Origin of the sequence: Fibrobacter sp. UWT3 (genome assembly GCF_900230125.1) — a bacterium.
GTDB lineage: Bacteria > Fibrobacterota > Fibrobacteria > Fibrobacterales > Fibrobacteraceae > Fibrobacter.
In genome coordinates this window covers 1-57,671 of record NZ_OCSS01000001.1, presented here as the reverse complement: position 1 = coordinate 57,671, position 57,671 = coordinate 1, and the positions used below count along the sequence as shown (strand labels likewise).

Below are 57,671 nucleotides of genomic sequence, written 5' to 3'. Positions count from 1 at the left end.
CGATGTCTGTCGCGACCAGGTTCAGGCGACGCACCGTAAGTTCCGGATTCACGATGCGGTCAAAGAGCTTCATCACAGCGTCGGCCATCACCGTCTGCGAACTCGTGTAGTACCCGATATTCGCCGTACCGTGCGCTGGCTTCGGCACCGTCCTTCCATAAAAATCCTGCACCGTCTCGCCGTGATAGGTTCCCTTGTCCACGTTTTCGCGGTCATAACCCACCGTAAGCACGAGCCCGTTACATACAAGTTCATGTTCCACCAGCGCCATCGAGACGGTATCCACCATCTCGCGCACCACGATACGCGCCTTGTCGAACGGGTACGGGTCCTGTAGAACCTGCCCCTCGCCCGTACTGCGGCTGCGAGGTTTCGCCTTCCGGATATCTGCGATGGTGCACGGTTCGTAACCCCAGGCATGGTCTATCAGGATTTCCGCATTCACGCCGAGCATCTTGTAGAGCGCCTCGGGATTCTTGACACTCACGCGGGCAATGTCGCCCATCGTGCGGATACCCCGCCCGCCGTTCAGGTAGCAGTTCTCTAGCCTCGCCGCTATGCCGCGACCCACCTGCCAAAAGCTCGTAATCGGGCGATGCGACCAGAGATTTTTCCGGTAGCTCATCTCGTCGAGTTCCGCGATTCGCACGCCGTCACTATCCGCCTCCACGTGCTTCGCCATGATATCCATCGCGACCTTGCACAGGTAAAGGTTCGTGCCTATTCCGCCTGTAGCGGTAATTCCCGTCGTGTTGAACACGTCCTGGATAATCGTCTTCACCAGTTCGCGCGCCGTCATCTTGTACAACTTAAGGTAGCGCGTCAAATCCAGAAAGCACTCGTCGATGGAATACGCGTGAATGTCTTCTGCGCTCACGTACTTGAGATATACGTTGTAGACCTTCGTGGAGTACTCCACATATTTTGCCATCTGCGGCTTCGCGATAATGAACTCGATTTTTTCGCCCGTACGGCGCTCCACCTCGCGCACCTTCTGGTTCACCTCGAACAGGCGCGCACGCCCGGGTATCCCGTAGGCCTTTAGCGCAGGCGTCACCGCAAGGCAAATCGTCTTCTCGGTGCGGCTCTCGTCGGCCACCACGAGTTTCGCCTTCAACGGGTCAATGCCCCGGAGGATACATTCCACCGAGGCAAAGAACGACTTGAGGTCTATGGCAGCATACGTGCGGGAGGGCATGGGAGGGAATATAAAAAAAATGGTCAAATAACCCCATTCAGGCTTTACAATTCACGGGTCCAGGACGATAATAAAATGAAATTTCTAAATTGTACCCGAACAAAAAGGATTTACTATGGCTGACTGCAACGAAAAGAAAGAAAACCAGACTCCGGAAATGATGAAGAAGGCGGAAGAATTCCTCGCTTCCAAGCGCCGTATCTTCCTGTGGGGTGGCGTCGATGACGAGAGCGCCGAACGCATCGTGAAGCAGCTCCTGTACCTGGATTCCCTGAACCACGAAGACATCGTGTTCTTCATCAACAGCCCGGGTGGCGTGATTTCTAGCGGCCTTGCCATCTACGACTGCATGAACGCCATCCAGAGCGACGTCGTGACGGTCTGCTGCGGCCAGGCGGCATCCATGGGTGCCGTGCTCCTTACCGCCGGTGCAAAAGGCAAGCGCGTCGCATGGCCGAACGCCCGCATCATGATTCACCAGCCGCTCATCCACGGCGAGATTGTGGCTCCCGCGAGCGACATCCAGATCCAGGCCGAAGAAATGCTCCGCATCCGCGGCATCACGGGCAAGATCCTTGCCGAAACGTCCGGACACACGATCGAGGAAATCGACCGCGATACCGAACGCGACAACTTCATGAGCGCCGAAGAGGCCAAGGCCTACGGCCTGGTCGACAAGGTCGAGAGCCTCGTCTAACGGCGCGTTAAAGGATTCTAGAAATGGGCCTGTTTTCTGCCATCAAGAACGGTCTTGCGAAGACGCGCGACGCCCTCATGGGCGAACTCAAGGGCATTGTCGGCGCGGGCAAGATTACCGACGACACGCTCGAGGAACTCGAGGAACACCTGATCAAGGCCGACGTGGGCGTGGAAGCCGCGTTCCTCTTGACGGATGCACTCCGCGAACAGGCGCTGGGCAAGTCGCTTACGACCGAGCAGGTGCTCGACATCATGCGGAGCGAGGCGGAACGCCTGCTCAAGGACCCGCCGCCGTTTGAACTCAAGGGCAAGCCGCACGTGGTTCTCGTGATTGGCGTGAACGGTGCCGGCAAGACGACTACGATTGGCAAGCTCGCCTCGCGCTGGATTAATGAAGGCAAGAAGGTGATGATTGCGGCATGCGACACGTTCCGCGCCGCAGCCATCGAACAACTCGAGACGTGGGCCGAGCGCAGCGGTGCAGAATTCGTGAAGCACCAGGAAGGGAGTGACCCTGCGGCAGTCGCATTTGACGCCTGCCAGGCCGCCGTCGCCCGCGGGTGCGACGTGGTGCTGATTGATACCGCCGGCCGCCTGCACAACAAGGACTACCTGATGGAAGAACTCAAGAAGATAGTCCGAGTGATGAAGAAGGTGAACCCGGATTTTCCGCACGACATGTGGCTCGTGATTGACGGCAATACCGGCCAGAACACTATCAACCAGACGAAGATTTTCAACCAGAGTTTCCCCCTGACGGGGCTCGTGGTCACCAAGCTCGACGGGACTGCACGTGGAGGTGCGGTTCTCAGCATTGCAAGTTCGCTCCAGATTCCCATCCGCTGGATTGGCATGGGCGAGCGCATCGACCAGCTGGTGCCCTTCAGCAAGGCCGAATACGTGGAAGGCCTTTTCGAGAACGCGCTGGAAGAGCAGCCTTAAAGTCTAAGGGTTCCGGCGATGGCGAGATTCACGCAAGATACGGCAAATGAGGCGCGGGCGACCGCGTTTCGTTTTGCTTTTGCCGTGCTCGCCGCGTTCCTGCTCGCCTCGTGCAGCAAGGAAGATATCAAGCCCGACATGCGCCTGGTGGAAGCGTTTGTCGAAGTGCGCATAATCGAGCAGAACTACGGTGCAGAAGCGCCTGCGGCAAGGCTTGCCCGCCAGGCGACCCTCAAGAAGTACGGCTATACCACCGAAACGTTTACGCAGGCATGCGACGCCGTCCTGAACGACGACGCCATGTGGCTCCCGTTCGAGCGTGCGGTTACCGAGCGCATCGATTCGCTGCTGGGCATCCCGAAGCCGGTCAAGGAAAAAAAGAAGGGGGAGAAGAAGTGACGCGCGTTTCCCGTTTTGCGAAAGCGTTTGCCGCGGTCTTGTTCCTGTTGGCGTTCTGCGTGCCCGCCGGTTTATCGCCCGCGTATGCGGCTGTCCCGAAGAAGAAGTCTAAAGTCCACTGGATGGATTACAACACCGCGCTCGCGAAGGCGAAACAGAACCCGAAGCTCATCTTTGTCGACCTGTATGCGGACTGGTGCGTGCCCTGCCGCATCATGGAGGCGAACGTGTACAGCGACCCGACGGTCGCCTCGGTTTTGAACAGCAGGTTCTATGCCGTAAAGCTCAATGCCGAGTCGCAAGACACGATTTCGTGTGACGGGGAGCGCAAGACGGTACAGCGCTGCTACTTCGACACGTGGGAATTGAGCGCTTTGCCCGCCTTCGTGCTCGTGGCGCCGAAAGGTCTTACTATATTGACGGTAACGGACTCCATGAGCCCCGAAGAAATGCAGTCTCTTCTTTTCAAGTTCCTTGTAAAGGAAGAGGAGTGGATAAAACAATGAGTGAAGAAGTAGTATTCTATTTGCGCGTCGCCTTCTGGGGGCTGTTTTTTCTGCTTGCGCTCTGCTACGTGATTTTCCCGGTGACGCTCCCGTTCGTGAGCGAACTGTTCAAGCGCCGCCGCCGCGATATCATTGAAAATTTTGATCTGCCTACGGTTTCGCTCCTGATATCGGCCTTCAACGAGGAAGGCGTCATCGAGCGCAAAATCCAGAACATCCTGGAAATCGACTACCCGAAGGAGAAACTCGAAGTCCTGATAGGCGACGACGGTTCTGCCGACCGCACCGCAGAAATTATCGCGCGATACGCCGACAAGGGAATCACCCTCGTGAAGGCCCCGAAGAACGCGGGCAAGGCGGCGATGCTCAACCGCCTGCAGAAGATTGCGAAAGGCGAGATTCTCGTGTTCTGCGACGCGAACACGATGTTCTTCCCGAATGTGGTGCGCAAGCTTGTCGCCCCCTTCGAGGACCGCAAAATCGGGTGCGTCTGCGGCCACCTGATTCTTTCGGACAAGAGCGGGAGCATGCTCGGCCAGGGCGAAAGTTCGTACTGGGATTTGGAATCCGAAATCAAGAAGTTCGAGGGAATCCTCGACAGGCTTATCGGCGGTAACGGCGCTCTCTACGCCATCCGGCGTAACCTCTACACGGAACTGCCCGTAAAGAAGAGCGTCATGGACGACTTCTTCATTACCACGAAGATTCTCCAGAAAGGGTACTTCTGCACGTTTGTCGCAAGCGCCATCGGCACGGAACAGACATCGAAGGAATCGAGCGGCGAGTTCCGGCGCAAGGTGCGTATCGGGCGCGCGAACTTCAACTACCTGTGGTCTTACCTGCCGCTGCTGAACCCGTTCCGCCCGCTGCTTGCGTACCTCTTCTTCTCGCACAAGATTCTGCGCTGGTTCTCCCCGCACCTCATAATACTGCTGTTTATCCTGAACACGCTCCTTTTGCCTTTTGGCCGTGTTTATCAAGTGTCGTTCGGGTTCCTTGTGCTCGCCTTCCTTGTTTGCGTGACGAAGGCGGTGCCGAGTGCATATTACTTTATGTCGATGAACCTTGCCCTGCTCAAGGGATTCTTCCTCTCGTTCAGGCGTGAAAAGAGCGGTGGCTGGGCCCGCGAAGCGCGCAGCGATGAATGAGTGTTTTGGATGAAAGGATGTGTCATTCTGAGCAGAGTGCATAGAATAGGTGAGAGAAAGTGTCATTCTGAGCGGAGCAACGTAGTTGCGAAGTCGATATACAAGACCTGGGGCTTTAGCCCCATAGTCGCGTTAGGTTCAAAGGAGCAGAATCTAGACTTGCAATATTTCGAAACGAGAGTTAGAAGTTGAAGATGCATGAAAAAAAGACATTGTCAAAGTTTGCTGTTCTAAAGGCGGTCTTGTTGGCCGTCGCATTTGCTGTCATCCCGGCGAACGCCTTCACAATGGACGTGCAGGGCGGTGTCACGAACCACGTGAGCGAACTCTCCAAGTTCAACATGAGTTTCTATGGCCACTGGTGGTTCCCTATCGACAAGATGACCTTTGTGGGCGTGGGCGGCGGTTACGAGGAACTCGACAACGTGGGCTACGTTCCGCTTTCTGCCAGCCTGTGGGTGCGCCTCCCCATCGGGCGGCAGGTGCTCCCGGTCGCTATCGGCGATTTTGGCTACATGATTGGCGAACGCCACCAGATGTTCTGGCGTGCGGGTGGTGGCCTCGATATCAAGAACGGGGACTACTCGTCCATCTTGCTTACGGCGGGTTACCAGTACCTGCACCATGACGGGCACGGCTTCGTATACCTCCACGCAGGAATCCTCGTGGAAATCTAGAATCGCTCTTGCATACTCGAGAATTTAACTGGGAGGTGCAAAATGCTCGGTAGATTACTTGTCTGTTTTTTGCTTTTTATTTTCCTAGGCTGCGAAAATCGTGAAGACGATTCTTGCCCGCCTCCCATTGACAGCGTGATGACAAGTCAATGCAAGCAGTGCTTGGATGACGAGAAGTCCTATTCGGCTTTTGGGCTATTCCTGAACCATTACTTTAGTCATTTTGACGACACATTTTCTTTAGACGATGATCTTGTGATTTATATGTACCCGGTGAATGAAGGGTATTTCATGTATTCTAAAAACAAAGAGGTAAACAAGGTCTGGTCGAGCGTTTGCGGTGTGTACGAGAGCCTGACCCCGGAACAGATGGAAAGGCTGAATAACATTGAAAATAATGTGAGGATTGTGACGCGAGAAAAGCCGTCAAAAAATGGACCAAGAATTTCCTTGTTCATGTGGAAGGGGAAAAGCAATAAGCATGCTTCATTAAAAGAAAGGTTTGAGTATTTCCCGGGCAATGAAGAAATCAGAGGGGATGACAACATGTACAATTTCTTTGCGAAAGAAGTATTTGTCCATGGATGCAAGAAGCATCTTCTTACGACCTTCTGAATGATGAATAATTTATGGCAAATAGAATAATCGCCATACTCGTCTTATGCTGCTCGTTTTCGATGGGCTGTTTTTATGATGATGCGTCCATGATTTTGTTTTCGAAGGATACGACCGTAGATTGCATCAAGATAAAGATTAGTTATACCAAACCCATGGGGAATTGTAAAAGCCTGACTGTCGGCACGTCTGTGCCTTCAAATAGGAAATGCAGTGATTCTGCGGTTGTAAAGGGCTCTGAAATACCCGTTTACGATTTGACAATAAATGATACCCTGTACAAGATTAAACTGAAGCGGATATATTCTGCCGACACTTTGATAAAACGTTCGGTGATAATTGATACGGTTGATTTGAAAAGAAACCGTCAATAAGATTGAAGAAGCCCCCTTGCGGGGGCTTCTTGATAAAGGCGATAAACGATTACAGCACTCCGTGAGCCGGAGACGACTCGTCTTAACGAGTCGTTGCAGGCGAGAGCGAGCGCAATCCGGAGTAATTTAATACCCGGGTTTAGCGCGAGCGGTCTTATAATACGCCGTGCGCCTGGCGGGCAATCACGTCGAGCTGCTGTTCGCGCGTAAGCTTGATGAAGCGAACCGCATAGCCGGACACGCGGATAGTGAAGTTCTGGTATTCTTCCTTCTCCGGGTGTTCCATCGCATCCTTCAGCTTCTCGACGCCGAACACGTTCACGTTCAGGTGGTGGCTTCCGGTACTGAAGTACCCGTCCAAGACCTGCATGAGCTTTTCGGTACGTTCCGCGTCGTCGTGCCCGAGCGCTGCCGGGTTGATGGTCTGCGTGATGCTGATGCCATCGAGCGCGTAGTCGTACGGAATCTTGGATGCGGAATTGAGCGAAGCCAGGAGGCCGTGCTTTTCGGCACCGTAGCTCGGGTTCGCGCCCGGAGAAAGCGGTTCACCCGCCTTGCGCCCATCGGGGAGCGTTCCCGTCGCCTTGCCATAGACAACGTTGCTCGTAATCGTGAGAATGCTGGTCGTCGGTTCAGAATGGCGGTAGGTCGGGTTGTGCTTGATCTTCGCCATGAACGTCTTCAGGAGCCACACGGCAATGTCGTCGGCGCGGTCGTCATCGTTTCCGTAACGCGGGAAGTCGCCTTCAATCTGGAAGTCCTGCGCAAGGCCGGTTTCCTTGTCGCGGATGACCTTCACCTTCGCGTACTTCACGGCGCAGAGGCTGTCGACCACGTGGCTGAAGCCTGCGATGCCGGTCGCGAACGTACGGCGCACGTCGGTATCGATGAGCGCCATCTCGGCGGCCTCGTAGTAGTACTTGTCGTGCATGTAGTGGATAAGGTTCAGCGTGTTCACGTACAGGCGTGCAAGCCAGTCGAGGTACAGGTCGAACTTGTGCACCAGCTCGTCGTAGTCCAGGTATTCGCTCGTGATGGGCGGGTACTCGGGGCCAATCTGCTGGCCCTTGCAAATCGCCTCGTCCTTACCGCCGTTGATGGCATACAGGAGCGCCTTCGCGAGGTTCGCACGTGCACCGAAGAACTGCATCTCCTTGCCGGTCTGCGTTGCAGAGACGCAGCAGCAGATGCTGTAGTCGTCACCCCAGATGGGGCGCATCGTGTCGTCGTTCTCGTACTGGATAGCGCTCGTCTTCACGGAGATTTCCGCGGCGAACTTCTTGAAGTTCTCGGGCAGGCGCGGGCTGTAGAGCACGGTGAGGTTCGGTTCGGGCGAGGGGCCCATGTTCACGAGCGTATGCAAGAAGCGGTAGTCCGTCTTGGTGACCATGTGGCGGCCGTCCTGGCCGAGGCCCGCAACTTCGAGCGTCGCCCACACCGGGTCGCCGCTGAACAGTTCGTTGTAGCTCGTGATGCGCGCGAACTTGACCATGCGGAGCTTCATCACGAAGTGGTCCACGAGTTCCTGGGCTTCCTCTTCGGTGAGGATTCCCTTCTCCATGTCGCGGTTGATGTAGATGTCGAGGAACGTGGATACGCGACCCACGCTCATTGCGGCACCGTTCTGCGTCTTGATGGCGGCGAGGTAGCCGAAGTACAGCCACTGCACGGCCTCGCGTGCGTTCCTTGCGGGCTTCGAAATGTCGTAGCCGTAAATCTTCGCCATTTCCTTCATGCCCTGGAGCGCCTTGATCTGCTCGGCGAGTTCCTCGCGCTGGCGCACGACTTCTTCGGACATGTCGGTCTCGTCGGTGAGGGCCTTGTCGGCCATCTTCTTCTCGATGAGGTAGTCAATGCCGTAGAGGGCCACGCGGCGGTAGTCGCCCACGATTCGACCGCGGCCGTAGGTGTCGGGGAGGCCCGTGATGATGTGGGCCTTACGGGCTGCGCGCATTGCCGGGGTGTACGCGTCGAACACGCCCTGGTTGTGCGTCTTGTGGTAGTCCGTGAAAATGTGGTGCAGTTCTGCGCTCGGGGTGTAGCCGTAGTTCTTGCAGGATTCCTCGGCCATCTTGATGCCGCCGAACGGCATGAACGCGCGCTTCAGGGGCTTGTCCGTCTGGAGGCCCACAATCTTTTCCAAATCCTTCGTGCCTTCGCCGATGTAGCCGGCGGGGTGGCTCGTGAGCGTAGATACCACGTCGGTATCCATGTCGAGCACGCCGCCCTTCGCGATTTCCTGCTTCTGCAGTTCCTGGACCTCGTTCCAGAGCTTGGTGGTGGCGGCGGTCGGGCCCACGAGGAACGACTTGTCCCCGTCGTAGGGCTTGTAGTTCTTCTGGATGAACATGCGGACGTTGACTTCTTCTTTCCAGCGCTGGCCGACGAGTCCGTCCCATTCTTCTTTCACTATCATCTTTTACCTTCTTTTATCCTTATTCAAAAAGCAAAAACAACCTGATTTATGAGTCCAAATCTACCAAAAAAGCGGTGGGGTCAATCCCCAAAAAATCGGCGCCCGTCTGTGTTTGCACTACATTGTAATTATTACAAATATACATAATAAATTATCAAAGAGCAACAGGAAAAATTAAATATTTTGCAATTTGTTGAGGGTCAATGAAATAACGCGTGCGACGGGAAAAGAATTCTGGCGGCGCGGGCATTTTTAGTACAGTTGATACACTTTTTACAGAACTTTAGCGTCTACGCGTGCGCGACCCAAGAAAAAAAGATACCTTTAAAAACAGAAAAACTTGAAACCGCGAGGTTCCCATGAAAACGAAATTCATCTTGCCCCTGGTTGTCGCTGCCGCATTTGTCGCCTGCTCCGACGACTCCTCCTCCACCGCCCCGGTGAATCCCGATCCGGCACTCTCTTCCGACGCGCTCCCGACAGACCTGGGTTCCTCTTCGGACATGGCGGTCATTGACCCGACATCTTCTTCCGACATGCTCCTGCCGGAACTGTCGTCTTCCTCGGTCTTGCCCGATGTTCCTCTCTCTTCATCGGCAACTCCGTCGGCCGGCGGCATCGACCCGATTCCACCCGCAGTCGATGGACCGTACGACCCGACCAAAAAGTACACGTTCTACGGAGCGGAACTTACCGGCAAGGAACAGTTCCTGTACGGGCGTTTCGAGGCCCGCATGAAGATGGCCGCTACAAGCGGTTCCGTGAGCTCCATGTTCCTCAACTACGACCTCTCCTGGAAAAAGGGCGATGAGCCGTGGAACGAGATTGACATCGAGATTCTCGGCAAGGACCCGAACTCGTGGCAGTCCAATATCCTTACGCGTGAGGCTGACCCCTCCATTTCGGGCCTGACATCTTCGGAAAAGATTCACGAATTCGGTTTCGACGCGACGAATGAATTTCATTTGTATGCAATCGTCTGGACTCCGGATTACGTGGCCTGGGAAATCGACAGCGTAGAAGTCCGCCGTGTTGCGACGGGTGAACTTGTGGGCAGCCACGCCGATGCGGACCAGGTGAAGTTCCTTACGGAACAGCAGTCCCTCCGCTTCAACCTGTGGGCCTCCAAGACCGCTAGCTGGACCGGCAAGTGGGCTCCGGAAAATCTCCCCATCGAGCAGCATATCGACTACGTGCGTGTGTACGCCTACAATGCGGACACCAAGGGCTTCACCCTCTCCTGGCAAGATGACTTCGAAGGCGACGCTCTTGATTACAGCCGCTGGTCCGAAGGCAACTGGGAAATGGAGCGCGTGATGTACCGCGACCTGAACATCCGCGTGGAAAACGGCTACGCCAAACTCCGCCTCGACTACGAACTGTAGCTTTTAACGAAATTCGCTCCTCCTAATGGGACTCCCGGACTTGTCCGGGGGTCTTTTTTTTCTAAATTGGCGCTCCTTCGGAGCGCATTTAGCACGGCTCAGCAATGTCAAAACAACAAGTTGTTTTGCCGCTACGTTCGCCTTTTGCTAAATTTACGCCCGAAAAATAAAAGGGACACATTATGCCTACTATGACTTCTGCGCAGGTGCGCGAATCTTTCATCAAGTTCTTTGAATCCAAGGGCCACCTCTTTGTGCGTTCTTCGCCGGTGGTCCCGCATGACGACCCGACGCTCATGTTCACGAACGCGGGCATGAACCAGTTCAAGGCTATCTTCCTGGGCGACAATCCGAAGGGCTGGAAGCGCGCATGCAACAGCCAGAAGTGCCTCCGCGTGTCCGGTAAGCACAACGACCTCGACGTGGTGGGCCGCGACAACTACCACCACACCTTCTTCGAGATGCTCGGCAACTGGAGCTTCGGCGACTACTACAAGAAAGAAGCCATCGCCTGGGCTTGGGAACTTTTGACCGAAGTGTGGAAACTCCCGAAGGAACGCCTGTTCGCGACCGTGTACCAGGATGACGATGAAGCTTGGCAGATTTGGAAGGACGTGTCCGGTCTTCCGGATGATCGCATCATGCGCTTCGATGCTCACTCCAACTTCTGGGAAATGGGCGACACCGGTCCGTGCGGCCCCTGCTCCGAAATCCATTATGACCGCGGCGACCTCGCTACGCAGGCCGAAACGTTCAAGGACCCCATCAAGGGTGTGAACGGCGAAAACGACCGCTACATTGAAATCTGGAACAACGTGTTCATGCAGTACGAACGCGTGAGCGACGGAAGCTTGATTCCGCTGAAGGCAAAGAACGTCGATACCGGCATGGGCTTCGAACGTATCTGCGCTATTTTGCAGGGCAAGACCAGCAACTACGACACCGACGTGTTCACTCCGATTATCGCAAAGATTGCTGAACTAAGTGGCGTGCCGTACAACGATGGCGAAGCCGGTACTCCGCACCGCGTGATTGCCGACCACATCCGCGCAATCTCCTTCGCTATTGCCGATGGAGCTCTCCCGAGCAACGAAGGCCGTGGCTACGTGCTTCGCCGCATTCTCCGCCGCGCGAGCCGCTTTGCCCGCCTGCTGGGCCAGAAGGAAGCCTTTATCTACAAGCTCGTGCAGGTGCTTGCCGACACAATGGGCGATGCCTTCCCGGAAATCCGCGAACGCAAGGAATTCGTGGCCTCCGTGATCAAGAGCGAAGAAGAAAGCTTTATCCGCACGCTCGACGCCGGCCTCGAACGCTTCGCCGGCATCGTGGCTGAACTCGGCGACGCAAAGACCGTGCCGGGCGACAAGGTGTTCCTCCTTTACGATACTTACGGATTCCCGCCGGACCTCACCGGTATTCTCGCCGAAGAAAAGGGCCTTACCATTGACGAAGAAGGATACACTCAGTGCATGGAAGAACAGAAGGCCCGCGCCCGCGCCAACATGAAGCAGGGCATCAACACGATGGGTACCGAAGGTTGGACGCAGTACAGCGAAGAAAGCACCAAGTTCGTGGGTTATGAACTCTCCGCTTGCGAAACGAAGGTTGTCCGCTGGCGTGAAGACAAGGGAGTCCTCTCCATCGTGCTTGAAACCTCTCCGTTCTATGCCGAAATGGGTGGCCAGGTCGGTGACAAGGGAACGCTCGTTTCTGCTGATTTGGAAATCGACGTGTTCGACACCGTGAAGGTGAACGACACCGCCCTCTGCCGCGGTAAGGTGAAGAAGGGTACGGCCAACGAAACGACGATGGGTGCCGTGTTCATGGCCACCGTCGATAACGACCGCCGTAACGATATCCGCAAGAACCACTCCGCCACTCACTTGCTGCAGGCCGCGCTCCGCCAGGTGCTTGGTACCCACGTGCAGCAGCAGGGTAGCTTTGTTTCCAACGAACTCCTCCGCTTTGACTTCAGCCACTTCAACGCGATGACCGCCGAAGAAATCCAGAAGGCGGAAGACATCGTGAACGCGAAGGTGATGGAATGCCTGCCGGTCAACACCCAGGTGATGGGGGTTGACGAAGCGAAGGCAAGTGGTGCCATGGCTCTGTTCGGCGAAAAGTATGGCGACGAAGTCCGCGTCGTGAAGATGGGCGCCTGCAACGAAGAATTCTCCAAGGAACTCTGCGGTGGCTTGCACGTGCAGAACACCGGTAACATCGGCCTCGTGAAGATTGTTAGTGAATCCAGCGTGTCCGCTGGCGTGCGCCGTATCGAAGCCGTCTCTGGTCGCGGTGCTCTGAGCCTGCTCCGCGCCGGTACGCAGATTCTCACCGCTCTCCACGAACAGCTCCGCTGCAAGGACGTCGAAGTTCTCGACCGCATTCAGCAGAGCTTCGCCAAAACGCAGAACTTGGAAAAGAGCCTCCAGTCCGTGAAGCTGGAACTTGCGACGCTCGCCGCTGCCGAACTCTTGAACGGCGGCATCAACGTGATGGGCGTGAACCTGATTGTTCGCGAGCTCTCCATGCCGGATGAAAAGTACAAGAACTTGCTGGACGGCGTTCAGAACAAGCTCGACACCGACAGCGTCGCCGTGATTGCGAACAAGGGCGAAGGCAACGGAAGCATCGCCGTGATGGTCGGCAAGAACGTCCAGGCCAAGGGCATCAAGGCCGGCGACCTCGTCAAGGACCTCGCCGCTGCTTGCGGTGGCCGCGGCGGTGGACGCCCGGACCGCGCTCAGGCCGGTACCAAGGAAGTCGACAAGATTGCCGGTGCTATTGCCAACGCCAACAACTGGATCCGCGCGAAGTTGGGTGCGTAATTAATGCACGTCGCGCGGAAACAAAACGCGCAACATTAGCGTGTCACCCTCGCTTTTTTTATACCTTAAATCCCGCATCCACCATGCACTTCTGCGCGAAGGCGTTCGCCTCGTCCTCTTTTTCGGGATAGTTGTGCGTGATTTCGATGTTTTGCAGACAAATCCCCTTCTTGCCGTGGTAAAGCACGTGCGCCAGCTCATGGAAGAACGTGAACCACATCGTCGCGCGCTTCTCGAAGCGGTCGTGCAGCTGGATTAGGGGAACGTCCTTGTACCAGCGGTACATCCCGTGAACCGGCGAACTCTTGAAGTTCTGCACAAACAGCACGCGGATACCGATATTGCGGCACAGCGCCTGCAGGCCAGTCATGCAGTCGTCAACCACTTCCGCCTCGGGCGTCCAGTAGGTAATGCGCTTCTTGCTCTTCGGGCGAACCTTGTTGGCCGCCGCAAATGCGATGATTTCGGGGAGCGCCGCCTTCAGGTTCTTGCGGACCGCGGGCTGCCCCAGCTTTTCCATCGGGTCCTGGTCCGAAAGGATTTCGCCCCGACGAATCCATGCCGACATGGCATACGGGTCCTTGACATCGGCGAGCGAAATGCGGAAGGCGACCTTCAGGCGAGCATCCTTGTAATAACTGTCCCACGCCTGCGGAGACGCCACCGCGAAGAACTTGAGGAGCGAAAGGCCCGATTTGTCGTCAGCCTCGTTTTTACCGCGCCGTACCCAGTCGCGCACGCCAAGTTCTTCGGGAAAAGACTTTCTCCAGAGAGGCTGGTTGTCAAGGGAGGCTTTGACATATTCGCGGGCAAGGTACTCATCGTACGCAATTTGACGTCGCAGCCAGAAGTTCGCAGGAATTTCGGTTATTACCTCAAGCGAAAACGCCACTTCCGGCGTTATACGGCAATATCCCTGCAAAATATCGTTCACCGCCTTGGGCGTGTAGCCCATGCGTGCAGCCAAATCGTTGGCATCGAGACCCATTTCTTCTAACTTTTCCGACAGCGTCCTACCTGGCGGAGTCACATAAGCCAATTCATCACATCTATATACCTGCATAAACGCTCCTACTTGTGATAATCTACAATTTCTAGAATGGAAACGGTATTTTCGACAATCAAACCAACAATATTTCCAGCACTATTCATAACCGGTTTAAAGATAAGCCGATACGGATGGTCCAAGTCGCACGCCCATTGGCCAGCACGATTGCCAACCAACTCGTGATATCGTCCAGGAACATTCTTTAAAGACTCCAGATCAGCGGCGCCCTGAAGGTCGTTTATCCTATTCAAATAGACGTCCGCACGACGTTGCCCCATTTTCTTCACTGCATAGGCCTTGTCACCTGCGCAGCGAGCCAATTCTTTATCTGCATATACTACTTGCACCTACCACCTCATTATTTTACTACACCTACAATATACATTAAAATTTTAATAAATGCAATAGGTACATTATTTTTTTTGAATTCCACACCCGCAGTTCAAGCCCTTGACAGCAGGATTACGCCGAGTATAGATTTATTCTTGCTAGTGCAAAAAAAGCAAAGGAGCAAATTATGGGAAAGAAGCCGCGTATCAATTCATTCATCTACACATATGGCAAATTCGGGAAAGGATTTCGGGAAATCCTGGACACCGAGAATAAATTTCTGTACTCACACGGACGCTATCCGACAAAAATCGTAGCAGAGGACCTGCCCGAAGACTACATAAAAATTCACAGTCGCACGCTTTGGTATATGACGGGTTTCCTCAAGACGTCGGGCGTTGTCGATATCCAATACAAAATGGCGAAGCTAAACCATCTGTTCAAGGACGATTACGTCTTTATTTCTTACAAAGAAAAACTGAAGGTTGAAGAAGACCGGTTTGGCTTCATAGACTATGTCAATTACGACGCATGTTTTTGCGGGCCCGACATCCTAGATATCGCCCACGCCGTTGAGAAATATTCACATCTTGACATTTCGCACATTCGAAAGGGAATGAAGGAAAAAGTACGCTGGCTAAAGAAAAACGAACCCGATTTTTATGAAACTTGCTTCCACGGAAACGACAAGGAGTTTTTAAAAAAGATCGACAGCAAACGGTGATTGGCCTACACCGCGACCTTCGCCATTTTCATACCTCCTTTGGTAGACTCTGCTTCTGAACGCAGTCTTGAGAAAAATCCCCGTCAAGTATAATTCAATCGTTTTTGCCCCGCGAATGATGTACATCCGCGACTTGAGCAGGTCTTATAAGGGGAATTCTAGGCTATTTCATTTCTCATGCAGTTCCCGCGAAATCTCTTCGCGGTGATTTTCGCGAACGCCGCAATCCTTCGCAATCTCGTTCCAACAAGCGACCGCATTTTCAACTTGGTCTATGATTCCCGCGTACTTGCGGATTCCGACGCGTTCCGCCACCGCTTTTAGGTCTTCGCGGGTGATATTCTCTTGTTTCATATTCACCGACATCTGGTGGCGACTTATCCAGCGACTCCTCGGATTATTAGCGTAGCACAGGTCATATGCGGGAGCCAATTTCCAGGTTCCGGCTCCATCCATCAAAAAGGAAATGTTCTTGGTGTGGTCATCGTTATTTTTTGTCAACACATTGAACACCATGCAACGGAATACGTCTTCGTCTGCCTTGGCGTCGAGTCCGAGTTTACGCATTACGGCAAAGGCGTCCTCATAAGAATGACGAGTGTCTCGGTCCAAGTGGGCTAAGGCGGCAAGCGTTTGCATATGCAGCTTGGAGCCGTCTTCTGTGCGATCAAAACGCTTGGTCATAAAGTGGCAACCGCTGCTATCTTCAAGAATGCGACTCTCGCTCATGCGGATTCCGGCTCGTAAAGCCATCTTATAGTAGGCGTATTCGACGTTGCCTATTCCGCGGGGAATTTCAGTAATGCTGTCGTGTTCGCTGTAACTTACGCCGTCGAACTTGAGCAGCCAATAGCCGAACCCTTTGGGTGCAGGAACCTGGCCACTGCGCACCTCACCCGTAGATTCGTTATAGGCAATTATCGCTTTTGGTTTTGCGCCGCCGGCAGAAGTACCGACTCGCAAGATATCGTACAGGGTCTTATCCTGCTGCACAAGTTTTTCCCGAAATTTTTCACGATCCCGAAAAATGCTCTCGGCCAGTTTTACGAGATCGTCCACAAGAATTTCCGTAGATTCGTCAAGCTCCGGCGTAGACAAACCGGGTTCGAACTCCAGAGCCCCCATAGAACGCTTGCCCACATAGCACAGGCGTTCCAGCGGAGTCACCGTCTCTAGCGGGCGACCCATGGTCTGGAACCATTCCGAGATAATCTGGTCGCCGAACTTATCCGGAAGCGAATCCGCAATGAAGCCAGGGAGGCCGCGAAAGCAGTTGTTCCTGTTCTCGGCAAAAGAGAAAACGCCCTTCGTCACAGGCATCTTTATCGGGGACACCGGCAACGGATTGCGGACAAAATTGGGCTCATATTCAAAATAGGCAATACCCCGCGAAGCATCCCACGATAACGCTCCGACAGGCTTATCCCACAAGTGTACATTTACGACAAGTTCACTCATTTGGCCTTACTCCGTTTGATACGCCGAATCTTGCCGCCTTGTAACTTGCGCAACAAGAGGGGGCTTACGGGGGGCTCAGGCAGAAGTTGTTCTATATTCTCGAGCATTCCTAGAGAACGCAACACGCTTAACAAGATTTGTACGGATACGGCACCCCCGCGTTCCATCTTGGCAATCGTCCCCACGCCAACACCGGCGGACTCCGCCAGTTCGGACTGCATGAGCCCTTTGCGCAGACGGTATTCCTTGAGCCTTGCTCCCATTTCCCTCAAAATGGAGGGTGTCGACATTTCGTTCCACATAGTTAGAAATATATATAATAATCATCACAAAAAGAATGATTATTGATAAAAAAGGCGATAAAATCGCTTTTTGCGATAGTTATACACACGTCTTTTCAATCACTTTTTGATGTAATTGGCGATATTTTGTTGATGCGTTTGACGAGGCGATCACCACGACGAATATCGTCGGGGCGGCAATCTTCTACAGTTAGTAAGGATTCCTTACTTTCGTCAAATCCAGCATTTCCTTAGCGATTCAAAGTTTATTTTCTCATATCACAGCAACACCTCTAAATACGCTCTGATTTTTTTTTCTACATGGAAAGTCTTTGCAAGTTGCATCAGTTTCGGAATATTCTTTTCTTTACGGCCGACATACGTTTTTATCGCATAGGTTATTGTCTGGATATCGGCAGCGACCTTGGCTGTCATGATTTCGCACAAGGTCCGTTCTACAGAATAGGCGCGCACGGTATTGCCCAAGGGAGTCTTGACGTCTACGATTTCAAGAGGATAAAGATGCTTCGAGGAATGCTTTACCACAATTCCATTTTTCGCTAGGGCGCGCGAATGGTAGAACCCCTTAAAAGTCATCGTCCACACAAGCGGAGCGCGTTCCATCAAGGAATGCAGGAACAAAGCCGTTTCACACGAGAATACGCCCGTCGGGCAACGATGCTGCAAATTCAGGAGTTCGTCCTCTTGCGCTGTCTCCAACTGATACACTCCTCGCGCAACCCTTACGATTTTCCCGGCATCGGAAAGCTGTTTCAGGAACATTCTGTGAATACCAGCAAGAGAAGCCTCTTTCGCAGTAATCCGCCCACCTTTTGCCGAGAGAAGGTCCATCAGCATTTTTTCTTTACTATTGACAATCATACTAATAAATATACAAGATATTAGTATAAACGTCAATATATTAAAATCGTTCATTTTTCACTCCTCCCCACAAACAGGCTTGAAATTGCGGGTCTTCAATTGTATTTCGCGCGAAAAACTACTCACTTGTGCACTAATATAAATTTTCAGGGTGTCACTGTCAAGCGTTTTTCAAAAAAAGTTTGATTGAAGTGCCGTCAACGTGCCGAGAAAGTGCCATTGCTCCATAAACTGAATATTGTCTATTAGAAGTGGACAATTTTGCTTATTTTGCAAAAAATGTCCAGTAGAATTCGCTTTTTGTCGCCCATTTTCCCGGCTCCGCCTGTTCCGGCAGGGCGTTTCCCTGGCATTCGTCTGCTTCAAGGAAAAAAACAACTTGCGGAAAGCGGCGGCAATCGCACTTATCTTAGCGGGTGTCGTCAGGATCCGCGTGATAAAAACGGAATCCAATAAACCGGAATGCAGTCTGTTTTCCCGTCTGCCATAAAGTCCTTTGTGTAGGCGAGAATGCGTCGGCCAATGCGGCTTGAAAATTTCTTACAGAATTCATCAAGAGATGTGTGCGACTTGTAGTTCGACGACTTGACCTCTATGGGGCAAATTTTGCTCTTCTCCGATATGATGAAATCGACCTCGTAATTACTGTTCGTATTCTCCTTGGGCCATGCGTAGTAATAGAGTTCGTGGCCTGCGGCACGCAGCATTTGTGCAACCATGTTTTCGTAAATGTATCCCAGATTCGCACTGGTCTTGTCTGACAGCAGTTTCTCGTAGATGATGTTGTCCGTAAAGTCCTTGTCCTTGAAGGCGAGAGTCACAAAAAGCCCCGTATCGGCGGTGAACATCTTGTAGAAATTGATGTTCTTGTTCATGGCTAGGCCTGTATTTGGGTCATTTGCATGATAGGCGAGTGCGATGGTAGAAGAATCACTCATGTTCGCGACAATTTCTTCAACGCGGTCTGCCTTGGTGCCCGGCAGCACAGAACCGACCTGATAACGCTTGGCGTTGCCGGTAAGTTGTGCGGGGATTGCGTCGAACAGGCTTGCGGCACGACCGCTTGGGTCAATCTTGGAAAAGTCGTCTTCGTAAAGTTCTATGATTTCGCGCTTGACCGAATCGACCATCTTGAAACTGTTCGACCGGATATATTCGTGAACCGCCTGCGGCATGCCGCCCACAAGCATATACAGCCGAAAGTCCCGCATCAGTTTTCTGTGCACCCCGTTACCGAGAGGGATTCTTTTGGCGACGGCCTCTCTGAGCAGATTGGCGGTGGCCTTGTCGCCCAGAGCCCATCGGAATTCCTCGTAATCTAGAGGGAAAAGTTCCATTCGAGTTTCTTCACTCGGAATGACGATGTTTTCCACATTCTTCTTGATGGATATGAGCGAGCCTGTTTCTATGTAGTCGTAGCGGTGGTCCTTGACAAGATGCTTGATGGCCTGCCTTGCCTTGGGACACAGCTGAATCTCGTCAAAAACGATGCAGGACTTGCGTTCTTCCAGTTCTACCTGGTAGGCAATTTTGAGCCGCAAAAAAATGTAGTCCAGATTTGAAAGGTCGTCGAAAAGGGCCATGATTTCCGAGGAAACCTTCGAAAAATCAATGAGTATATACGACTTGTATTCCTGTTTCGCAAATTGCTCTACAATCGTTGATTTGCCGACACGTCGGGCGCCCTTTATCATGAGGGCTGTTGAACCGTCACGCTCATTTTTCCATTGGAGCATTTTATTATAGAGCTTTCGTTCAAAAATGGGGGCTTTTTTCGTCATTTTTTCACCTCTCTACGGCAAATATAACCTATTTTGCCCAAAATCACAAGTTTTATTTTAACTAAAATGCCAAAAATCACTACTTTTTATTGTGTATTTTTGCCCAAAATCACTAATTTTATAGTCTCCTATGTGACCATCACTGAAGATGCTTGACCCAAAGCCCACACATTCCCGGCCATTTTCCCTTCTCCGCCTGTTCCGGCAGGGCGTTTTATCTATATTCCCCATCAAATGCTCTCCATCCTTAAGTACATCGCCCTGATCGGCACGTTCTTCATTTACACCACGTCGGGGGTGTTCTCGAAGCTTGCGTCGCAGCGGGAGTTTCTCTCGCCGGGGTACATCGCGTTCCTGGGCTGCACGGTGGGTGTGCTGGGGAATGGGACGTGAGTCTGGCGTACATGTTCAAGGGCACGGGCGTGGTGTTCGGGCTACTGCTCGCGCATTATGTGTTTGGCGAGGCAATCACCACGACGAATATCGTCGGGGCGGCAATCATCTACAGTCGGTAAGGATTCCTTACTTTCGCCAAATCCAGCATTTCCTTAGCGCAGTCAATAGCCTGCGACAAAGTTACCCCTCTGGCAAACGGGTTCTTGGCAACGAATCTTCTCCAAAAAACACCTTGCATTGAATCCGCTTTAATACTTTCCAGAATCTGCGGATATTCTTTCAAAATTTCAAAAGTATTCCGCCGGCGAGAAGTCGCTTCAAGAGCAATCCTTAGCGTTTCAAAGTTTACTTCTTCTTTCTTCAACGCGTAAAGCGTATACACGTCGTAGAAATCCCTAGTTCGCGTATTAGCCACACCCCTCGAAATAATCGTATCAAGTTTTTCTGCAAAAACATTTTCTAGAGGATAAGCTATAATCGGAATCATCTTATCATCAAACACACATTTATACATGTATTCTATTTCATGGGGAATTATCGTATCTCCCGTCGTAAGATCGACAGTCAACGGAACATTCATCTTTCCATAACGGCATTCAATAAACACCCTAAGCCCAAGATAATCATCCTTTTCCCGAATCTCCTCAATCCGCACGAACGAGAAAGTCAGCTGATCGGCAATATCTACGCCGCAAATTTCCCTGAAAGCAGAGCCAACGTTTTCATAGCTGACGCTAAAACCCTTTATGGTCGCATCGATGTCCATCGTAGAGCGGCTCCCTACTCCAAGAATAGAAGCAATCAAGAACCCGCCCTTAATAATGAAATGATTGCGAAACCGAGAAGCGGCAATCCTATCCAACAAGCGTTCAAGGCAATACATTTGCAAGGTCGCCTGTGGCGTTATTCCATACTTCGCAGACAAATCCTTCACCAACGCCTTTAGCTGCATCTCGTTATTCGCAATCACAGCAGCACCTCTAAATACGCCCTGAGTTTTTTTTCTACATGAAAAATCTTTGCAAGTTGCATCAGTTTCGGAATATTCTTTTCTTTACGGCCGACGTACGTTTTAATTGCATAGGTTATTGTCTGAATATCGGCAGCGACCTTGGCCGTCATGATTTCGCACAAGGTCCTTTCGGCAGAATAGGCACGCACAACATTACCTAAGGGCGTATTGACTTCTACAATTTCAAGAGGATAAAGATTCTTCGATGAATGCTTTACTACAATTCCATTTTCTGCTAGAGTGGGCGAATGGTAGAACCCCTTAAAAGTCATCGTCCACACAAACGGAGCGCGTTCCATCAAGGAATGCAGGAACAAAGCCGTCTCGCACGAGAAGACGCCTGTCGGGCAACGATGCTGTAAATTTAGGAGTTCATCTTCCTGGGTCGTAGCTAACTGATACACCCCTCGCGCAACCCTTACGATTTTCCCAGCATCGGTAAGCTGTTTCAGGAACATTCTGTGAATACCCGCAAGAGAAGCCTCTTTCGCTGTAATCCGCCCTCCCTTTTCCGAGAGAAGGTCCATCAGTTTTTTCTCTTTACTATTAACAACCATACTAATAAATATACAAGATATTAGTATGATTGTCAATACCTAAAATGGGAAAATACACCACCTCGGGGGCTTTCTCGAAGCTTGCGTCGCAGCGGGTATAGGCACGGGCACCGCTATTGCCTAAACAGCCCCATTGAATGTATATTTAGAAAAAAAGAGATTTTGATTCAATGACAAGAATAGCCGATCTTAAGAAACTTCGCGAAAGCGAAGACCGTGTTGAATTCAAGGCCGCAAGGCATAATTATCCGTTTGCCGGAGGGAAGAACGCGGATCCTAAAGAACGTCGGAGATGTGTTCTGGGCTATATAGTTGCCCTCGCAAACGAAAAAGGCGGGAAACTCGTACTTGGAATGGCCGACCAATATCCGCACGGAGTCGTCGGTTCAGATTTCGCAGAAGGCGATACCGGCAATCTAGAAGACGAAATATACACCCGGCTCGGAATCCGCGTAAAGACCGAAGAATTGCATGAAAACAACTTGCGCGTACTCGTCATCCATATTCCGTCACGCCCTATTGGCCGCCTGCTGAAATTTGAAGGCGTCGCCCTTATGCGCGTCGGCGAAAGTTTGCGTGAAATGTCGGATACCGAAATGTTTTCTATCCTTTCTGAACAGGAACCCGATTTTTCCGCCAAAATTTGTGAAGGCCTGAAAATCAAGGACCTGGACAAAGCCGCAATAAACATCTTAAAACAAAAATACTCTGCAAAGCAAGAGAATCCACTGTTTCTGACACTGTCAACGACTCAGCTACTGTCGGACTTGGATTTGATGCATGGCAACAAGAGTACCTATGCGGCCCTAATTCTTCTCGGGAACAGAGAAACCATTCGTAAATATCTACCACAAAATAGAATCACGGTGGAATTCAGGACCATCCCAACAGCCATTGAATACTCCGCACGCAAGGAATTTCAGGAGGCCCTGTTTGCAGAAATCGACCACATTTGGGAATATATAAATCAGCCCGCAAGCAACCCGCTCCAGCATTATCAAGATGGGCCCTACATATACGATGTCCCCTCGTATAACGAGAAAAGCATCCGCGAAGCCCTCCTGAATGCAATTTGCCACCGGTCCTACTTAATCCACAGCGATGTCGTTGTAAGGCAAAGTCCGGATTATCTCGAAATCACCAATGCAGGCGGCTTTCCTATCGGGGTCGACTTAGACAATATACTCACAACCAACAGCGTCCCCCGAAATAAGCTCCTATGCGAAGTATTGCAAAAGACAGGGCTTATCGAACGATCCGGTCAGGGCGTCGACAAGATGTTCTACCAAAGCATTGTTGACGGCAAGGCACTTCCCAGTTACGCAAATACCGATGCATTCCAGGTCAGCATCAAATTCTTTGCGCCCATAAAGAGCGTCGCTTTCCTGAAATACATCACCAAACTACAGCCAACGCTCAAAAACAAGAAAGCCCTATCTGTACAAGAGCTTATCACGCTCCAAAAGATTTGTCTAGGCAATAACGACGGATGTGCGAATGCAGTCCTTGATTCATTATATAAAAAAGGGCTGCTGCAAAAGCTCGGTGCAGCATATTCACCTAATACGGATTTCATTGCCTTGCAAAATGCGACAACTGATAAAATTGACGACATCAGTTCAATAGTCAACGACCCTAACTATATTGAGCAGAATTCCAAAACTAGGGGTAAAACTAGGGGTAAAACTAGGGGTAAAATACTGGATTATCTCCGCCAGCACCCCGAAGCAATCTTAACGGATTTGGCAAAGGAACTTCAAATATCCTATAAAGGCGTAGAATGGCATTTCACACGGATGAAAAAAGAAGGCCTAATTAAGCACATCGGCCCCAATAATGGCGGTCACTGGGAAGTGGTATCGGAAAACAACAAATGATTTTATGCTCGCGCACTTTGTGTTTGGCGAGACCATCACCACGACGAACATAGTCGGGGCGGCAACCCTATTGACTTATCTTCTATTCTTTTCTTTGACTTGCCGGTCTATTGACCTTGCGAATGCGAGAACCTTCTCGATATAGTCCTTCACATCCTGCTCTTTGATTGGAATCTTTTCTGCAGAATTCGGCCGACGGTCAGACTGATGCGCAATCTGATTTCTGCGACGATAAAGTCCATCAATAAATGATTTTTGCTTGGAATCAGCCTTGAGTCCAACTATACCCAAATTCGCCTGCATATACTCGAATCCGAGGAAACAGTTTTCCCGGTTTACCGTGTCAATTTCCTCACCAAGCAATGATTCTGCATTTTCGGGATTTCTGTACAATTTCAGCATTACTGGGAACGAAACCTTAAACTTCTTGCTTTTATCCGTTTCAGGCCACTCTCCATTGAAAATCTTCAATAGACCATATTTAACTAGTTCATGAATATAAAAATCCAATGCGCTTTCGAGAAAGACAACCTGACTGCGCCATATTTCCTCTGCTGACCGAAGATTGGTTTTAAGTTCATTCTGCGCAAGACTATACTTGTCCTTTACATCCTTCAAGTTTTCATCAAAATGCTTCCGAACATCGCTTACCTTTATCGGCAAGCGAACCATTCTTTTGGGACGGACATTTTCAATCCGGGAAGATTCATCCACAAAGCGCCGCATTATCACTTCTCCCGGAAATTACTGTTCAACATAGGAATTGCGCCGTACCGCCCAAGAATATACCCCTTCTTGATGTTTTCATCCTTACGAACGTTCTTGAGTTCCGCAAGCGAATACAAATCCGTCGACCGCGTTTTAGGATTCATTTCTGTAAACCAAACCTGATCACGACGAACCTCGTTCAAATCCAATAAATCGGAGTCATGGGTTGCAGTAATAAGTTGGCTTTTCGAATCCTTATTCCGACAAAAACGTTTGATTATTTCAGCAACAATCGAAGGATGTAAATGCGCTTCAATTTCATCACAAATAAGCACTCTATTATTTGTAAGAGCGTCCATCATAGGACACACAAATTGAAATAATTTTTTGACACCCGAAGATTCTTCCCTATAATCCACCTCAAAATTTTTGTATACCAACTTTAACTCATACCCAATTGAGCTCTGCATCATTTGTGGCGTTGTTGTTATTGAAACAGCATCATCAACTAATACTTGTTGCCCTTCTTTAATTTTTACATCAACCAAATCGCAGCCTATGTTCCTCATAAATCCGAGAAACTCTGCCTTCATCTGAGGGCTATTCTTAAGCTGGTGCATTGAATAGTTAAACAAGGATTCGCTTTCTCTAAAAAAAACAAGATTTTCCAAAAAGAACATAAAAGCCGCAGAAACCTGAGGAATGTCAGTCTCATTTGCCGCACATGAGAGAAGCAACTTATTGGGTTTCATACGCCCCCTGCAATTATCGCCGGCCTTCTTAAAAGAATCGGCAAATTGATAGTCCATAAGTGACGTTCTCTCAAAAATCACCGCCCTCTTTACTCCTGGCCAATAATGAAGATATTCATCCACGATGCCATCTTTGTTATAGCTAAATCCATATGAATACTTCACACCATTCTTTTCAAAAACTACCGAAAACGAAGTCGGAGCCTTCTGCTTAGAAAGCTTATGTGGATACCTCAAAATCGAAAAACCCGGCTGAACGGTATTACTAGTCAGCACAATCCTATACATAAGCAACAGAGCGTCCAGCAGGGACGTCTTGCCAGATCCATTTGCCCCATACACTTCCGCCACCCGCAAATAACGCCCCTTACCAAAAGATATGAGAGAATCTTTGATGCAATCATCCTTAGATGCGGCCATGGAAAAAACGACGGGATCCTTAATGGATCGATAATTCGAACAGGTAAACTGAATAAGCATAATTCGCCTTCTGAGTTTAATTTTCAAGGTAAATATAACCTATTTTTGTCAAAAAAGCAAATATTTTTATCAAATTTGTGATTTTTCTGCAAATATTCACATTATTTTATAAAAATTCAAAGATTTCTGTTTGCAAAATAGATTATCCAACATGCCTAAAAAATACATAAATCGGCAGGCTTGGCCTGCCGATTCCTTTTTGCTGTCTTACTCCCTGACCCAGCGGTACATTCGGGTGAACGCCTCCTTTTTCGTTTCGTACCGACGGCACGGGTCTTCTTCTATGGCGGCTTTCAGTAGCCATCCGGCGCTTTTGGCCGTCATCTTGAACGCATCACTCCGGCCTCGATAGGCTTTGAACAGGTCCTGCATCGGCGTCCCGTTCCAGTCGAAGTTCTCGCCACCCATCAAATCCCGTAAGGAGAACCACTTGCAGGCCGCGACTTTATCGTGACAGCGGATGGCACCTTGAAGGTAATTCTTGATTTCTTGAGCTTGCGACTCAGAAATGGAATGGATTTTTCTGATTTTGCCTTTTGAAATAAGCATAATTGCTCCTTGTTTAACGTTTGACCGTCAAAAGATACATAGCCACTTTGAAAAATCCAAATCTAAAACGGGAACATTCCCGACCAAAGTTTACATTCGCCAGCATCATTACACGTCGTTTTTATGCGAAATTCAACGATTATTTTTTCGCCCATATATGCAAGGGGTTAACCGCCGTTCAAGGGTGAATTCAGGGGTAAAAAATTGTTTTGTAAAAAAGTTCCCATTTCTTATTGAACTATAAAGAAATCCTCTATAGTTACGCCCTTGGAGCATTTCGACCCCATAAAACGGTAAAATCGAATAAAAATGGCTTTATTTGGTGCTGTATTATCTATATTCCCCATCAGATGCTCACGGTCCTTAAATACATCGCCCTGATTGGCACGTTCTTCATTTACACCACCTCGGGGGTGTTCTCGAAGCTTGCGTCGCAGCGGGAGTTCCTCTCGCTGGGGTACATCGCGTTCCTCGCCTGCACGGTGGGCGTGCTAGGAATCTATGCGGTGCTGTGGCAGCAGATTATCAAGCGGATGGACGTGAGCCTGGCCTACATGTTCAAGGGCACGGGCGTGGTGTTCGGGCTACTGCTCGCGCACTATGTGTTTGGCGAGGCTATCACCACGACGAATATCGTCGGGGCGGCAATCATCATCTGCGGCATTACGCTGTACGCGAGGCCATGATGTTCTACGCGCTCGCACTATTCAACGTCTTTGTCGCGGCGGTGGCCCAGATGCTCCTGAAAAAAGCCGCCATCACGCCGCACAAGTCCATCGTCAGGGAATACCTGAACCCGTGGGTTATTGGCGGGTACTCGCTGATGGTTTTCTCGCTGGTATCGAATGTGTATGTGCTGAGCCAGGGCGTGCTGCTCAAGGAACTCGGCACCATTGAGGCGGCCAGTTACCTGTTCGTGCCAGCCCTGGCATTCGTCTGTTTCAAGGAAAAAATCAACCTGCGCAAAGTTGCGGCAATCGCGCTTATCTTAGCGGGCGTTGTCGTGTTCTTTTGGGAGTGAAACTCTCATTAAACAGCCGACACAGCCCTGCTCATGCTCTCAATCAGATCGTAACCGTCCCACACAAGGTTGAAATCTGCAGTTTTGCCAACAGGGACGATTCGATCAATACCGCTTAAGCCGTTTTGCACCACAAAGTTTTGCAACTCAGCGGCATCGCCCCCTAAGTAAGAGAGCGTCTGGAATTTACGGGTCACAACAGGAACAATGTCGGTAAGATTATCCGTGTCATATTCCAGATAAAAGCCGCCTGCACAAGTATATTCGTTCAGATTCTGCGGAAGAGTTTTAAGCAAAACTCGCGTAATTAGATTATCTTGTGACTGTTCAATTTTCACAGCATCAAGTTCTACGGCACACTTATACTGCGCAGTGAGCTTATCCACAGAGAGTATCGGAGCAAGGCTGTATCTTGACGAAATATTTTCGTGGATAACGTTCCAGAATTTTTCTTTAGCCACGCTACACAAATCATTATCGCCAAGCCAGACAATAAGTCGCGGAGACGAACAAGCGTTTTGATCGTAAAGGTAGGTATCGTTATAAAAAGCCTGCGTAACTTTTTTCATCTCGTCATCATTCAACGACACCACATATTTCGCATCAAATACAGCAAACGAATAGCGGTCAGCAAAGGTAATTTCTGTTGCTCGCGGCTGTAATGGAGATTTGCGAATTTCGGCAATTGTATTATCACCACCCCAAATGACACGGATATCACAAATAGACGAGAAGAAATCCATCACCTTAACAGAATGATTAAACATCACCACAGAAAAGATATTCTTCAAATCTTCATATTCCGGCATTTCAGCAACACTGCAGAAAGCCTTGCATACAATCCGCGTCTGGGCGAAATCCTTCGACGAAGCTCGGACAATGCAACGGTTGCCTGCAAGCAAACCGGCGACAAGCGTATATGCAAAATTTATAGGCACATTGGACGGAGCAATATGAAACGTCACTCCGCGGCCCAGCCGTCCTTGAAGCCTGCCGTCATAAGCCTTTTTCATTTGCTCCACATTCGCCTTGCGGCAGAAGAAAGCAAACGTGACAACATCGGGATAGGCTTTCGCCTCGTTATCGACAAGAAGTTTTCTAGAAACTTCATTTAAAAAAGCGCATACCAAGTTATCGAACGGAGCGAACGATTTGTGATTCGCGACGCCTTCAACATTTTCTGCTGAAGGGAACAGGAACTTCACCTCATTTTGGACGGCACTAAACTCTTGTTGCATTTGCTGCCTCCGCTGCATAGGTATCGCTGCATCCCCTGATTTCAGCCTTCGCGATTCGGCCATTTATCTTGAAGTATTTTCCTTTGCGACCACACGGGCAATCATCTTCGCCAAGCACAACGCCGACATCCTCTGTCAGCAACGCATGACCAGGATAACTTTCCGGTAAAACGGACACGACTTCAATCAAGCCTTCTTCGCCAAAATCGCATTCCGAAAAATCTCCTGGCCTACGGCAAATGATATCCGAAAAAACACTCGTGTGCAGATGATTACATTCGCATTCCACATAAATAGAACCCGTCTGTTCTACCATGCCGTAGTAGTCGTGAATGTTCTCCGGCATAATACCACAAACATCGTGGAGAGCCTTCTTAAAATCGACAGGGCAGACAGCCTCATTCACCAGTTTCTTCCAGCCGCCGCCATGAATAAGGACTCCCTTGGACAAATCAAGTTTGAAGCCCCGTTTTTTCAGTTCCTTGTAGAAATGTTGCCAAATCATGAAGGTGAACCCGAACAAGAATATCGTCTCGCCTTGGTGCTTTTCTAAGAAAGCCTTTATCGCGTCAATATTCAAGTTCATTTCGTCGTCAAGAGCATAAAGACGATCCGTGCCAAACATTGAAAAACCTAATATGCCAGCACCGCGGGCGGAGAACATCGCACGATTCTTGATTACCGCAGATGTATCAAGGATTAGCATTGGCACACGCTGTTTGCCAAGGAATGACGAAACGATTTTTGTCAGGACCTTGGATTGCGTTGCCGAGGTAGCCTTATCAAGGAAAATCTTTGAAACCTTCTGCCCTGTGGTTCCGGAACTCGTTAAAGTCTTAACAACAGATTCCGCAGGCACGGATGTTAGTTCATATTCCTTGAATAACCGCACAGGCAAAAAAGGGATTTGCCTGTAACCCCAATTACCGCTCACATCAAAAGAAATCGCGTCTAGGATTTTCTTGTATTCAGCGCAATTCGCATAATGTTGGCGGGTCAAGTCGGCCAGATGCTTTGTCAGAAACGCTCGCTTTTCGTCTTTCGAAAGCGAATACGGCGGTATATTCAGTTCGTCATCCGTAAGCATCTACGCACCCTCCGGCAAGTCCTTATAAAGGACTTTCCCCGATTCGTTTCTTGGAATGGCGTTTATAAAACAGACTTTGAATGCCGACGCGTGGAGCTTCAATTTATCCGTCAGGAACGGCAACACTGCATCTTTTATTTTTTCGTCAGTCACGAACACGGACATTTTGTCATCAACGCCGGCACAGGCAAAATCGCAATTCGGAAATTCCGTTTTCAAAAGACGTTCCGTTTCGTCAAGGTTCACACGGTTTCCGAAAATTTTGAGGAAACGCTTTTTTCGACCGACAATGTAATAGTATCCATCCTTGTCGAACTTGGCCATGTCACCCGTTTCTAGCTTGCCATTGCGTTCGTCGCCTTTTGCCAGGTCTTCGCCACATTCGGCGTAACCCATGGTCACGTTGTCGCCATAATAGACAAGTTCACCAGGTGTTTCGGGTTCCGCAATCTCAGCACCATTTTCACCAAGCAGCGCAAAACGGCCTCCGGGGATTGCAATGCCGATGCTCCCACATTTCTCAAGAGACGTTTCTGCAGGGAGATACGACATTCTTGCCGTGGCTTCGGTTTGCCCATACATCACGATAAACTTTTTACCCGCACCAGCAGCCCACTTGGCAAACTTTTCATGCAATGCAGGAGAAAGTTTACCCCCTGCTTGCGTGACGCACCTTAGCGCAGGCAAGTTCATGCGTTCAAAACGCAGCCGGTTCAGCATTTCAAAAGTGTAAGGAACTCCGCCGAAATTTGTCGCCTCAAAATCTTTCAGCTGTTGCCAGAATTCTTTTTGCATCAAAGCCTTGTCCGTGAGGACAATCGACGCCCCTGCAGCCAAATGGGTATTGATGATGGAAATCCCATAAGTGTAGTTCATCGGGAGCGTTGTAATCGTGCGTTCCGACTCATCCAGAGAAAGGTACTCTACGATAGACTTTGTATTCGATTCAATGTTTTTATAGCTCTGGCGAACAAGTTTTGGGCTACCCGTTGAACCGCTAGTCGTGAGCAACAACGCAAGATCATTATGCAACGGATAAACACATTCATATTTCGTTTTCAGCAAGGCGTATCCCAAATTCTGATATACGCATTTGCAGTCTGAGTACAGCTCTACCATATCAGTTGGCGCATGGATATAATCGGGCTTATACTTCTCGATAAGTTCACGCAAAAGGTCTGCATCCAAGTCGACCTTGAGCATCAGCGGGACGATGCCTGCGTTCAGAAAGCCAACATAGCCAACGAACGAACCAAGTTCGTTTTTGCAAAGGTTGAACACCAAACAACGATGCGGAATGCTTCGAGTCAAATCAGCACAATACTTGCCTAAAGCAGAGTAAGAAACTTTATCTCCGCTTTCGGTTATGACGGCAGTATTGTCCGCAAATTTATCGAAGTTCCACATGGGTCAAACCCAATGACAATCAATCCATCTGGACATTGTATTTCTTGAGAATTTCAATACCTTTCGTGTAAGAACTGAAATCAATGATGTCATCGGTATCCATCATGATGTCAAAGGCTTCTTCAAGGCTCGCAATAAGCCCCATATGACCAACAGAATCCCATTCGGGGATGGCTTGGTATTCGAGCCCGTCAACAGCCTTTTCAGCAGGGATTCCGAGTCCTTCAACAAAGGCGTTTTTATACTTTTCAAGATTTGTCATAACAATTCTCCATGTTGGCTATTTAAACATCAAAAATACTTTTAGTAACAAATTCAATATTCATTGAATCGCCTACGGTCTTTTTAAAATCCTTAAACATATCTAGAATTTCTTTGTTCAACTTGTCGCTGTTTCCCTCAGGATTTACTGTCGGAAGCGATGAATCTGCGTATGTTTCGTTGTAATGTTCTCTAAATTCGTCAAAACCAGCGACAGCAACATCCTTTACATTAAGGACGCTCATCAAACGTAGGCAGTCTATTACGGCATTGTCAAAATAATCCCAGCCACGTTTGACAACTCTATTGAAGTTGACCACAAAATTCTTTTCATCATGCGTCGCGGCAATATTAGACAAAAGAATCTTTTTCATATTCCCAAATTGCTCCGGATAGATACTTTTGGAATAATCGTATCTGCTATTCGAGATAAGGAATAAATAATCAGCATCATATTCTGGATTGATTGCATTAACCTCAATGACAACAGGATTCTTAGCCTTAATATATCCCTTTATCTTATAACTTTCAGTAAGCGTTGATTTTCCAGGAGCGATAAGAAGAACCTTTCTACCCTGAAGAGCATGGCTTAAGGCGTCAATCGTTTCTTTATCATCAACAATTTTATTCTGATTCTCTATATACTTTTCTTCGAGTAAATCGTAATCATATTTTATGCGGTCCTGAGGATTCAAAGACTTAATAATTTCATTCATATCTTTTGCATTTGTTCTGTGATTTTTCAAAAGATACGCAATGTTGTTCACATGGCAACAACACATGCCAGAAATGAAATACGGTGTTGAATACCCCCAACTATAATTTTCCTTGAAATACCCCATATACAGGTCAATCGCATCAAGAATTTGATCCATTTCGTAGCCGCAATCATACTTTCTGTTAAGAAAGCTAGCCGCTAGTTCAGTTGTTGTATTGCCCGCCCCGCGGCCCATGCCGCACAAGCTTGCATCCACAACCACATCACGTTCAGAATACTGCAACCTGTTCACAAAATACTGAGTAAGGGCAAATGACAATTGCTGATTGTTATGTGAATGGAATCCCAATTTTATACGAGGATCAAGAGTCTCATCAAGTTTTTCAATGATACGGTCCAAATCTTCTTCGTACATTGCACCGAATGTATCGACAATGGATAGAGCCTCGGCATCAATGCTGTTGACACATTCCGCCAATTCTACAAGTTCTTCATCGGTGTAAGCCAATGTATTTGCAGCTTGGAAAAATACTTTGTAACCCTTTGCAAGAATCTGGCGACCGACTTCGATTCCTTCCTTGGCCTTTCCCCGAGGGAAAACCACTCTGATGGCATCTAAGATGCTATTATCATTCTGAGGTAAGTAGTTGAGATCATACCTGTCCCAGTCAATCATGGCAACAAATATAGACTTTTCGCTTTTTTTGTTGACGTATCTGGAAATGTCTTCTGGAACATGGAAAAAAGTCGTGCCAATTTTATGTTCCGTATTCTTTAACCATCCGCACTCAATAATCTCAATATTGGCTTTCTGCAGTTTGTCAATAATTCCCTTGATTGCGGAAGTTCCAAACTTCGCATCAACAATATAAGCTCCATCTCTAAGAGTACAATCCAGCAGTTGCATTTTCAAAACCTACACATTGTGTTTTACGAACACATGATTGATGTTCCTTACAGTATATCCGTTAGCAAGCAAGGCTTTGCATTGATTCACATTATTAGACGACACATTGGTAGAAACAAATTTCCCACCTAGCGACTTTACAATTTCCTGTTCCTTCTGGACCATGCCGAGACCAGTCTTTCTGAATTTTTCGTATCCACCACCAAGCACAGAATGATAGACAATTCTATCCTTTGTGGTAAGAATGATAAAACCTGCTGGTTCACCTTTATACGACATCACGTAAGGAATTGCACCGTTATTCAGCATGGATTTAATCCAGTTCTTATATCTCCTTGCGGAGAGTTCTGGCGAAAAGTGCGGGTCATTGGAGATTCTATCGCTAGAAAACATTCCCTTGTCAATTTCTGAATACAATACTTCAATATCAGATGCATTCATTTCCCTATAGTCCAGGGAATCATATAACCTTTGAAGGATTCTATTCCTTTTCACTTCATGAAGGTCATGTTCGACTTCAATCATTTCTTCAACAAACCTGTAGCCCATATCCTGAACAAGGTTTGTAATATCGAACTGACTCGCCGGAATTTTGACAACGATATACTGGTCATTGAGTGCCGCCAATTCTGTTTTCACAGCATTAACAGAATCGTTCAAATCAACAATCACCTCCTTGGACGTCACCCCAAGGTTCTCTTTTTCCCAGAAAGTATCAATAATCTGCATAATGGACCTTCCTATATTAAAACGATTATTCTGGAATTGCCCACAAAATGGTATGATACCCGCCTCTAAGATAGAATTTATAATTTATTCCTAAACTATCTATATAAAGCGGGATATCAACCAAATCATTTTTTCTATGATACAAACAAATTGCCAAATATGGATGGAATTTTATTATTGTGTTTAAAGCACCTTTCAATGCGGGCAATTCAGAACCTTCAATGTCCATCTTTATATAAAGCGTGCCATTTACCTGAAATGGGATATCATCTATTTTTCTGATATCCAAAGAATCTATTGCACCTTGAGGATCATCAGTAAATCGTCCACCCTCCTTATCATTATTCGCCGGTATATGGAAATACAATTTTTTATTTTCATCTCCCACACCAAATTCAAGCACATTAAACGATTTACAAATTGTATTAAATTCGCAATTTGCTTTCATTTTCTCAACATTTTCAGCAAGCGGTTCCAACGCATAATAATCAACATTCTTTTGTGGAATTGCATTAACAATAGAAACAACACTATCACCAATATACGCACCGCAATCAATAACTGTAGCACAATTATCATTCACAACCTGCGAAAAACTATAAGTATTCCAATAATCTTCGGTATAATAGTACATGTCCTTTATGGACTCATAAGGTATCAATTCATACGAATCGGAAACACTCTCATAAGGTTTACTTTTTATTAGAAGATCAAAATGAGTCAATGATTCTTTATCATTTAACAGATTCCGAACTTTCGTGTATTTTTCGTCAGTAAATGGCACACGTTCTTCCGCAGCTAATTCATCATCTACCATAAAAAAACGTAGTGACGAATATGGATTAGCAACAAACAACCTATCTGAAATGTACGGATACGCCTTTAGCAAATTATTCACTATTTTAAAAACAGCAAAATGTCCTATTGCAACAACAATAGCAACATTAACATTATTTAGCTCTTTTGAATATTCTCTAACATTTTTTATTCTGTGATTTTTAAAAGATGAGACCGCTCTTTTGTCATCATCGAACAAATCAAAAACACCTATAAGTTTTTTTTCAGCACAATCAATCTGATTATACAGTCTTTCGGCCATCACACCACCACCAAAGAACAAAAATCTTTCGTAGCAGTTGATATCATTTTTTTTCATATTTAACCATCCTTCCGAATTTGTCCCTTTTTTAGTTGAAAATCCAGGTCTCCAACTGGTGTAAATCTAGGCTATTAGCGCTTCATTGTCAAGTAATTTCATGCTCTTTTCCCGAAGTTTTTCGACAAGTTCGGGGATTTCCGCATAGCCGTCCAACCGTCTCCAGTTCTTTTCGCGGTGGAGGACCTCAGCGGCCATCCAGCGTTTGAACATTCCAATGTCCCTGTAGCGCTTCACGTTCTTCTCGATGGCGTCGAGACCGTTGAAGGTGGACTCGATTATGTTGGTCGTTATGAGCGACTTGCGCAGGAGCGCGGGGATGCCCAGCCGGTGGACCGTAAGCAGCCTCTCGCCGCCCTCGGAAAGCGATTTGGCGGCACTCGTGTTTATGCCTTCGAGCCACTCGTGGACCTTGAGAAGTTCCCTTCTCGCGTCCTCGTAGCCCACCATCCCGATGGCGTTGTTGTAGCGCCTGTCGAACTCGGCCCGGTACATCTCGGGCAGATGGGACTCGACGTTGCGCCTCTTGTGGATCACGCAGCGCTGGTGCTTGAGGTCCTTGCCGAAGCGGTCCTTGAGGGCGCGGTTGAGGCCCGTCCCGCCGTCGGTCACGAAGATGATGTCGGGGTGCAGGGCGAGGCCCCTGCTCTCCATGTCGGAAAGGAACGAACGGCACATTTCGGTGTTTTCCGAACTGCCCTGCCAGAGGCCAAGCACGCGCTTGTAGCCTTCCGCGTCAACGCCTATGGCGGCCATCACGACCTCGCCGCAGCGATGCATTGCGTCCATGAAGACGGCAACCGCCTCGAAGTCCTCCAGCCTGCGCTCGTTCAGTTCCTTCAGTTTCCTTGTGCATGCGGCAACGACCTTGCGCGACACCGACGACTTGCTTACGCCGAACGCCTCCCCGGCAGTCGAGAACACATCCTCGTAACGCCTCCCGGACAGGCCTGAGAGGCATGCGTGCAGCAGGTGCTCGGAGAACGCGTCGGGGTCTTTCAGACGGGCGTAGATACGCGATTTGACCTCGCCGTTTTCGTCCCTGAGCCTGGGTACGCGCACCTTCGCCTTGCCACCCGCGATGTACACGGAACCACCCTGGCTGGACCACTTCTTGAAGCCCTTCCTGGGGTGGTATGCTGCACCGCCGAGCTGTTCCCTTTCGGCCAGGAGTATCGCCTCCACGAGCCTTGCGCCCATCTCCCTCGACAGCGCGTCAAGGCAGCTTTTCCCCTGTTCGGCAAGGTCGGCCAGAACCACCCCGACACTGGTCGAAATGTCGATTTCTTCGCGGCGGACGATTGACAGTTTGGGGGTTCTTTTTGTACTTTTCATCATGGTGGTTATCCTCTTGCTTGGTGTTTTTTTGCTGAACCAAATTTACAAGTTGGAGACCACCTTTTTCTTTTTGGTTGCAGAAATTTCAACTAACTTTGGGGCATCTTCCCTTCCTTGCAAACTCTTTAACAACATATTGTGGTGAATTATTTATACAAATATAAATTCGACCAATATATTCTCCCATCAACCCAAGCATTATTAAAACCATGCCCCCAATAACAAGCATTATTGATATTATAGAACTCCATCCCGCTTCCATCATCGGAGTAATAAAAAGCTTTCGAATGACGGTTACCATGGCGTAAACAAAGCCTAAAGCTGCTAGAAAAAAACCACAATATGTACCAAGCTTTAGAGGCTTTATCGAAAATGCAGTAAAACCATTCAACCAAAGTGCAAGCAATTTATTTATTGAATATCCAGATTGTCCCTCAATCCGATTTCTGTGTTCTATATCCACGACACCGATGTTTCTTGTGGAACGCAACACCAGCCCCGATAAAAATGGATAAGCGTTTTTGTATTTTACCATTTCGTCAATAAGATATCTCTTAGCGACAAAATAGCTGCTACCCTTTCTTTTTTCACCTTTAATGTCAAATAAATAATCCGTTACTTTTTTTGTAAAATCGGATCCTAGCCGTCTAAACCAACTTTGGCGAGTTTCGGGATACTGAGCATATACAATATCATACCCCCTATCTAACTCATCTATTAATTTAAACACATCGCAAGCAGGAGTTTGACCATCATCATCAAGAGAAACGACTATATCGCCACCTACATTATTGTACCCAGCCATAAGTGCAGAATGCTGCCCAAAGTTTTTTGACAAATTTATCCCTACAACATTGTCATCAGTTTTCACACGTTCACTTATAACATCCCATACATTATCCGGAGAACCGTCATTTACCAAAATTATTTCATAATCATATTCAGGTCTTTGAGAGACTGTATTTTCAATTTCATCAACAACTGTCATCACAGTGTTTTCAGACCTGTAACACGGAATAACAAAAGAAAGTTTTCTGTTCATTATTCAATCTCCTACTATTAAACCGGAGTTCCGCGGCTTGTTTCAAGCGGTTCAACAATCATTTCCTTGAAGAACAAATCTCTATCAATATACGGAGCTTGGTCTTCAATTGGTCTAAAGCCAAATTTTCTCTTTCCGTAGGTGACTAATCCGTTATGCAGGTCAACCTGTTCAGGGTCACACATAACTTCGCATATCACGGGCTTATTATCAGCAGTCACTTCGTCAAGACCAGATGCAATTTCACCGTAGTTATTAATTTTCACATACTTTATACCGAAAGCAGCAGCAAGTTTTCCATAATCAGGCAAGTCAAGACCGTTAGACGGATCGGTCCCAATGGATTTGCCTCTAAAATGAGCCTTTTGACCGTGGCGAACGCCCGAATACCCATTGTTATTGATGATAATAATCTTTATATTGCACCGATTTCTGACTATGGTCTGCAATTCTTGAAGGTTCATCATGATAGAGCCGTCTCCATTTACGGAGAAAACCATATCATTCGTCAAGAATGAAACGCCAATAGCCCCAGGAAGAGAATAACCCATTTCGCCCTGTGCGAGTGAGGCTACAGCTCTATTATTCTTTCCAAGTTTGCAGCTTCCACTAGTAACCGCTCCCGTAAGGCCCGCATCCGAAGTGACAACAGAATATTCGTCAAATCTTTCAGACATTCTGTTCAAGAAATACTTGATATCTATAGGATTCGACTTGTCTAAATCCGCAGGATACAGCGGGAAGACTTCTTTCCAATGTTTACACTTTTCAATCCAAGCGCCATAAGTCTTGGATATATTTTTCGCCAAGAGTGCTTCTAAGAAATCCTTTGCATCGCCATGGATAAATTTATCAATATGAATGCCCTTCTTTGAGTGTTCCACCGCATCGACATCCACAACAATAGTCTTTGCGGCTCTAGCAAACTGGTCCCGTTCCGGCCCAGTCACCTCGATAGCAAGTCGGCAGCCAATAGAAATCACAAGGTCTGCGTTTTGGACCGTAAAATTCGCATATCTATTAGCACCGCCAGCACCAACAACTCCAAAGTTGAGTTCATTTTCGTACGCGACGGTGTCATATGCGAACCTAGAGAAAACGGCAGGAATCTTAAATTTATCAATCAGTTGATTTAATTCTTGGACACCGTCCGCATATCTCACGCCTTGCCCTATTAAGAACACTGGCCGTTCTGCCTTTTCTATGGATTCTACAACATCATTTATGTCGCTTTCTTTTATTTCGAATTTGACTTCATTCGGTGTGTATCGTTCCAACTTTTCTTCATTAATCATTGAATTTTGAATGTTAAGCGGAACGTCTATCCAAACAGGGCCTTTTCTACCCTCTTTTGCAAGATACAGAGCCTTGTCCATGTGGTATGCGATTTCTTCGGCATTAGAAATTGTAACCACGTATTTGGTAATCGGCTTTACGATAGTCTCTATGTCGGCCTCTTGAATGCCAACTTGCCTTAACGGAAGTCCGGAAGCCTTAACAGTCTGATCATACGATTGTTGGCCAGAAACAACAATCATCGGGATGCTGTCTTGCCATGCATGCAAAACGCCCGTAAGCGTATTCGTGCCTGCACATCCTGTGGTGACGAGACAAGCTCCCAAATTGTTGTTATAGAGAGAATAAGACAAAGCCGCCATAGCAACAGCCTGCTCATGGTGCATTCCCACGCCCTGAAGAGACTCACTTCTTCTAAGAGCGTCCATAAGATACACGCACTGTCCACCTGGGACATAGAACAGGTGCTTCACGCCTTCGTCGGCGATACGCTTTAATATGTAATCAGCAACTCGAATCATACTCATTCAGTTTTTTAAATATTTTCATCAATTAGAAACAAAACCTTGTAATCACCCATTTTAGCGGAGCTTCCTGTTATTGTAAAGACTTTATTCGTTTCGTCATACGCATAATTTTCTTTTGTAGCCAAAAAACCTAAATGATGCGTATCACTTGTTATGCTCTTTCCTTCATCCATTTCAATTTTGCCATAATCGAACGATGTCAAATGAACTCTTACCACTAGTTGTTCTCGTTCCTCAAATCCATTGTGTTGGTAAATGACATATGGAGAGAATTTTAGAATAACGCCTTTTGATTTTCTTACTTTCTCCACATCCTCCTTTAGGCTACTTATGGCTTGTGCGTTTCTTATTTCTTTATCCATTTCAAGTTCCTTCATGAATCAGTATACAAATACCTGACAAATCATCTTAATCCACCATCAACTCTAAGTACCGAATTTGTCCCTTTTTTAGTTGAAAATCCAGGTCTCCAACTGGTGTAAATCTAGGCTATTAGCGCTTCATTGTCAAGTAATTTCATGCTCTTTTCCCGAAGTTTTTCGACAAGTTCGGGGATTTCCGCATAGCCGTCCAACCGTCTCCAGTTCTTTTCGCGGTGGAGGACCTCAGCGGCCATCCAGCGTTTGAACATTCCAATGTCCCTGTAGCGCTTCACGTTCTTCTCGATGGCGTCGAGACCGTTGAAGGTGGACTCGATTATGTTGGTCGTTATGAGCGACTTGCGCAGGAGCGCGGGGATGCCCAGCCGGTGGACCGTAAGCAGCCTCTCGCCGCCCTCGGAAAGCGATTTGGCGGCACTCGTGTTTATGCCTTCGAGCCACTCGTGGACCTTGAGAAGTTCCCTTCTCGCGTCCTCGTAGCCCACCATCCCGATGGCGTTGTTGTAGCGCCTGTCGAACTCGGCCCGGTACATCTCGGGCAGATGGGACTCGACGTTGCGCCTCTTGTGGATCACGCAGCGCTGGTGCTTGAGGTCCTTGCCGAAGCGGTCCTTGAGGGCGCGGTTGAGGCCCGTCCCGCCGTCGGTCACGAAGATGATGTCGGGGTGCAGGGCGAGGCCCCTGCTCTCCATGTCGGAAAGGAACGAACGGCACATTTCGGTGTTTTCCGAACTGCCCTGCCAGAGGCCAAGCACGCGCTTGTAGCCTTCCGCGTCAACGCCTATGGCGGCCATCACGACCTCGCCGCAGCGATGCATTGCGTCCATGAAGACGGCAACCGCCTCGAAGTCCTCCAGCCTGCGCTCGTTCAGTTCCTTCAGTTTCCTTGTGCATGCGGCAACGACCTTGCGCGACACCGACGACTTGCTTACGCCGAACGCCTCCCCGGCAGTCGAGAACACATCCTCGTAACGCCTCCCGGACAGGCCTGAGAGGCATGCGTGCAGCAGGTGCTCGGAGAACGCGTCGGGGTCTTTCAGACGGGCGTAGATACGCGATTTGACCTCGCCGTTTTCGTCCCTGAGCCTGGGTACGCGCACCTTCGCCTTGCCACCCGCGATGTACACGGAACCACCCTGGCTGGACCACTTCTTGAAGCCCTTCCTGGGGTGGTATGCTGCACCGCCGAGCTGTTCCCTTTCGGCCAGGAGTATCGCCTCCACGAGCCTTGCGCCCATCTCCCTCGACAGCGCGTCAAGGCAGCTTTTCCCCTGTTCGGCAAGGTCGGCCAGAACCACCCCGACACTGGTCGAAATGTCGATTTCTTCGCGGCGGACGATTGACAGTTTGGGGGTTCTTTTTGTACTTTTCATCATGGTGGTTATCCTCTTGCTTGGTGTTTTTTTGCTGAACCAAATTTACAAGTTGGAGACCACCTTTTTCTTTTTGGTTGCAGAAATTTCAACTAACTTTGGGGCATCTTCATTTCTCTCGGCTTGCCTTTACGTTTCATTATGTTCATAGAAAGGGCGACCTTTTCATCTTCTTCGTTCATGCTGTTGCCCATGTCCGTAGCAGTAAGGCCCGGTGCGACAGCGTTTACACGGATATTGAACGGTCCGTATTCAACGGCAAGCCTTTTCACTTCGCCGATGATTGCCGCCTTGCTTGCACTATACTCAATGTTGGCCCCGCCATCAAACGCGGCGGACGACGACACATAAACGATGCTCCCTCGCTTATTTCGCATCATGCTTCTTGAAAGCTGTTGTGTCAAAAGCATCTGCGAGAAAAAGTTAATCTCAAACACCTCTTTAATCGTTTCCATTTTTGTCATGGCAAGCGAGTTCAGCGGCAGTCCGACACCGGCGTTGCACACAAGAATGTCTATAGGAACTTTTGTGCCGAGAATCTGTTTAGCTCCGGCACGCACGCTCTCGTCATCTTTAAGTTCCACATAAACGGGCGTTATACTCACATTGTATTTGCTAGCGAGTTCGGCGATCAAATTCGTAAACTCTTCCGACTCTTTTCTGACAACGGCAAAAACATTTGCCCCATTCTCGGCAAAATTTTCAAGAATCGCCCTGCCAATTCCGCGGTTGCAGCCCGTTATTACCGCCGTTTTATCCCTTAGTAACATACTTCTTATCCCTATTATTTCACCTTTCATAAATATAAACAACTCTGGACATTGCCTCGATCATCCTGAAACCGTCCCAGGTGAATTCAAGCCCCATTGTGTCGCCAATATCGACCACTCTATCGACCCCGCGCACGCCTTTTTGAAGCACAAAGTCCACAACAGAGCGTTTGTCTATCCCGAACACGGCAATTGTCTGGCACATCTTGCCCATTATAGGTACAATATCGTCTAACGAATCTGCTGAATACTGAAAAAAGTAGCCGCCGCTCATCTTATAGTTCATCACGTCGCGTGTCAGTTTTTCGACGTCAACTATAAAGAGTTTGTTGCCCTTTCTTGTTAGACGAACACCGTCCTTCTTCATGGAAAGTTCTGTCGCCATCGAAAGTTTATCAACCGCCTGAATCGGTTGAAGTTCGTAGCGTTCCGAGATTTCCTTTTCAAGAGCATTCCAGAATAAGCGTTTCGCCTCTTCTATGTTATTATCGGCATTCAGCCACACGACGATTCTCGGCGAACTGCACGCATTCTGGTCTGTGTAGTAGGTATCCGTATAGAACTTCTTGGCGATATCCGAAATGAATGCATTGCCCTTGTCGGGGTCCGTTGCGCACTTAAGATATTCAGCAGCATCGATTATCGCAACGGAATGCCTGTCTGCAAAGCACATCTCGATGGCTCGTGGCGGAATCGGGCAACGCCTAATTTGCTCGATAGTCCTGTTGCCACCCCAAATGATTCGAATGTCGCAAATACTAGAAAGGTATGCTGTAATTTCATCGCTATGCTCATATCTGACAATGCAGATGTAGCGACTCATTTCTGCAAATTCTGGCTTTTGGAAAATGCTCTTGACTGCAGAACAGATAATATCGACTTCTTCGAACTCCTTGTTCGAGACCCTGATGATGCAGATATTCCCTGCAAGGAGCGACGACGTCATAGAAACTGCAAAATTCACAGGGACATTCGACGGCGCTATGTGGAAGGCTACTCCGCGACCAATACGGGTGATATCGTCTCGGACAAATTCCTTTCTGGCCTGTTCAAGCGAGGCCTTTCTAATCCAATAAGCATACGACATCACGTCCAAGTGTTCCCTGATACCCGGAATTGCCAGCAGTTCTCTAGAAAGTTCAGACAAGAAGCCGACCGCCTTGTCAGAGAACATCGGCAAAGCAGGAGTTTCTGCGGCACCCTTTATAATGTCGTCGTTTCCGACCAGATACCTAATCTTATTTTTCAACACATCCATCATAACTTCATCTTGTCCGCATAAGTGTCGCTGCAGCCCCTGATTTCGGCACTCTTGAGACGACCGATTATCTGGATATACTTCCCTTTTCTCCCACACGGGCAGTCGTCTTCGCCAAGAACCACGCCTTCATCTTCTGTAAGGAGCGAATGTCCCGGATACGAATGCGGGAGAACGGAAACCGTCTGCATAATGCCCTTTTCTCCAATTCCCTTGACAGAAAAGTCCTCGGCATCCCTGATAATCACATCGGAATAGTTGCTCGCATGCAAATGACCGCATTCGCATTCTGCGTATATGCAGCCAGTCTGTTCCACCATACCGTAATGATCAAGGAAGTGCCCAATTCCCAAAGTTTCTCTCATTCTTGACTTGAATTCATCTTGAGATATGCTATCGGAAATCAGTTTTTTCCATCCGCCGCCTGTCATCAAGAATACATCCGAAAGGTCATAATCCTTGATGTTGAATGGGCCGCTATTTTCAAACACTTTATACAGATGCTGCCACACGATGAACGTAAAACCGAACATGATAAATCTTTGTCCGCTGTATTTATCCAGGAACATCTTTACCGCATCAACATTAAGGGACATGTCGTCGTTTAGGGCAAAGACCATTTCTTTGGCAACGACTTGGAGTCCCATGATGGCTGCACCACGGGCTGTAAACATCTGGCGATTTCGGACAGTTTCTTTCGAGTCAATCACAAGCAACGGGAGCCTCTTTTTCCCCCAGTAGTCGCCTAGAATTTTAATCATGACCTTCTGCTGGATCATTGCGGTTTCTTTATCCACAAAAATCTTGGAAACGCTCTGACCCGTCGTTCCCGAAGAAGTCATCGTCTTAAAAATTTCCTCACGCGGTATGCTTAGTAAATCGACATTCTTGAAAAGACGCACTGGGAAAAAAGGAATGTCGGCAATAGTTTTGACGTTTCGTTCGTCAAATCCCATGGCGTTGAGAAATCTCGCATATTCCGTACAATGATCCCTATGGAACTTTGTCAATTCCAAAAGTTCCTTTGTGAGGAGAGCGTCCTTTGCCCCCTTCTCCAAATCGTACGGTTCATGTTCGTAGAATTCTTCTATCATCTAATCTCGCTTGCAATTTTCTCTGCAATTTTCACATCCGTAAGGCCAGCCTGTTCCCATACATACCTTTGTGAACCCGCATTGCAGAATGCATCCTGGAATCCGATAAAAACTTGCCTCGGGGCGTCCGATTTTGTTGCCTTGTATTCGGCAACGGCACTCCCCATGCCGCCAAGGACATTATGTTCTTCGACGGTAAAAATGGTCTTGTAATTTTGGAATATCTTGTCCAGCCCCTCTTTATCGATAGGCTTGATGGTATGCATATTGTAAACCGCAACGTTTACGCCCTGTTCGCTGAGCATCTTAGCGGCGGACAAGGATTCGTTCACCATTAACCCTGTAGCGATAATGGCGACATCCGCACCTTCCTTAAGTTGAATCAGTTTGCCGGGTACAAACTCATAGTCTTCTTTGTAAACGATCGGCGCATTTAGACCACCGGAGAGCCTGATATACATTGGCCCGTCAGTTTCTGCGGCATACTCAGCCACCTTTACGGCCTCAAGGCTATCTGCCGGAGAAAATACGGTCAAGTTAGGTAGCACCCTTGTAAATGCCAAATCTTCTGTCGCCCAATGCGAAACGCCAGACTTGGCCGCAACAACACCGGCAGCAGAACCGACAATTTTCACATTCAGTTTCAAGAAAGACAAATGCTGCCGCACATGTTCAAGGCTCCGGACAGCGATAAAAGACGAATATGTTGTCGCAAAAACATTATATCCATCCATCGCAAGCCCTGCGGCAATGCCAATCATGTTCTGTTCGGCAATGCCAACATTCAAGAACTTATTTGGAAACGCCTGTCTGTACCGGTCCATTCCCGAAAGAATCGCAAGGTCTGCCGTCAAGAGTTTGACATTTTCCTTTCTTTCAGCGATGTCGGGCATCGCGATGGCAAAGAAAGCTCCACGCTGGCCAAGCCTAGCCCAGGTCCTGATATCTTTCGATGCTATTTCTTTCATTTTGCACCTCCAGAAATCTCGGCTACGGCCTGTTCATATTCTTGCTGCGACAACCTGTGATGATGCCATTCGGGCTTGTTTTCAATAAAGGAAACGCCTTTGCCCTTTATGGTATCAGCGATGATAACGTGCGGTTTACCTTCTTCATTTTCTGAAAATGCCTTAAGCAGCGATTCTACGCTATGTCCATCACATTCAGACACGAACCAGTTGAAACTTTTCATCTTGTCTGCCAGGTTTTCAATCGGCATCACATCTTCGGTGTTTCCGTCATAGGAAAGGTGATTTCTGTCAATAATGGCGGTAAGATTATCCAACTTAAAATGCGGAGCCGCCATGAAAGCTTCCCATATCGAACCTTCGTTCAATTCTCCGTCGCCCATCAGTATGTAAATGTCTCTGTTGCTCTTTCTTTCTTTGGCAGCAAGTGCAAGCCCGATGCCGACGGAAATCGCCATTCCGAGGCTTCCGCCAGAGTATTCGAGCCCGATTTCTTTTCTTTCCGGATAACCAGTCAGACGGCCACCATCCTTCTGGAATTCTAGAATCTCCTCATGCGGAATAAAGCCAGCCTCTGCCAACGCCGGGATATGCGCAAGCACGCAATGGTTCTTGCTCGGGATAAAAACGTCCCTTTCGGGATTCAGCGGATTCTTAGGAGAAACATTAAGGACTTCGCCATAAAGAGTCGCAATAATTTCTATGGCAGACAAACTTCCGCCAAGATGCGAACCATTATTACCTGAAGCGAGAGCCATGTCCATCGCATCAAGCCGCATTCGCTTGGACATATCCGTCAGCCTGCAGACATTGTCTGCAGAGCAGTCGATTTTTTTATTGTGAAAGCCCATTAGACACGGCCCCCATCGAGAACCATGATATGGCCTGTCATGTAAGCGGCGTCATCCGACGCAATATAGAGCGCAGCCTTGGCAATTTCTTCGGGCTTGCCCATCCGGTGAATACTCATCCGGTTCAAAACCTTTTCCTTTTCTTCGTCAGACTTGTAATTGCCCATCTCTGTATCCACAAGGCCCGGGGCAATTCCGTTGACGCGGATATTATACGGCCCCAGTTCCTTGGATAAGGACTTTGTTATCCAAATCAGGGCTGCCTTACTTGAACCATAGGCCAGATATCCAGGGGAGGTTTCAATTCCACCGACGGAACACATGTTGATAATACAACCCGATTTCTGTCGCATCATCACGCGAGACACAAGTTGCATCAGCTGGACTTGCGCAAACACATTCACTTGATAGACTTCCTTCAGTTTATCAAGGGACGTCATGGTAAAAAGACCACCGAAAGCAACACCTGCATTGTTAATCAAAACATCAATCTTCTTCTTGTCCGCGAAAATAGATCTCATCCCTTCCTTGATTTCTTCTTCGCAGCTCAAGTCAAAATAGACGGGTTTGATCTCCACTCCGCAGTCTGCCGACAGGCTACTTAAAAAGGTTTCAAAGGATTCGTCTTGTTTGCGGGCACAAGCATAAATATCGTATCCGGCATGGGCGAAAGTTTTCACAAATTCTTTTCCAATGCCTCGATTCGAACCCGTTATAATTGCGGTCTTTTTCTGATTGTCCATGACTGCCACCGGTTGTCCTAAACAGTGTAAATTTCCTTTAGTAATATATATTATTTAATGCTAGCGCGCAATAAAATCAACCAATTGCAGGGGATTCTGTGCACAGGCAATATGCGGGAACTTCGCAATATCGGCATCGGTCTTGAAGCCGTAGCCGTAGGTCACGCCAATAAATGGGATTCCCAATTGTGCGGCACTTTCCGCATCGCTGGCACTGTCGCCAATCAAAAGGCTTTCGGCAGGGGCTACGCCCACCAAATTCATTGCTTTTTCGACAATCTGGTTCTTGGTCATGGTCGCTGCTGCATCGGAACCGCATATTGCATCAAAGAAGTGTACCATTCCGAATTTTTTAAGAAGTTGGACGGCGTGGTCTTCGCGTTTGTAAGTCGCAACAGCAAGCGAATAAAGCCCGTGAAGAGCGGCAAGGCACTCTTCCATGCCAGCATAGCGGTCGGCCAGAAAAACATCGCCTTTCCCGTATTCTTCTCGGAAAGCCTTCATCACCGCATCAGCGGTATTTTCATCGGCATCAAACAATTCAAGGAAACGTTTTTTTAAAGGAGGGCCGACAAAGGTTTTGCAGGTCTCCTCATCGGGAACCTTGAAACCCATTTTGCCCAGTGTTGACGCAATACATTTCGAAATACCCCTGCCCGTGTCGAGCAAAGTTCCGTCAAGGTCGAAGATGATGAGTTTACACCCCAAAGAATTCAAACACCTTTCCACAGATATACTCGATTTCTTCTTCTTTCAGTCCATAGAACATCGGCAAGCGAAGCAGGCGATTGCTTTCATTAGTAGTGTACTTATCTTCGCCATGGAACCGGCCGAAGCGCATGCCCGCGGGCGACGAATGCAACGGCACATAGTGAAACACCGCGAGAATTCCGTTGTAAGTCAAGTGTTTCAAAAGCGCAGTTCGCGTCGCAAGGTCTTCCACCTTTAGGTAGAACATGTGCGCGTTATGTTTGCAATGTTCCGGAATGTACGGCAACTCGACCAGGCCCTTTTCGGCAAGCGGGGCAAGCCTTTCTCGGTAAGCATTCCAACTAGCCATGCGGGCATCGTTGATGATGTCTGCGCATTCCAACTCGGCATAAAGGTAAGCGGCGTTGAGTTCACTGGGCAAGTAGCTAGAGCCAAGTTCAACCCAGGTGTATTTATCCACTTCGCCACGATGGAACTGGCAGCGGTTGGTGCCCTTTTCGCGGATAATCTCGGCGCGGTCGTTGTACTTGGGGTCGTTGATGAGCAGTGCACCGCCCTCGCCCATGCTGTAGTTCTTGGTTTCGTGATAGCTGTAACAGCCAAAGTCACCGATGGATCCAAGTGCGCGGCCCTTGTATGTCGCCATCATGCCCTGTGCGGCATCTTCAACCACGAACAAATTGTGGCGTTTCGCGATTTCGTTTATCTTGTCCATCTCGCAGGCGACCCCCGCATAGTGGACCGGCACAATCGCCTTCGTCTTTTCGGTAATCGCGTCTTCAATGAGTTTTTCGTCCAAGTTCATCGTATCGGGGCGGATATCCACAAACACGCACTTGGCACCCTGCGACACAAACGCATCTGCCGTACTCACAAACGTGAACGAAGGCATAATCACCTCGTCGCCGGGAACTATATTACAGAGACGGGCAGACATTTCGAGCGCATGCGTACAACTAGTAGTCAGGAGAGCCTTCGCCGTCCCAGTATGTTCCTCAAGCCACTTGTGGCACAGGAGGTTGAACGTTCCGTCACCACAAATGCGACCGCTCTCCACGGCCTGCTTTACATAATCGAATTCCATCCCTACAAAGGGAGGCTTGTTGAAAGGAATCTTCTGCATATCCGAAATATAAACTTTATTTTACCAAGCAAGCTAAGGACATACCAACAATTAACCTGTTTTTTCACTTTTTTGATAAGTCCGCTAAAATTATTCCAAATTGTAGTATTTCCGCAGGAACCTGGATCAATCTCGTGGATGCGTATGTCATGGAAAAGTCGGGCCACGACCTTGGAACAGTAAATTGGTTTGCCATTGGCTACTCTGCTCCTGGCGATGGTTCTTCCGAATCTTACAACTCCGGAAACTTTGAATATGCCGGTGGAAACAAAACCTGGCAGGCCAAAGCTCTGGTGGATTTGAATGATTGCAAGAAAAACTCGGGCCTCTGGAAAATGCAAGCCAAGATTGATGGTACAAAAATTGAGATTTCTGACAACACATCGACGCCCGAATGTAAGAATTTGACGCCGGCTTGGACGAATCTCTACAGGTCTTCCAACTAATCTCCGACGAGGTTTATGACAAAAGGACGAGCTTAACCGCTCGCCCTTTTTTGTATTTGCTATAGTGTAAGAATCACAAAAAAAACGAGTCTTTCAAGAATAAACTTGATTTCTGCCGACGGCAAGGTAAGATTGCCGCACTTATTTCGCGCCAGATTCCATCAAATCGCAATTAATGAAAAACGACCGCGGGTACCCATGGTGCAAGGTACTTCCGGCGTGTTTCGGGTAATCCCAATATAGGCCGATGGGTTCCTTGAATGACAAACTGGGTTTCAGGGTGTTTGCTAGCAACATCAAACAGGCCCCGCAATAAGCTATGCAACTTTTCTCGGCCCCCTTCTCGTGTGCTGTACGCGGTCCAACCGATTTTATTCCATGTTGTGTCTGCAATTAGCGAATCAAGCATAGCGACGGTCTGTGCGTCATTGCAATTCTCGCAGCACACTGTTTGCTTGAAATGGACACCCTGTTCACTTTCGACCTTTGCGCATGCTGCAGAGTCGCCATTGGCAATCAAGACGCCTTCTGAGAATCCAGCCCTATACTCAACATTTTCCGCGTAAGAGGTGTGGCCAAGCAACCGCTTGTGCATCGCGAATGTTGCGTTTGTTCCACGCATAATCCCAAAATCATCTTCTAGCATTTTCTCATCATAAGGGACTCCCCAACCATCAATAAGTACCATCGCCGTTGATTTCGATGAGTCAGCCAGATGAGTCATAAGCGCTTGTGGACCTAAAACCAAATATTGACTCTTGTACGTTTGTGACAACGAATCTGCACCAAACGGAACAAGTTGCCAAGGGTAATCAGGATGCGAGAGATACCTGTCTACACATAAAATGGGGAACGAAATAAGCGATACCAAAAGTAGAGAAAACAGGGCCAAATTAATGTTGCGCATTTTCATCTTCGCCCTCCTCCATCTTGTACTTGAGCAAGTCTAAAGTTCCAAAATGCATCAGCGTATCTATCGTCAACTTTTTATGGTAGTGGTCGCTATAATAGGGAGCTAGCGAAAGTGCCTGCTCATCGGCCACCACATACACATTATCGTGCCACACGTCCTTGATTATGTTCGTGACGCCCCGCTTTTCTAGTTCGCGGTTCATTTCGGGCAAGTGTATGTTCCAGTAACCGGTAGAGAAAATGTTGTTCCAACTACCGGGTTCAACAGCGCTATAGGCGCGGTTGATGTGGGTGGCGAACTCCTTATAACGCCCGAACGGGAGCAAAAAAACATCATCTGGATGATTGTGGGCGTAGTCGCGGAAAGCAAACCAATCGGAAGCCGATCCCTGCGTGTCGCGAGAACCGTTCGATATTTTGTCAAAGGCAGCGTATGTCCCCGTAATGACCAAGCTCGCCAAGCAGAGCAGACCGATAATCTGCAGAAAACTCTTGGCCTGCTTTTTCTCGAGGATGTCGTCTTTATTGACGAAAAACAGAACGAAAACGACAGCCAGCGTCCACACACCAACTTCTACATGCGCGACCACCCTGTTAACCAAAAGCAGGTAAGTGTAAGGAATGCTTATGAGGGTGAGAGACACCCATGGCACCCACCAATTCCTTTTGTTCGAGAAGAACATCAGTGCAAGGCAAAGAAGGGTCCAGCACCACACGCTTCCACGCAACAGGGAGTCCGATATGGAGCGGGCTACGGCAAACGGCATCTTTACATAGTTTGGCTTATAGCGGTTCCTATCCGCGATCTTTATCAACGCCTTCATGCTGTCGAGCGAGAATACGTTGTTGTCGTAGAAATACCAGGCACGAAGGTAGCGAAAGTCGCGGCTATTCATTTCGCGATCTTCCAGTTCCGCAACGAATGCCGGAGCCTCGTAAAAAGCGCCATCACCGAAATAGGCTCGTGGGCCTTGGTAGGCTGCGTAGTATTCGTATTCGCCCTTGAAGTGGTATTCGTTAAACTTTACAAGCCCGACATAGGCGACGGCAAAAGCAGCGAGCGCAATTATCGTACCTTTCCAGATACTCTTTGATTGCAGAAAAGTAAAAAACAGAAGAGCCGCGAGCGTCGGCATGCCCAACAGGAACATTTCTTTACGGAAAATGATGCCAGCCGCCATAAACAAGCAACCGGTAATCAGATAGGCTCGCCTTCTTTCCTTATTGCCAACGGCGAACAGGAATACACCGGCGGTTGTCGCGATGCCCGCCACTTGAGTAAATGCGACACTTAAGTAAAAATCCGGGGAAACGCAAATTAGCAGCATAACGGCGAGCATTCCGCCAAGTTTTTTGCCATAGCGCTTCAAGACTGCATAAGAAAGAGCGACAAACGATGCTAGAACAGTAAAAGCCTGGAAAATAGAGTACCAGCCAACGTTCGGGAACAATGCGTAAAAAGGTCGGAGAAAATATCCATAAACGACGTTAATGAAATACATGCGGACATCGTACTCTCCGCCATACGCACCAGTCAAGACTGACGACATAAAGTAGTCGTCCAGCGAGTTGAACTTGCCCGAACCAATTGTAACACAAATGGCCAGAACCACAAGGTTCATGCCCAATGCGACAAGGAATGGATAATTGGATATTTTCTTTAGGGATGCGGAAATTTTGTCCATGCCCTAAATATAAACAGATTTTTACAGGGAAGCGGGTCCAACACGTATTTTCCAGCGCAAAACATCGAAAAATGCAGGAACCTGGATCAATCTCTTGGATGCGTATGCGGCTGAGAAAAGTGAAATTGGTAACTGGGAAGCTATTGGTTACGAGGCTCCAGGTGTTGTGGCTTCCACAAAGTCTAGCAGCCATACCAACGTCATCAACTACACATCTACAGGAACCAATGGCGCAACCTGGACGGCTACTCCGGTCAATGCATTGAACGAGTGCACAACCTCTATGAACTGGAGCTTAACAGCGACAGCCACGGCTACGAATGTTACCGTTGCAGATGCTTCAAATGGAACGGCGTGCAAGGCTCTAACCCCGAACTGGTCTGGTCTGCTGAGAAGCGCCAACTAACCATATCGAAAAGACAATATATAAAAAAGGACGAGCTTAACCGCTCGCCCTTTTTTGTATCATCCCAACTTTTTAAACTTTTTCATTTCCTTATCCAAAAAAGTATCGACAAATTTTGCATAAATTAGTGTTGTCTCTAATTTGCGATGCCCGAGTAATTTACTTGTTGCTGGCAACGGAATTCCCAATGTGATACAAGTTGTTGCAAAGGTATGGCGCGCTAGGTGGCAATGGATATGCTTGTAGTAGCCGAGCTTCTTTGCTGCAGTGCGGAGTGTACGGTTGAAATGAGAATTCTCGACAATGCGAAAAACGGGACCCGACTTCAAGTTTTCAGGCAATAAAAGCCTCGCCTGGAGTGGAATGGGTACATATACCGGGTCGCCCGTCTTGTGCATCTGCTTACGAATTTTGTAGTCAAAAATTTCAGAAGCGTCCAAAGAATGTAAGTCACTGTAACGCAGCCCCGTAAAACAACTGAAAAGGAATGCCCTCATTACATCCTGTTCTGTTTCAGTCAAGAATCTACGCTGGTCTTGGTAGTTTAGATAAAGTTTCTTGAGTTCGCTTGTGGTGAGAAATCCGCGCCGCGTATAGACTTGGCCGATCCGCACCTTGTTGAACGGATTCTCGCTAATCAGACCGTCAGCAAGCAGACGTCGCGAAAAACTTCGTAACACAGAAAGGGCCTTGATTACGGTGTTGGGCTTGTTTCCTTTCTGTTGAAGATGCCGTTATAACGGCGCGGTTGTTGTGAGACAAAAAATCACCTTTAATGAGACAAAATGAAAGGCGTTTTTTTAAACATTTGGAACAATGCTATTTAATTGTTCCCATCCATCTTGATTGCTGTTGATTTTATAGAATGTAATACCATAAGGACTTATAGTCACTTTGCGAGTTTCAGAACCAGTAAGAGTGGCTGATGAACTATACATGGATAATCCACCAGAACTATCCTGAACTTCGCCATCTATATTAAAATCTGCTTGGATAGCAACTTTTTCAATCCACGCAGAACCCGTACCGCCACCTCTTCTTTCAGACAGAACCCGACCATTTTCAAGTTCAATCCATTCTGCATCATCTATATATGAATGACCAACACGCAAACATCCTGTATTGGTATCATATCGAATGGTTTGGTAATTATAGGTCGTATTCCCCTTTATTTGGAATGTAACAACGCCATCAGTGCCCACATGCACATCAAAAAAAGCGCTATTTCCGTTATTTTGAGCAGTTACGGATTTGCCTATGACTTCATCGCCACTTACTTCGTCTTCGAAAGTACCACTTTGGCTAGTTAAAGAACCGTCGCATTCAATGTTTCCTCCAACTGAGATATTATTGGCTGTTTTAATGGCATTGAAGAAGGCTTCAGCGCCCTGTAAAGGGATTTCAAAGGCTTTGCACCACCAAGTATGAGCCAGACTGATGTATTGCGTTATAAGCAACAACGCGGCCCCTTTATGACAAGTATAAGAGTTGCCGCAATAGGACAAAGTTACATCATTGCTGTTTCCTATAGGCATATAGAGTAAAAAACCGCTTGCAGCATGCCCGCTTACAGAACAATTTGTTGGGTAAGAAGATTCTGTAGGCGAGACACTTGTTTTGTGTAAAATTACAGAGTTCTTGTCCCAATCACCTAAATCAATAGTAATGGATGCGCCAAAACCCGAAAATGTTCTTACTTGGTTCATTTCAGAGTGTTCCGGGGGAAGCGGCAATCCACCTACTTCATCTGTACTTCTGTCAAAAGATGGATTTTGCAGAGCATTCAGGAACTCTGAAGTGATGATATCACCAGTTTTAAAGACCTTTTTGTTCATTTTTGACCTCTATATTTGATAAGTGTTTCCCTGGTTATCCCAAAGTTTTAAGTAGCAACCGTTCTCGGCAACCACTGTTTCGTTGTTCGAGTTCCCCAAGTTGGAGCAATCCTCAACAAGCAATAAATCTCTTGTAGGAATACTGGGCGTTGCCGAACTGTATTGAATAAGCCATTCTAGGTTCTGGTTGCTACCATTGCCTATGGCCGGGAACCAATATGTTTCACCCGCAGTAAGGTGAATGGACCCCGAATTCTTTTCGTATTTGTGCACATAGAAGTTACCTTCTTTAGTGCTGTCATTGTCGCCAACAGTACAAGAGGTGTCAGAAGAATCGCTTACCGGCGTCAGTTGGCTATCAAGAACAAGAGCGCCATAGTGATTGGGCTGAGAACCATGATAATCCAAAAATTGCCAGGCAACGATGTCGACATCGGCTGCGGGAACAACTTTCTGGAAAACCATGCCTGAAGAAGACAGGGTTAGCGCTTGGGCTACAGATTGGATCCGTTTAGAATTGGATACGGCATAGTTAGAGAGTTCGGTAAATGGACCTGTAGCAACGGGTGTGGAAGCCGATTCTATGGCAATATTCGATATTGCGGCAAATAAACGAGAGCGATTTTCTCCATTAGGATTGATGACAGAATAGGTGTTTTTTATTGATTCTGCCGTTACATCCTGCAAATTGTCTGCATACCAACCAAGAAGCGGTATGGTATTCATGTTTTCGGAATAAGTGTTCCCTGCGATTTTGACGCTGTTTGCATCCGTAAAAACCACCAAATAGTATAATTTATTGGATTTAAGCTGTAGCGTACTTCCTTCAGGCACGGAAGCAACATATTTGATTGGTGCGACATGCAAGCCTGTAGTAGAAACGAGCGACGCCACATTGTCAGTGTTGGCTACCCAATGAATTGTATTGTCTGCCAAGTCGTAGCGGTACAAGGCAAATATCAATTTCGAAACAGAGCCGGTCTGATTCGTCGCAAACATGATTTTTGAATCAGTATCGTTGATTTCCTGATCCATGCCAGGGCTAAAAAGGGTTGCTTTGGCAAACAAGGTACCATTTCCTTGAATAGCTATACCCGTTTGGACTGCGCCAAGGTCAAGTGTATAGACGATTTTACTCTTGATGGTATCCACGGCTTCTTCGACTTCTTCGGTTACGGTATGTTCGATTTCCTCGATATTAACTTTCAGTGGATTTTCGGGAGTTCCGTCACCTTCTAACGATTCATCATGACTAGGAAGCAATTCACCAACGGGCAAGGTGAAATTCTCCTGTCCGGCAAATCCGGCCAAAGATGCATTTGCGGCCAAGGCCTGAGCCAAGGTTTTTGTTTCCATTTGAGACATTTTTTTGTCTAAGGTTTCTTCGTTCATGTTTCGTTCTCCAGGAGAAGTTGATGTCCGTTTTCAAGAAGCAGGGCTCCGCCATCTTCGAGCAACAAGCGACCTGCAGGTGGCTGTTGGAATTTCCATTTAATTTGAGTAAACGGGATTTTCTGAGCTTCCAATGTCTGTATCAATTTGGTACAAGAAGATTTCAGTCTATCACATTTAACCGTCCAGGTGTATTGTTCATCCTGGTCGTATACTTCAAAGCCTGCTCGGCCAAGGCCCGCACGGAGCATCCTGGGCGGTTTTACAATATCGATATCGAAACCGATTGCCGCTGCAAGCGCCTTGTAATGACGTTCCGCAATGCCTGAATCCCTGTTGATAGCCTCTAAAAGGGCTTGGCGGCGAACTTCCAAGGAGCCGGAATGGCCTAATTCATAAAGGTTTTCCCACCGTTCGAGAGTCGTTATTGCTGAACCAGGAAAGATTTCACGGTAGACGGCATTGGCGCTTTCCAGGGCTCGGTCAAGTTCCTTGGCGACGGCATATTCCTCCGCGTCCATCTGGAGCGGATAGAGCTGCGTAAGAGCTCTATGGTGCGGGCTTTCGAAGGGATTCTCAACCATTACTGCACCACCAGGTCACCAAGGACGAATTTTTCAGTGGAATACGAGTCAATTGCATCTGTTTCAACCTGATATTCCCCACCATTTTTCGACACTTCGATAGTAGTCGCATTCTCGCCACCATTTTTGATTGCGTATACAACAATTTGTGAAGGAATAAAGAGATCTCCTGGTTCTAAATCGGCGAAATATTTATTGACATCTTCCCGGAAACCGTCTTCGTCCAATTGTTGCAGTTTTCGCACCGTAACACGTAGAGAAAGAGTTATTTCTACAGGAACATTGACCCAGATTTCACGAGGTGCGACGGGGCCTTCGTATTCGCACTTTGCCCGGACAGCTTCACAACAGCGCATTGAGAGCGTACTGGGGCCAATGAGCATAAGAACGGTACCTACGCCATAGTGGTTATCAAGACAACGAGCTGTAGCCGGGACTTCGTTAGATTCACTCGACTCATAGACTTCGACCCCGAAGCACTTGACCTCGTTCAGGGATTCCGTTTGCCAGCTTTCGAGCGCTTCGATTTCTTCGAGTTCAACCTTGACATAGCGGGTAGAAACAGAATCGAAGGTGGCTATAGCCCACCAGTAGGCGGCATCGACCTTGCCCTGCTTGGTCCAGGTCTGGGCGTCGTCGGACGTATAAATTCCAAAAGCAGCCGGTCGGTTGGTAATGAAACCAAGACCAATTCCAAAGATTTTCTTCGAATCGCCCAAATCAATCACAACATTCTTTTCAGTGTCGCTGGATCCGCAAGTAAAGGCGATGTTTTCGCGGTCGTGCGGTTTGACAGCGTTGGCCGCGTTCAGGTCGGGCATGTTGCCGGAAATCATCGAGGATTCGAGCCCGATAGCCCTGCCAGTAGAAGAGGCTTCAAGTGACCAGCGTTCGTAATCACTAGGCTTGCCGCCGCTCTTCGGGTTGCGAAGATACGACAGGATGAACGTCAAAAGCTCGCTTGCGGTCAGGTTGCTGTAGTCCAGCCCACGATCGTTCGCCCACTGTTCCAGGCTTTCCTGGTTCATCGTGGTCGGAAAAATCTGGTCAAGGGTCCAGTCCATCTGCTTGTAGAGGCCCCAGATGGCAGACGCAGCAGTCGCGAATCGGATATAGGTTTCCGTGCCCTGGCTAATTTTGATTGTCTGGTTGTAGTTCTTCGCATCGACAATCATGCGCTGCAAGATTTGATCAACTGTTACGGACATCGCCGACCTCCACAAAACGTTTAAATTCAATCACATCGCCATTGTAAGCGACGCACACAACATGCACCAGGAGCTTGTCCGCATCGGCATAGGTGGCCGTCGATTCTACGCTTCTAAGGTGCTTGTAATCCAGCATCCACTTTAGTGCCTCGGTGGCATAAGTTTCGGCTTTGCTCCTGGTGTTCTCGGACGCCACTTCACGGGCGAGCTCCTTGAAACGGTGGCCAAATTCAGGTTTCTTGTAAAATGAACCTTTTGCCACGGTAAGCGAAAGCTGAACTTCTTCTTTGATCTGGTCTGTAGTCATTGTAAGGTCTCCGGGAAAGGTGACGGGCTGGCGGTGTCGTGGGCATGGTTTCAGTCACGGTACAAATAGCGGTTTTCAAGACCGTTTCAATGGCCCCAAAAAGTTTCTTGTATGGCTTTTGAACTTCCTGCTTGGAAGTAGCTTGCTCTTTTACCAAATCCGTGATGACCGCCAAAACAGCAGGCTGGACCGCCGCAAAAGTCGGAACGACCGAAACCACAGTCACACCACCGTGGGACGGTATTCCGGCTTAGGCAGGCCCTGCAATAAGCACAGAGCCTGGCGGCCATGTTGGCGGCAGTACTTCGGATGGATTGCATACTGTAAAGGCGCTTTCAAGTAGTGATTTGTCGCCACCAGCTGACAGTCTGCCCGAGATAACGCCGCACTTGGCGTAGTCATCGTAGGCCTTGGCAAGCTGAGGGCCACGCTTGTCTTGCCGTCGGCAGACTTGACAATCCGGGAAAATTCGGAATCGAGAGTGTCCAGGTCAAGCATTTAGGCCCCCGTATCCTGCGGCACAGCGTTGCTGTTGGTGCACCAAGGTTGCCCACGTGAGTGTGCTGGTTGAAGGTATCGCGAAGTTTTGAGAGATTTCCGATCTATCCTTAACTTCGCCATTGACTCGCACGTCGCATCGATATCAAGACGCCCTCGGCCTTGATGCGATGTTCCATCGTCCTTAGGATGATATAGGTGCCTTTCGCGGTAAATGGCCGTTCGCCTTCTTTACGGCGGATGGTCCTGCCGTCGCTTGCAACCGCAATGACCACATTGCCAAACTGCAAGAAAAGGCAACGCTCTCCGGCCTTGGGAATGCTGATAAAGCCAAAATGCTGCATCATCTGACGGCCTTCAAATTCGATACCGTTAGCC

58 protein-coding genes (1 of these 58 running past the window's edge) are annotated in these 57,671 nt (G+C 48.3%); 16 read left to right on the top strand and 42 right to left on the bottom strand.

Annotated features, from left to right (window positions below; genetic code table 11):
* On the bottom strand, window positions 1–1,198 hold the 5' portion of the coding sequence (locus CRO08_RS00285) for a DNA methylase (protein ID WP_097034600.1). It extends 191 nt beyond the left edge of the window; only the first 1,198 of its 1,389 coding nucleotides appear in the window; it begins with the start codon at window positions 1,196–1,198; the stop codon falls past the left edge of the window.
* 115 nt (window positions 1,199–1,313) lie between these two features.
* Between CRO08_RS00285 and CRO08_RS00280 the strand changes: the two genes are divergently transcribed.
* From CRO08_RS00280 to CRO08_RS00255, 7 genes are all read left to right on the top strand, one after another.
* On the top strand, window positions 1,314–1,895 hold the full coding sequence (locus CRO08_RS00280) for an ATP-dependent Clp protease proteolytic subunit (protein WP_072809322.1): 582 nt from the start codon (window positions 1,314–1,316) through the stop codon (window positions 1,893–1,895).
* Window positions 1,896–1,918: 23 nt separating this feature from the next.
* Window positions 1,919–2,839, top strand: a complete 921-nt coding sequence (gene ftsY / locus CRO08_RS00275) for a signal recognition particle-docking protein FtsY (protein WP_097034599.1) — start codon at window positions 1,919–1,921, stop codon at window positions 2,837–2,839.
* A gap of 18 nt (window positions 2,840–2,857) precedes the next feature.
* Entirely contained in the window at window positions 2,858–3,238 is a 381-nt protein-coding gene (locus tag CRO08_RS17200; RefSeq protein WP_255252173.1) for a DUF4296 domain-containing protein, read from the top strand.
* The gene (locus CRO08_RS00270; protein WP_255252172.1) at window positions 3,235–3,744 is read left to right on the top strand and encodes a thioredoxin family protein; all 510 of its coding nucleotides are present in this window, start codon (window positions 3,235–3,237) and stop codon (window positions 3,742–3,744) included. The genes CRO08_RS17200 and CRO08_RS00270 overlap by 4 nt, the downstream gene beginning before the upstream one ends.
* Window positions 3,741–4,892, top strand: coding sequence for a glycosyltransferase family 2 protein (locus CRO08_RS00265; RefSeq protein ID WP_072809331.1), 1,152 nt, complete (start codon window positions 3,741–3,743; stop codon window positions 4,890–4,892). The genes CRO08_RS00270 and CRO08_RS00265 overlap by 4 nt, the downstream gene beginning before the upstream one ends.
* Before the next feature lie 245 nt (window positions 4,893–5,137).
* Complete coding sequence (locus tag CRO08_RS00260; protein WP_255252171.1) at window positions 5,138–5,569, top strand: hypothetical protein; 432 nt, start codon at window positions 5,138–5,140, stop codon at window positions 5,567–5,569.
* A gap of 42 nt (window positions 5,570–5,611) precedes the next feature.
* Window positions 5,612–6,184, top strand: coding sequence for a hypothetical protein (locus CRO08_RS00255; RefSeq protein ID WP_097034597.1), 573 nt, complete (start codon window positions 5,612–5,614; stop codon window positions 6,182–6,184).
* Between the two features lie 528 nt (window positions 6,185–6,712).
* Here the strand turns inward: CRO08_RS00255 and pflB are convergent.
* Window positions 6,713–8,974, bottom strand: coding sequence for a formate C-acetyltransferase (pflB, locus tag CRO08_RS00245; RefSeq protein WP_097034595.1), 2,262 nt, complete (start codon window positions 8,972–8,974; stop codon window positions 6,713–6,715).
* 359 nt (window positions 8,975–9,333) lie between these two features.
* Here pflB and CRO08_RS00240 point away from each other — a divergent pair, with 359 nt between their 5' ends.
* Both CRO08_RS00240 and alaS read left to right on the top strand, forming a co-directional pair.
* Entirely contained in the window at window positions 9,334–10,359 is a 1,026-nt protein-coding gene (locus tag CRO08_RS00240) for a family 16 glycosylhydrolase (RefSeq protein WP_097034594.1), read from the top strand.
* 182 nt (window positions 10,360–10,541) lie between these two features.
* On the top strand, window positions 10,542–13,187 hold the full coding sequence (gene alaS, locus CRO08_RS00235; RefSeq protein ID WP_255252170.1) for an alanine--tRNA ligase: 2,646 nt from the start codon (window positions 10,542–10,544) through the stop codon (window positions 13,185–13,187).
* 58 nt (window positions 13,188–13,245) lie between these two features.
* Here the strand turns inward: alaS and CRO08_RS00230 are convergent, their stop codons facing one another.
* Both CRO08_RS00230 and CRO08_RS00225 read right to left on the bottom strand, forming a co-directional pair.
* Window positions 13,246–14,250, bottom strand: coding sequence for an ImmA/IrrE family metallo-endopeptidase (locus CRO08_RS00230; RefSeq protein WP_097034592.1), 1,005 nt, complete (start codon window positions 14,248–14,250; stop codon window positions 13,246–13,248).
* An 8-nt stretch (window positions 14,251–14,258) separates the two neighbouring features.
* Window positions 14,259–14,582 carry a type II toxin-antitoxin system RelE/ParE family toxin gene (locus tag CRO08_RS00225; RefSeq protein WP_097034591.1) on the bottom strand — a complete coding sequence of 108 codons (324 nt, stop codon included), beginning with the start codon at window positions 14,580–14,582 and terminating at the stop codon, window positions 14,259–14,261.
* Between the two features lie 170 nt (window positions 14,583–14,752).
* On the opposite strand from CRO08_RS00225, the gene CRO08_RS00220 reads away from it, so the two are divergent.
* Entirely contained in the window at window positions 14,753–15,289 is a 537-nt protein-coding gene (locus tag CRO08_RS00220) for a hypothetical protein (protein WP_097034590.1), read from the top strand.
* Window positions 15,290–15,457: 168 nt separating this feature from the next.
* Here CRO08_RS00220 and CRO08_RS00215 read toward each other — a convergent pair whose 3' ends face one another.
* The 4 genes from CRO08_RS00215 to CRO08_RS00200 form a co-directional block, all read right to left on the bottom strand.
* Window positions 15,458–16,747 carry a type II toxin-antitoxin system HipA family toxin gene (locus CRO08_RS00215; RefSeq protein ID WP_097034589.1) on the bottom strand — a complete coding sequence of 430 codons (1,290 nt, stop codon included), beginning with the start codon at window positions 16,745–16,747 and terminating at the stop codon, window positions 15,458–15,460.
* The gene (locus CRO08_RS00210; protein WP_097034588.1) at window positions 16,744–17,049 is read right to left on the bottom strand and encodes a helix-turn-helix domain-containing protein; all 306 of its coding nucleotides are present in this window, start codon (window positions 17,047–17,049) and stop codon (window positions 16,744–16,746) included. Before CRO08_RS00210 ends, CRO08_RS00215 begins: the two co-directional genes overlap by 4 nt.
* A 258-nt stretch (window positions 17,050–17,307) precedes the next feature.
* The gene (locus tag CRO08_RS00205; protein ID WP_176495004.1) at window positions 17,308–17,910 is read right to left on the bottom strand and encodes a type IV toxin-antitoxin system AbiEi family antitoxin domain-containing protein; all 603 of its coding nucleotides are present in this window, start codon (window positions 17,908–17,910) and stop codon (window positions 17,308–17,310) included.
* Between the two features lie 422 nt (window positions 17,911–18,332).
* Window positions 18,333–19,691: an ATP-binding protein gene (locus CRO08_RS00200; protein ID WP_097034586.1), complete on the bottom strand. Its 1,359-nt coding sequence runs from the start codon at window positions 19,689–19,691 to the stop codon at window positions 18,333–18,335.
* A 234-nt stretch (window positions 19,692–19,925) separates the two neighbouring features.
* Here CRO08_RS00200 and CRO08_RS16850 point away from each other — a divergent pair, with 234 nt between their 5' ends.
* Window positions 19,926–20,084, top strand: a complete 159-nt coding sequence (locus tag CRO08_RS16850) for a hypothetical protein (RefSeq protein WP_176495003.1) — start codon at window positions 19,926–19,928, stop codon at window positions 20,082–20,084.
* Window positions 20,081–20,206: a hypothetical protein gene (locus tag CRO08_RS17195; RefSeq protein WP_255252169.1), complete on the top strand. Its 126-nt coding sequence runs from the start codon at window positions 20,081–20,083 to the stop codon at window positions 20,204–20,206. Before CRO08_RS16850 ends, CRO08_RS17195 begins: the two co-directional genes overlap by 4 nt.
* Here CRO08_RS17195 and CRO08_RS00195 read toward each other — a convergent pair.
* Together CRO08_RS00195 and CRO08_RS00190 are read right to left on the bottom strand one after the other, a co-directional pair.
* Window positions 20,194–21,057 (bottom strand): nucleotidyl transferase AbiEii/AbiGii toxin family protein, encoded by an 864-nt coding sequence (locus CRO08_RS00195; RefSeq protein WP_097034585.1) that lies wholly within the window; start codon window positions 21,055–21,057, stop codon window positions 20,194–20,196. The genes CRO08_RS17195 and CRO08_RS00195 overlap by 13 nt on opposite strands.
* Entirely contained in the window at window positions 21,054–21,656 is a 603-nt protein-coding gene (locus CRO08_RS00190; protein WP_097034584.1) for a type IV toxin-antitoxin system AbiEi family antitoxin domain-containing protein, read from the bottom strand. Before CRO08_RS00190 ends, CRO08_RS00195 begins: the two co-directional genes overlap by 4 nt.
* Before the next feature lie 170 nt (window positions 21,657–21,826).
* Here CRO08_RS00190 and CRO08_RS00185 point away from each other — a divergent pair, with 170 nt between their 5' ends.
* The gene (locus CRO08_RS00185; RefSeq protein ID WP_097034583.1) at window positions 21,827–23,533 is read left to right on the top strand and encodes an ATP-binding protein; all 1,707 of its coding nucleotides are present in this window, start codon (window positions 21,827–21,829) and stop codon (window positions 23,531–23,533) included.
* Between the two features lie 75 nt (window positions 23,534–23,608).
* Here the strand turns inward: CRO08_RS00185 and CRO08_RS00180 are convergent, their stop codons facing one another.
* The 3 genes from CRO08_RS00180 to CRO08_RS00170 all read right to left on the bottom strand — a co-directional run bounded on the left by CRO08_RS00180 (window position 23,609) and on the right by CRO08_RS00170 (window position 26,022).
* Window positions 23,609–24,247 (bottom strand): HEPN domain-containing protein, encoded by a 639-nt coding sequence (locus tag CRO08_RS00180; RefSeq protein ID WP_141398166.1) that lies wholly within the window; start codon window positions 24,245–24,247, stop codon window positions 23,609–23,611.
* A 14-nt stretch (window positions 24,248–24,261) separates the two neighbouring features.
* The gene (locus CRO08_RS00175) at window positions 24,262–25,473 is read right to left on the bottom strand and encodes an ATP/GTP-binding protein (RefSeq protein ID WP_097034581.1); all 1,212 of its coding nucleotides are present in this window, start codon (window positions 25,471–25,473) and stop codon (window positions 24,262–24,264) included.
* A gap of 207 nt (window positions 25,474–25,680) precedes the next feature.
* Entirely contained in the window at window positions 25,681–26,022 is a 342-nt protein-coding gene (locus CRO08_RS00170) for a hypothetical protein (RefSeq protein ID WP_097034580.1), read from the bottom strand.
* Window positions 26,023–26,372: 350 nt separating this feature from the next.
* Here CRO08_RS00170 and CRO08_RS00165 point away from each other — a divergent pair, with 350 nt between their 5' ends.
* Together CRO08_RS00165 and CRO08_RS00160 are read left to right on the top strand one after the other, a co-directional pair.
* Complete coding sequence (locus CRO08_RS00165) at window positions 26,373–26,708, top strand: EamA family transporter (RefSeq protein ID WP_097034579.1); 336 nt, start codon at window positions 26,373–26,375, stop codon at window positions 26,706–26,708.
* Window positions 26,705–27,043 carry a hypothetical protein gene (locus CRO08_RS00160; protein ID WP_072809356.1) on the top strand — a complete coding sequence of 113 codons (339 nt, stop codon included), beginning with the start codon at window positions 26,705–26,707 and terminating at the stop codon, window positions 27,041–27,043. Before CRO08_RS00165 ends, CRO08_RS00160 begins: the two co-directional genes overlap by 4 nt.
* Before the next feature lie 8 nt (window positions 27,044–27,051).
* On the opposite strand, the gene CRO08_RS00155 is transcribed toward CRO08_RS00160, so the two are convergent.
* The 20 genes from CRO08_RS00155 to rffA all read right to left on the bottom strand — a co-directional run bounded on the left by CRO08_RS00155 (window position 27,052) and on the right by rffA (window position 48,020).
* The gene (locus tag CRO08_RS00155; protein WP_176495002.1) at window positions 27,052–28,281 is read right to left on the bottom strand and encodes an acyl-CoA reductase; all 1,230 of its coding nucleotides are present in this window, start codon (window positions 28,279–28,281) and stop codon (window positions 27,052–27,054) included.
* Window positions 28,265–29,368, bottom strand: a complete 1,104-nt coding sequence (locus tag CRO08_RS00150) for an acyl-protein synthetase (RefSeq protein ID WP_097034576.1) — start codon at window positions 29,366–29,368, stop codon at window positions 28,265–28,267. Before CRO08_RS00150 ends, CRO08_RS00155 begins: the two co-directional genes overlap by 17 nt.
* The gene (locus tag CRO08_RS00145) at window positions 29,369–30,775 is read right to left on the bottom strand and encodes an AMP-binding protein (protein ID WP_097034575.1); all 1,407 of its coding nucleotides are present in this window, start codon (window positions 30,773–30,775) and stop codon (window positions 29,369–29,371) included.
* 19 nt (window positions 30,776–30,794) lie between these two features.
* Complete coding sequence (locus CRO08_RS00140) at window positions 30,795–31,037, bottom strand: acyl carrier protein (RefSeq protein ID WP_097034574.1); 243 nt, start codon at window positions 31,035–31,037, stop codon at window positions 30,795–30,797.
* A gap of 22 nt (window positions 31,038–31,059) precedes the next feature.
* Window positions 31,060–32,661 carry an aldolase catalytic domain-containing protein gene (locus CRO08_RS00135; RefSeq protein ID WP_097034573.1) on the bottom strand — a complete coding sequence of 534 codons (1,602 nt, stop codon included), beginning with the start codon at window positions 32,659–32,661 and terminating at the stop codon, window positions 31,060–31,062.
* A 9-nt stretch (window positions 32,662–32,670) separates the two neighbouring features.
* Window positions 32,671–33,390 (bottom strand): GNAT family N-acetyltransferase, encoded by a 720-nt coding sequence (locus CRO08_RS00130; protein ID WP_097034572.1) that lies wholly within the window; start codon window positions 33,388–33,390, stop codon window positions 32,671–32,673.
* Between the two features lie 25 nt (window positions 33,391–33,415).
* Complete coding sequence (locus CRO08_RS00125) at window positions 33,416–34,546, bottom strand: FkbM family methyltransferase (RefSeq protein WP_097034571.1); 1,131 nt, start codon at window positions 34,544–34,546, stop codon at window positions 33,416–33,418.
* Window positions 34,547–34,612: 66 nt separating this feature from the next.
* Entirely contained in the window at window positions 34,613–35,884 is a 1,272-nt protein-coding gene (locus CRO08_RS00120; protein ID WP_097034567.1) for an IS256 family transposase, read from the bottom strand.
* Window positions 35,885–35,969: 85 nt separating this feature from the next.
* Entirely contained in the window at window positions 35,970–36,926 is a 957-nt protein-coding gene (locus tag CRO08_RS00115; protein ID WP_097034570.1) for a glycosyltransferase family 2 protein, read from the bottom strand.
* A 17-nt stretch (window positions 36,927–36,943) separates the two neighbouring features.
* Complete coding sequence (locus CRO08_RS00110; RefSeq protein WP_176495001.1) at window positions 36,944–38,743, bottom strand: thiamine pyrophosphate-binding protein; 1,800 nt, start codon at window positions 38,741–38,743, stop codon at window positions 36,944–36,946.
* 14 nt (window positions 38,744–38,757) lie between these two features.
* Window positions 38,758–39,111, bottom strand: a complete 354-nt coding sequence (locus CRO08_RS00105; protein ID WP_141398165.1) for a hypothetical protein — start codon at window positions 39,109–39,111, stop codon at window positions 38,758–38,760.
* A 122-nt stretch (window positions 39,112–39,233) separates the two neighbouring features.
* Entirely contained in the window at window positions 39,234–40,505 is a 1,272-nt protein-coding gene (locus tag CRO08_RS00100; protein ID WP_097034567.1) for an IS256 family transposase, read from the bottom strand.
* 89 nt (window positions 40,506–40,594) lie between these two features.
* Complete coding sequence (locus tag CRO08_RS00095; RefSeq protein ID WP_176495000.1) at window positions 40,595–41,272, bottom strand: SDR family NAD(P)-dependent oxidoreductase; 678 nt, start codon at window positions 41,270–41,272, stop codon at window positions 40,595–40,597.
* Between the two features lie 19 nt (window positions 41,273–41,291).
* Window positions 41,292–42,521, bottom strand: a complete 1,230-nt coding sequence (locus CRO08_RS00090; RefSeq protein WP_176494999.1) for an acyl-CoA reductase — start codon at window positions 42,519–42,521, stop codon at window positions 41,292–41,294.
* An 8-nt stretch (window positions 42,522–42,529) separates the two neighbouring features.
* On the bottom strand, window positions 42,530–43,624 hold the full coding sequence (locus tag CRO08_RS00085) for an acyl-protein synthetase (protein ID WP_097034564.1): 1,095 nt from the start codon (window positions 43,622–43,624) through the stop codon (window positions 42,530–42,532).
* Window positions 43,621–44,592 carry a transketolase family protein gene (locus CRO08_RS00080; RefSeq protein ID WP_097034563.1) on the bottom strand — a complete coding sequence of 324 codons (972 nt, stop codon included), beginning with the start codon at window positions 44,590–44,592 and terminating at the stop codon, window positions 43,621–43,623. The genes CRO08_RS00085 and CRO08_RS00080 overlap by 4 nt, the downstream gene beginning before the upstream one ends.
* Complete coding sequence (locus CRO08_RS00075) at window positions 44,589–45,383, bottom strand: transketolase (RefSeq protein WP_176494998.1); 795 nt, start codon at window positions 45,381–45,383, stop codon at window positions 44,589–44,591. The genes CRO08_RS00080 and CRO08_RS00075 overlap by 4 nt, the downstream gene beginning before the upstream one ends.
* 59 nt (window positions 45,384–45,442) lie before the next feature.
* A complete protein-coding gene (locus tag CRO08_RS00070; protein WP_255252282.1) occupies window positions 45,443–46,186 on the bottom strand; it encodes an SDR family NAD(P)-dependent oxidoreductase in 744 nt (247 codons plus the stop codon).
* 60 nt (window positions 46,187–46,246) lie between these two features.
* Window positions 46,247–46,894, bottom strand: coding sequence for an HAD family hydrolase (locus CRO08_RS00065; protein ID WP_176494997.1), 648 nt, complete (start codon window positions 46,892–46,894; stop codon window positions 46,247–46,249).
* A complete protein-coding gene (gene rffA, locus CRO08_RS00060; RefSeq protein WP_097034559.1) occupies window positions 46,884–48,020 on the bottom strand; it encodes a dTDP-4-amino-4,6-dideoxygalactose transaminase in 1,137 nt (378 codons plus the stop codon). The genes CRO08_RS00065 and rffA overlap by 11 nt, the downstream gene beginning before the upstream one ends.
* A gap of 149 nt (window positions 48,021–48,169) precedes the next feature.
* Between rffA and CRO08_RS00055 the strand changes: the two genes are divergently transcribed.
* A complete protein-coding gene (locus CRO08_RS00055; protein WP_141398164.1) occupies window positions 48,170–48,466 on the top strand; it encodes a hypothetical protein in 297 nt (98 codons plus the stop codon).
* Window positions 48,467–48,638: 172 nt separating this feature from the next.
* Here CRO08_RS00055 and CRO08_RS00050 read toward each other — a convergent pair whose 3' ends face one another.
* The 9 genes from CRO08_RS00050 to CRO08_RS16845 all read right to left on the bottom strand — a co-directional run.
* Window positions 48,639–49,379 carry a hypothetical protein gene (locus CRO08_RS00050; protein ID WP_141398163.1) on the bottom strand — a complete coding sequence of 247 codons (741 nt, stop codon included), beginning with the start codon at window positions 49,377–49,379 and terminating at the stop codon, window positions 48,639–48,641.
* Window positions 49,360–51,063 (bottom strand): glycosyltransferase family 39 protein, encoded by a 1,704-nt coding sequence (locus CRO08_RS00045; protein ID WP_097034556.1) that lies wholly within the window; start codon window positions 51,061–51,063, stop codon window positions 49,360–49,362. The genes CRO08_RS00050 and CRO08_RS00045 overlap by 20 nt, the downstream gene beginning before the upstream one ends.
* A gap of 465 nt (window positions 51,064–51,528) precedes the next feature.
* Window positions 51,529–52,149 carry a site-specific integrase gene (locus tag CRO08_RS00035; protein WP_255252168.1) on the bottom strand — a complete coding sequence of 207 codons (621 nt, stop codon included), beginning with the start codon at window positions 52,147–52,149 and terminating at the stop codon, window positions 51,529–51,531.
* A 120-nt stretch (window positions 52,150–52,269) separates the two neighbouring features.
* Window positions 52,270–53,304, bottom strand: a complete 1,035-nt coding sequence (locus CRO08_RS00030) for a hypothetical protein (RefSeq protein ID WP_141398162.1) — start codon at window positions 53,302–53,304, stop codon at window positions 52,270–52,272.
* Window positions 53,305–53,313: 9 nt separating this feature from the next.
* The gene (locus CRO08_RS00025) at window positions 53,314–54,696 is read right to left on the bottom strand and encodes a hypothetical protein (RefSeq protein WP_097034552.1); all 1,383 of its coding nucleotides are present in this window, start codon (window positions 54,694–54,696) and stop codon (window positions 53,314–53,316) included.
* Window positions 54,693–55,280 (bottom strand): putative phage tail protein, encoded by a 588-nt coding sequence (locus CRO08_RS00020; protein WP_097034551.1) that lies wholly within the window; start codon window positions 55,278–55,280, stop codon window positions 54,693–54,695. Before CRO08_RS00020 ends, CRO08_RS00025 begins: the two co-directional genes overlap by 4 nt.
* Window positions 55,280–56,488 carry a discoidin domain-containing protein gene (locus CRO08_RS00015; RefSeq protein ID WP_141398161.1) on the bottom strand — a complete coding sequence of 403 codons (1,209 nt, stop codon included), beginning with the start codon at window positions 56,486–56,488 and terminating at the stop codon, window positions 55,280–55,282. Before CRO08_RS00015 ends, CRO08_RS00020 begins: the two co-directional genes overlap by 1 nt.
* Window positions 56,472–56,795 carry a phage GP46 family protein gene (locus CRO08_RS00010; RefSeq protein ID WP_097034549.1) on the bottom strand — a complete coding sequence of 108 codons (324 nt, stop codon included), beginning with the start codon at window positions 56,793–56,795 and terminating at the stop codon, window positions 56,472–56,474. The genes CRO08_RS00015 and CRO08_RS00010 overlap by 17 nt, the downstream gene beginning before the upstream one ends.
* Before the next feature lie 608 nt (window positions 56,796–57,403).
* A partial coding sequence (locus CRO08_RS16845) for a hypothetical protein (protein WP_176494996.1) occupies window positions 57,404–57,671 on the bottom strand: 268 nt, incomplete at its 5' end.

Coding starts and splice junctions, on each gene's coding strand:
- CRO08_RS00280 (WP_072809322.1), top strand. CDS start 1,314: ATGGCTGACTGCAACGAAAAGAAAGAAAACCAGACTCCGGAAATGATG.
- ftsY (WP_097034599.1), top strand. CDS start 1,919: ATGGGCCTGTTTTCTGCCATCAAGAACGGTCTTGCGAAGACGCGCGAC.
- CRO08_RS17200 (WP_255252173.1), top strand. CDS start 2,858: ATGGCGAGATTCACGCAAGATACGGCAAATGAGGCGCGGGCGACCGCG.
- CRO08_RS00265 (WP_072809331.1), top strand. CDS start 3,741: ATGAGTGAAGAAGTAGTATTCTATTTGCGCGTCGCCTTCTGGGGGCTG.
- CRO08_RS00255 (WP_097034597.1), top strand. CDS start 5,612: ATGCTCGGTAGATTACTTGTCTGTTTTTTGCTTTTTATTTTCCTAGGC.
- pflB (WP_097034595.1), bottom strand. CDS start 8,974: ATGATAGTGAAAGAAGAATGGGACGGACTCGTCGGCCAGCGCTGGAAA.
- CRO08_RS00240 (WP_097034594.1), top strand. CDS start 9,334: ATGAAAACGAAATTCATCTTGCCCCTGGTTGTCGCTGCCGCATTTGTC.
- alaS (WP_255252170.1), top strand. CDS start 10,542: ATGCCTACTATGACTTCTGCGCAGGTGCGCGAATCTTTCATCAAGTTC.
- CRO08_RS00230 (WP_097034592.1), bottom strand. CDS start 14,250: ATGCAGGTATATAGATGTGATGAATTGGCTTATGTGACTCCGCCAGGT.
- CRO08_RS00220 (WP_097034590.1), top strand. CDS start 14,753: ATGGGAAAGAAGCCGCGTATCAATTCATTCATCTACACATATGGCAAA.
- CRO08_RS00215 (WP_097034589.1), bottom strand. CDS start 16,747: ATGAGTGAACTTGTCGTAAATGTACACTTGTGGGATAAGCCTGTCGGA.
- CRO08_RS00210 (WP_097034588.1), bottom strand. CDS start 17,049: ATGTGGAACGAAATGTCGACACCCTCCATTTTGAGGGAAATGGGAGCA.
- CRO08_RS00205 (WP_176495004.1), bottom strand. CDS start 17,910: ATGATTGTCAATAGTAAAGAAAAAATGCTGATGGACCTTCTCTCGGCA.
- CRO08_RS00200 (WP_097034586.1), bottom strand. CDS start 19,691: ATGACGAAAAAAGCCCCCATTTTTGAACGAAAGCTCTATAATAAAATG.
- CRO08_RS16850 (WP_176495003.1), top strand. CDS start 19,926: ATGCTCTCCATCCTTAAGTACATCGCCCTGATCGGCACGTTCTTCATT.
- CRO08_RS00190 (WP_097034584.1), bottom strand. CDS start 21,656: ATGGTTGTTAATAGTAAAGAGAAAAAACTGATGGACCTTCTCTCGGAA.
- CRO08_RS00185 (WP_097034583.1), top strand. CDS start 21,827: ATGACAAGAATAGCCGATCTTAAGAAACTTCGCGAAAGCGAAGACCGT.
- CRO08_RS00175 (WP_097034581.1), bottom strand. CDS start 25,473: ATGCTTATTCAGTTTACCTGTTCGAATTATCGATCCATTAAGGATCCC.
- CRO08_RS00170 (WP_097034580.1), bottom strand. CDS start 26,022: ATGCTTATTTCAAAAGGCAAAATCAGAAAAATCCATTCCATTTCTGAG.
- CRO08_RS00165 (WP_097034579.1), top strand. CDS start 26,373: ATGCTCACGGTCCTTAAATACATCGCCCTGATTGGCACGTTCTTCATT.
- CRO08_RS00160 (WP_072809356.1), top strand. CDS start 26,705: ATGATGTTCTACGCGCTCGCACTATTCAACGTCTTTGTCGCGGCGGTG.
- CRO08_RS00155 (WP_176495002.1), bottom strand. CDS start 28,281: ATGCAACAAGAGTTTAGTGCCGTCCAAAATGAGGTGAAGTTCCTGTTC.
- CRO08_RS00150 (WP_097034576.1), bottom strand. CDS start 29,368: ATGCTTACGGATGACGAACTGAATATACCGCCGTATTCGCTTTCGAAA.
- CRO08_RS00145 (WP_097034575.1), bottom strand. CDS start 30,775: ATGTGGAACTTCGATAAATTTGCGGACAATACTGCCGTCATAACCGAA.
- CRO08_RS00140 (WP_097034574.1), bottom strand. CDS start 31,037: ATGACAAATCTTGAAAAGTATAAAAACGCCTTTGTTGAAGGACTCGGA.
- CRO08_RS00135 (WP_097034573.1), bottom strand. CDS start 32,661: ATGCAACTGCTGGATTGTACTCTTAGAGATGGAGCTTATATTGTTGAT.
- CRO08_RS00130 (WP_097034572.1), bottom strand. CDS start 33,390: ATGCAGATTATTGATACTTTCTGGGAAAAAGAGAACCTTGGGGTGACG.
- CRO08_RS00125 (WP_097034571.1), bottom strand. CDS start 34,546: ATGAAAAAAAATGATATCAACTGCTACGAAAGATTTTTGTTCTTTGGT.
- CRO08_RS00120 (WP_097034567.1), bottom strand. CDS start 35,884: ATGATGAAAAGTACAAAAAGAACCCCCAAACTGTCAATCGTCCGCCGC.
- CRO08_RS00115 (WP_097034570.1), bottom strand. CDS start 36,926: ATGAACAGAAAACTTTCTTTTGTTATTCCGTGTTACAGGTCTGAAAAC.
- CRO08_RS00110 (WP_176495001.1), bottom strand. CDS start 38,743: ATGATTCGAGTTGCTGATTACATATTAAAGCGTATCGCCGACGAAGGC.
- CRO08_RS00105 (WP_141398165.1), bottom strand. CDS start 39,111: ATGGATAAAGAAATAAGAAACGCACAAGCCATAAGTAGCCTAAAGGAG.
- CRO08_RS00100 (WP_097034567.1), bottom strand. CDS start 40,505: ATGATGAAAAGTACAAAAAGAACCCCCAAACTGTCAATCGTCCGCCGC.
- CRO08_RS00095 (WP_176495000.1), bottom strand. CDS start 41,272: ATGTTACTAAGGGATAAAACGGCGGTAATAACGGGCTGCAACCGCGGA.
- CRO08_RS00085 (WP_097034564.1), bottom strand. CDS start 43,624: ATGATAGAAGAATTCTACGAACATGAACCGTACGATTTGGAGAAGGGG.
- CRO08_RS00080 (WP_097034563.1), bottom strand. CDS start 44,592: ATGAAAGAAATAGCATCGAAAGATATCAGGACCTGGGCTAGGCTTGGC.
- CRO08_RS00075 (WP_176494998.1), bottom strand. CDS start 45,383: ATGTCCAAGCGAATGCGGCTTGATGCGATGGACATGGCTCTCGCTTCA.
- CRO08_RS00070 (WP_255252282.1), bottom strand. CDS start 46,186: ATGGACAATCAGAAAAAGACCGCAATTATAACGGGTTCGAATCGAGGC.
- rffA (WP_097034559.1), bottom strand. CDS start 48,020: ATGCAGAAGATTCCTTTCAACAAGCCTCCCTTTGTAGGGATGGAATTC.
- CRO08_RS00055 (WP_141398164.1), top strand. CDS start 48,170: ATGGAAAAGTCGGGCCACGACCTTGGAACAGTAAATTGGTTTGCCATT.
- CRO08_RS00050 (WP_141398163.1), bottom strand. CDS start 49,379: ATGAAAATGCGCAACATTAATTTGGCCCTGTTTTCTCTACTTTTGGTA.
- CRO08_RS00045 (WP_097034556.1), bottom strand. CDS start 51,063: ATGGACAAAATTTCCGCATCCCTAAAGAAAATATCCAATTATCCATTC.
- CRO08_RS00030 (WP_141398162.1), bottom strand. CDS start 53,304: ATGAACAAAAAGGTCTTTAAAACTGGTGATATCATCACTTCAGAGTTC.
- CRO08_RS00025 (WP_097034552.1), bottom strand. CDS start 54,696: ATGAACGAAGAAACCTTAGACAAAAAAATGTCTCAAATGGAAACAAAA.
- CRO08_RS00020 (WP_097034551.1), bottom strand. CDS start 55,280: ATGGTTGAGAATCCCTTCGAAAGCCCGCACCATAGAGCTCTTACGCAG.
- CRO08_RS00015 (WP_141398161.1), bottom strand. CDS start 56,488: ATGTCCGTAACAGTTGATCAAATCTTGCAGCGCATGATTGTCGATGCG.
- CRO08_RS00010 (WP_097034549.1), bottom strand. CDS start 56,795: ATGACTACAGACCAGATCAAAGAAGAAGTTCAGCTTTCGCTTACCGTG.